This window comes from Hylemonella gracilis ATCC 19624 (genome assembly GCF_000211835.1).
GTDB lineage: Bacteria > Pseudomonadota > Gammaproteobacteria > Burkholderiales > Burkholderiaceae_C > Hylemonella > Hylemonella gracilis.
Map to the genome: position 1 here is coordinate 1 of NZ_AEGR01000040.1, position 43,900 is coordinate 43,900.

Below are 43,900 nucleotides of genomic sequence, written 5' to 3' on the forward strand. Positions count from 1 at the left end.
GCGAAGGCGGCAAGACCGTCGGCGCCGGCGTCGTGGCGAAGATCATCGCGTAATTTGGGCCTGGCCGGGCGGACTCCGCACAGGGGGCTCGCCCGGACTCGATCCTGACCAGGAGCAAACATGGCTACCAAGCAAAAAATCCGCATCCGCCTCAAGGCGTTCGACTACAAGCTGATTGACCAGTCGGCCGCCGAGATCGTGGACACCGCCAAGCGCACCGGCGCCATCGTCAAGGGCCCGGTCCCGCTGCCCACGCGCATGAAGCGTTTCGACATTCTGCGTTCGCCGCACGTTAACAAGACCAGCCGCGACCAGTTCGAGATTCGCACGCACCAGCGCCTGATGGACATCGTGGACCCGACCGACAAGACGGTGGACGCGCTGATGAAGCTGGACCTCGCCGCTGGCGTGGACGTCGAAATCAAGCTGCAGTAAGCGGCTGGTGCCGGGCTTGCCCGGCTGAAGAATGGCGATCTGGCCCGGATTTGCGGTTTTCCGCGAATCCGGCTAGAATGCCGGGCTCGACCTCTTTCGGGTCGAGTTTTATCAACCCTCTTTCACGCTTGCTCGCAGACCATGTTTGCGAACCCCAAGCAAACGTCGAAGCCAATTGAAGCGGCGACGGTGAGAGTAAAGGAGTCAAAAATGAGTTCGAGCAATCGATTGGGGTTGCTGGGGCGCAAGGTGGGCATGATGCGTCTGTTCACCGATGACGGCGATGCAGTGCCCGTCACGGTGGTCGATGTGTCCGACAACCGCGTGACCCAGGTCAAGACCCAGGACAATGATGGCTACGTCGCCCTGCAGGTGACCTTCGGTTCGCGCCGTGCTTCGCGCGTGACCAAGCCGCAAGCCGGCCACCTCGCCAAGGCGGGTGTCGAAGCTGGTGAAATCATCCAGGAATTCCGCGTCGCTGCTGACACCGCCGCCAAGTACCAGGCCGGTGCCAAGCTGCCCGTGACCGAGATCTTCGCCGTGGGCCAGAAGGTGGACGTGCAAGGCACTTCCATCGGCAAGGGCTTCGCCGGCACGATCAAGCGTCACAACTTCAGCTCGCAGCGTGCCTCGCACGGTAACAGCCGTTCGCACAATGTTCCGGGCTCCATCTCGATGGCCCAGGATCCGGGTCGCGTGTTCCCGGGCAAGCGCATGACGGGGCACATGGGCGACGAAACAGTCACCACCCAGAACCTCGACGTGATCCGCATCGACGAAGCCCGTCAGCTGCTGCTGATCAAGGGCGCTGTTCCCGGCTCCGCCGGCGGTTTCGTGACCGTCCGCCCCGCTGTGAAAGTCCAAGCCAAGAAGGGAGCGAACTGATGCAGCTCGAACTCCTGAACGAACAAGGCCAGGCCTCTTCCAAGCTGGAAGCGCCGGACACTGTGTTCGGTCGTGAATACAACGAAGCCCTGGTTCACCAGATCGTCGTCGCCTTCCAGGCCAATGCCCGTCAAGGCACGCGCGCCCAGAAGGACCGCGCCACGGTCAAGCACTCGACCAAGAAGCCGTTCAAGCAAAAGGGCACGGGTAACGCCCGCGCCGGTATGACTTCCTCGCCCCTGTGGCGTGGGGGCGGTCGCATCTTCCCGAATTCGCCTGAAGAAAACTTCAGCCAGAAGGTCAACAAGAAGATGTACCGCGCTGGCATGGCGTCCATCTTCTCGCAGCTGGCTCGCGAAGGCCGTCTGGCCGTGGTCGAGTCGCTGAAGGTGGATTCGCCCAAGACCAAGGCGCTGGCCGCCAAGTTCAAGGCCATGAAGCTGGACTCCGTGCTCGTCATTGCCGATGAGGTCGACGAGAACCTGTACCTGGCCTCGCGCAACCTGGCCAACGTGCTGGTGGTCGAGCCGCGCTACGCCGATCCGCTGTCGCTGGTCCACTACCGCAAGGTGCTGGTGACCAAGGCCGCCGTGGACCAACTCAAGGAGATGTACGCATGAGCGCCGCCATCCAATTCGATGAAGGTCGCCTGATGCAAGTGCTGATCGCGCCGATCGTGTCCGAGAAGGCCACGATGGTTGCCGAGAAGAGCAATGCGGTGACGTTCAAGGTCCTGCAAAACGCCACCAAGCCCGAGATCAAGGCCGCCGTCGAGCTGCTGTTCAAGGTCGAGGTCAAGGGCGTTTCCGTGGTCAACACCAAAGGCAAGACCAAGCGCTACGGCAAGTCCGTGGGCCGCCGCGACAACGTGCGCAAGGCTTACGTCATGCTGAAGCCCGGTCAAGAGCTGAACCTGTCCGGGGAGGCCGCGTAATCATGGCTGTCATCAAGATGAAACCGACCTCCCCCGGCCAGCGTGCCGTGGTGAAGGTCTCGCGTGATCACCTGTACAAGGGTGAAGGCTACGCGCCGCTGCTGGAGCCCCAGTTCCAGAAGTCGGGCCGCAACAACAACGGCCACATCACCACCCGTCACAAGGGCGGGGGTCACAAGCACCACTACCGCGTGGTCGATTTCAAGCGTGACAAGGACGGCATCCCCGCCAAGGTCGAGCGCATTGAGTACGACCCTAACCGCTCGGCTCACCTGGCGCTGCTGTGCTATGCCGACGGCGAGCGTCGCTACATCATCGCGCCGCGCGGCCTGGAAGTGGGTTCGACCATCCTGAACGGTGCCGAAGCGCCGATCCGTGTGGGCAACACCCTGCCGATCCGCAACATTCCCGTGGGCTCCATCATCCACTGCATCGAACTGCAGGCGGGCAAGGGCGCTCAGGTCGTGCGTTCCGCGGGAGCCTCGGCCACGCTGCTGGCGCGTGAAGGAACTTACGCTCAGGTGCGCATGCGCTCGGGCGAAGTCCGCAAGATTCACATCGAATGCCGCGCCACGATTGGTCAAGTCGCGAACGAAGAGCACAGCCTGCGCCAGTTCGGCAAGGCGGGTGTCAAGCGCTGGATGGGCATTCGCCCGACCGTGCGCGGCGTCGTGATGAACCCGGTCGACCACCCGCACGGTGGTGGCGAGGGCAAGACTGGCGAAGGCCGTCATCCGGTGGACCCGTGGGGTAACCTCACGAAGGGCTACCGTACCCGCAACAACAAGCGCACGCAGACCTTCATCGTGTCGCGTCGCAAGAAGTAAGAGGTAGCAAATGACTCGCTCTCTCAAAAAGGGTCCGTTTGTTGACCATCACCTGCTGGCGAAGGTTGAAAAAGCCGTCGCCGTCAAGGACAAGAAGCCGATCAAGACCTGGTCGCGCCGCTCCATGGTTCTGCCCGATTTCATTGGGCTGACCATTGCCGTGCACAACGGCAAGCAGCACGTGCCGGTCTACATCACCGACCAAATGGTGGGCCACAAGCTGGGTGAGTTCGCGTTGACTCGCACCTTCAAGGGCCACCCCGCGGACAAAAAAGTCCAGAAGAAATAAGGAGCAGCCAACATGGAAACCCGTGCAAGCCTCCGTGGCGTCCGCCTCTCCGTGGACAAGGGCCGTCTGGTCGCTGATCTGATTCGCGGCAAGAAGGTCGACCAGGCCCTCAACATTCTGCAATTCACGCAGAAGAAGGCGGCGCTGATCATCCGCAAGGTGCTGGAGTCCGCCATCGCCAACGCCGAGCACAACGACGGCGCCGACATCGACGAACTGAAGGTCAAGACCATCTACGTCGAGCAAGGCACCACGCTCAAGCGTTTCACCGCCCGAGCCAAGGGCCGCGGCAACCGCATCAGCAAACCGACGTGCCATGTGTACGTGACGGTCGGCAACTAATCGAGGTCTGAGGATATGGGACAGAAAATCAACCCGACCGGTTTCCGCCTTGCGGTGAGCCGCAACTGGGCCTCGCGCTGGTACGCCAGCAACCGTGATTTCGCCGGCATGCTTGCCGAAGACATCAAGGTGCGCGAGTACCTCAAGACCAAGCTGAAGAACGCCTCCGTTTCGCGCGTGCTCATCGAGCGCCCCGCCAAGAACGCCCGCATCACGATCTTCTCGGCACGTCCGGGTGTCGTGATCGGCAAGAAGGGCGAGGACATCGAGAACCTGAAGCGCGACCTGGGCAAGCAGCTGGGCGTGCCGGTGGCCGTCAACATCGAGGAAGTGCGCAAGCCCGAAATCGATGCCAAGCTGATCGCCGACAGCATCACCCAGCAGCTCGAGAAGCGCATCATGTTCCGCCGTGCGATGAAGCGCGCCATGCAGAACGCGATGCGCCTGGGCGCTCAGGGTATCAAGATCATGTCGTCGGGTCGTCTGAACGGCATCGAAATTGCCCGTACCGAGTGGTACCGTGAAGGCCGTGTGCCGCTGCACACCCTGCGCGCGGACATCGACTACGGCACGTCCGAAGCCAAGACCACCTACGGCGTGATCGGCGTCAAGGTGTGGGTGTACAAGGGCGACAACCTGGGCCGCAACGAGCAGCCCGCCACCACCGAGCCGCGCGCCGAGGAAGAGCGTCGCCCGCGTGGCCCGCGCCGTGATGGCGCTGGCCGTCCGGGTGCTGATCGTCCGGCCCGTGGCGGCGCACGTCGTCCCGCTGGCAGCAATGCCGCGCCCGCCGATGGAAGTGACAAACCCGCGGAGGCCGCTGACGCCGCCGCCCCGAAAACCGCCGTTAAGCGCGTCCGCAAAGCCGCGCCAGCCGCATCTGCTGACGGTGCTCAAGGAGAATAAAGATGCTGCAACCTGCTCGCAGAAAATACCGCAAGGAGCAAAAGGGCCGCAACACGGGTCTTGCCACCCGTGGCAGCTCCGTGGCCTTTGGCGACTTCGGCCTCAAGTGCGTTGAGCGCGGTCGTCTGACCGCGCGTCAGATCGAGGCGGCGCGTCGTGCCATCTCCCGCCACGTCAAGCGTGGTGGCCGGATCTGGATCCGCGTGTTCCCCGACAAACCCATCTCCCAGAAGCCTGCTGAAGTGCGCATGGGTAACGGCAAGGGCAACCCGGAGTACTACGTGGCCGAAATCCAGCCGGGCAAGATCGTGTTCGAGATCGTCGGCGTGCCCGAGGAACTCGCGCGTGAAGCCTTCCAGCTGGCCGCCGCCAAGCTGCCGTTGCGCACCACCTTTGTGGCCCGCATGATCGGCCAGTAATCAGGAGCATCGATATGACGAAAACTGCTGATCTGCGCCAAAAGGACGTGGCCGCCCTGCAAGCCGAAGTGAAGGACCTGCAAAAGGCTCACTTCAACATGCGCATGCAAAAAGCCACGCAACAGCTCAATAACACGGCGCAAATGCGTCTGACGCGCCGTGCCGTTGCGCGCGCCAAGACGATTCTTGCCGAAAAGCAAGCGGCCAACTAAGGAGTGACCATGACGGAAGCCAAAAAATCCCTCAAGCGCACCCTCGTTGGCAAGGTCGTCAGCGACAAGCGCGCCAAGACCGTGACCGTGCTGATCGAGCGTCGGGTGAAGCACCCGATCTACGACAAGATCGTGATCCGTTCCAGCAAGTACCACGCCCATGACGAAAATGGCGAATACAAGCTGGGTGACGTGATCGAGATCACCGAGAGCCGTCCGCTGTCCAAGACCAAGAACTGGGTTGCGACCCGTCTGGTCGAAAAGGCTGTGGTGGTTTAAGCCTCGACCGTGACCCGGTCTTGCGAAACGGCTCACAATGGTGGGCCGTTTTCGCTTCTGCGTGACAAGCGCCTCGCGCATGCTCAGCAAATTTCAATCTGCTGATTCACCTTCCCTGCCATTCATCCTCATCAAGGAGCACCCCCATGATCAAAGTTGGAGATTCCCTGCCAGACGTGACCCTGTCGGAGTACTCCGAAGTCGAAGGCAACGGTTGCAGCATCGGACCCAATCCGGTGCCTGTCGCAAAGTCCTTGGCGGGGAAGACCATTGCTCTGTTCGCCGTGCCTGGCGCTTTCACACCCACCTGCTCGGCCAAGCATGTGCCTGGGTATGTCGAACACCACGCGGCATTCAAGGCCGCTGGCGTGGACGAAATCTGGTGCTTGGCGGTGAATGACCCCTTCGTCATGGGTGCCTGGGCGCGTGACCAGAAGACCAATGGCAAGGTGCGCATGCTGGCCGATGGCAGTGCCGAATTCGCCAAGGCCACGGGCTTGACCTTGGACCTCACGGCGCGCGGCTTGGGCCTGCGCAGCAATCGCTATTCCATGCTGATCAAGGATGGCAAGGTGCAGACCCTCAACATCGAAGCGCCCGGCAAGTTCGAAGTCAGCGACGCGGCGACCCTGCTGGCCCAGGTCAAGGGCTGAAGCGCGAACGAGTGCAAGGCGCGTCAGCCCACAGAAAAAGCCATCGCCCCGCGATGGCTTTTTTCATGGCTGCTCAAGGTTCATGGTGGGAGCCTTGGTGTTACTTGCCGGGATGCACGCCGACCAATTTCAGCCCGGGCATCAGGTTGGCGGCCAGTTCCGGTCGTTCCGACGCGTAGTCCAGGTTCATGCGGGCAATCTCCACATGTTCCTCGCCCAGGGCCTGGGCGCGTGCGCCCTGGCCGCGTTCGATGGCCTGGACCAGGGCGTGGTGCTGGCGATGGGCCTGCTGCATCCACTGGTGGCCTTCTTCCATCGATGACTGCATGGGCAGCATGGCGCTGGGAGCGGCGAACGGCTGCCCCATCAGGGATTCCATGCTCCGCTTCAGTGCCGCGTTGCCGCAGCCGTCCATGATGAGTCGGTGGAAGGTGTCGTTCATTTCGACATAGGCGGCATAGTCATCCAGGTCCATGCGCGCCTTGTAGACCGCTTTGTCGCCCGCGCTCAAGCAGTCGTGCAGGGCCCTGAGCAGCGGCCGGGTCGCGCCTTCCTCTGCCAGCAGGCGTGCGGCGAAGCCTTCAACCAGGCCCCGCACGCGGATCGCATCGGAGATCTCGCGCAGGGTGAAACGACGCATCTGATAGCCCCCGCCGGGCGACGGTTCGATCAGCCCTTCGTGCTCCAGGCTGCCCAGCGCGAGGCGGACCGGCGTGCGTGAGGCGCCTAGCCGCTCGGCCAGCGGGATCTCGGCCAGGCGTTCGCCCGGGACAAATTCCCCCTTGAGGATCATGTCCCGTAGCTGAACCAATACGCGCGATTGTTGAGAGTCCATGTGGTGGCTTGTATGCACGCAGTGCGGGAATCTTAACAGCAGCCAATTTGGCATACCGAGTTGTAAATCTGGCCTAAATAATGCATGCATAAAAACGGAGTGGTGAAATTCTGAGAGATGAATCTACCTAAATGCCCAATTAAATGGCAATAAATATCAGTGTTAACCACTAATTTTGAGGAAAACAAGGCAACCATCCTTGATGAATGCCGGCTTTGGCAGAAATAATGAATTCGATTGCATGCAATCAAGTGCAATCGTCAGTCCGATTGGAGCCTTTCTTTATGATCAGTGCCGAACAAAATGATTTCATGACCCAGGTTGGTGCCGGAACGCCAGCCGGAACCCTGCTGCGCCGCTATTGGCAACCCGTGGCTCTGTCGGAAGAACTGAAGGGGCCCCGGCCACTCAAACCCGTGCAGCTCATGGGTCAGCACTTCGTGCTGTTCCGCGACGAGAGCGGCCGCCTAGGCTTGCTGGACAGAGATTGCCCCCATCGTGGCGCGGACCTGGCGTACGGTCGGCTCGAGGATGGCGGGCTGCGCTGCGCTTTCCACGGCTGGTTGTTTGACGCGACCGGTCAATGTCGCGAGACGCCAGCCGAGCCCGTGGGCAGCAAGCTGTGCACGCGCATCAGGCAGGGCGCCTACCCGGTCGTCGAAAAAAGCGGCGTGATCTTCGCCTACCTGGGCGAAGGCGAACCGCCGGCCTTCCCGGAGTTCGATTGCTTCGTCGCGCCCGACAGCCACACCTTCGCGTTCAAGGGTCTGTGGGAATGCAATTGGCTGCAGGCGCTGGAAGTCGGCATGGACCCAGCCCATGCGTCCTTCCTGCACCGCTTTTACGAGGACGAAGACACCGCCGAAAGCTACGGCAAGCAGTTCCGCGGCGCGTCGGCCGACTCGGACCTGGCCATCACCAAGGTGCTGCGCGAATACGATCGTCCGGACATCCACGTGCAAGCCGCGCCGTTCGGCATGCGCCTGACCACCTTGCGCAAGCTGACCGAGGCGCAGACCCATGTGCGCGTCACCAACGTGGTGTTCCCGCAGGCCTTCGTGATTCCGATGAGCACCGAGATGACGATCTCGCAGTGGCACGTGCCCGTGGACGACCACCGCTGCTACTGGTATGCCATCTTCACCAGCTTCACCAAGCCGGTGGACAAGCAGCAGATGCGCGCACAACGCCTGGAAACCATCGAGCTGCCCGACTACATCTCGCGCAAGAACAAGCGCAACGAATACGGCTACAGCGCGGAAGAGCAGGCCACCAAGACGTACACCGGCATGGGCATGGACATCAATGTGCATGACCAATGGGCCTGCGAATCCATGGGCTCGATCCAGGACCGCACGCGCGAGCACCTGGGCACGACCGACAAGGGCATCGTGGCTTACCGCCGCCTGCTGGTGCAGGCCATCGAGGCCGCGCAGGCGGGTGCACCGGTGCCGGTGCGTCCTGACGCGGCCCAGGCCAGCGCCTTGACCGGGCCGCCGTCCATCGATGGCGTGGCCAGCGTCGACGCTGTCGACGGCTATTGCGAACAGGCCGACCGGGCGCGGCGCCTGAACTGCGACTGGGCCAGCGCGCGCCTGAAGGACTGAGGTTCAACGCCCATGAGCGATTTCATTGAGCGTTTCGGTCTCTGGTCTGCCGACCAGCAGGTCCAGGCCCGGGAACTGCTGGCCCGGCTCGACAGCGGCGAGGTGGACGTGGTCCGTTTCGCCTGGGCCGACCAGCACGGCATCCTGCGTGGCAAGACCCTGGTGACCGAGGCCGCGCGGGGTGCTTTCAAGCGCGGCGTGAATCTGACCACCACCTTGCTGGCCAAGGACACCTCGCATCGCACGGTGTTCCCGGTCTTCACCAGCGGCGGGGGCTTCGACCTTCCCGGCCTGCAGGGCGGCGCCGACTTCGTCATCGTGCCTGACCCGGGCACGTTCCGCATGTTGCCCTGGGCGCCGCGCACCGCCTGGGTGCAGTGCGACGCCTACATGAAGGATGGGCAGCGTTGCCCCTTCGACACTCGCCGCATCCTCCAGCGCGCGGTGGAACAGGTCCACGCGCAAGGCTTGAGCTTCGTCGCGGGCCTGGAAGTGGAGTTCCATGTCTTCAAGCTCGACGAGCCCGCCATGCGCTTGGCCGACTCCGGCCAACCGGGCGAGCCCCCGAAGGTGTCCCTGCTGACGCATGGCCACCAGTACCTGACCGAGCTGCGTTATGACAGCGTCGACCCGCTGATGGAACTGCTGCGCGACCAGCTGATGGCCCTGGGTTTGCCCCTGCAATCGCTGGAGATCGAATTCGGCCCCAGCCAGTTCGAGCTGGTCTTCGGCCCGACGCGGGACATGATGCCGGCCGACACCATGGTGCTGCTGCGCAGCGCGATCAAGCAGATCTGCCGCCGACATGGCTACCATGCCACCTTCATGTGCCGCCCGCGCATTCCGAACGTGATGTCCAGCGGCTGGCATCTGCACCAGTCCCTCTGCCACCAGGCCGATGGCCGCAACGCCTTCGTGCCCGAGCAGGACGGCGCCAGCCTGAGCCCCCTGGGCCTGCACTACCTGGCCGGCCTCAAGGTCCATGCCTGCGGCAGCGCCGCCCTGGCCAGTCCCACGCTCAATGGCTACCGCCGTTACCGGCCTTTCTCGCTGGCACCAGACCGGGCGATCTGGGCCCACGACAACCGCGGCGCGATGCTGCGCGTGCTGGGCGCGGTCGGTGACAGCGCCTCCCGCATCGAAAACCGCATCGGCGAGCCCACGGCCAATCCTTATCTCTACCTGGCCTCGCAGCTGTACTCCGGCCTGCACGGCATGGCGGAGCGTCTGGACCCCGGCCCTTCGGCCGATGCACCCTACGAAACGCCGGCCGAACAACTGCCCCGCACACTGGGGGATGCGCTCAACGCTCTCAAGGCGGACCGTTGGCTGTGCGCGCAGTTCGGCCAGGGTTTCGTCGACTACTACTGCCACATCAAACAGGCCGAGATCGCACGCTTCAACCTCGAGGTGAGCGAATGGGAACAGCGCGAATACTTCGACATGTTCTGAGCCTGCCCGGACACCGAATGCCATGCCCACCATCCACTACATCCTGAAGGACGGCAGCACGCGCAGCGTCGAGGCCAAGCCCGGCGCCAGCGTGATGGAGACCGCCATCCGCCACAACATCCGCGGCATCGACGCCGAGTGCGGCGGCAGCTGCTCCTGCGCCACCTGCCATGTCTACGTCCTTGAGTCCGACCTGCCCAGGCTGACGCCGCCCGACGAGATGGAAGACGAGTTGCTCGATGGCACCGCCAGCGCGCGCGCGCCCAACAGCCGCCTGAGCTGCCAGATCACCGTGACGGCCGGGCTCGACGGCCTGACCGTGCGCGTGCCGGAGACCCAGGTCTGATGGCCCGGTCCGAGCCCCTGCTCATCGTCGGTGCCTCGCACGCCGGCACCCAGCTTGCCGCCGCCGCGCGTGAGCAAGGCTTTGACGCGCCCATCGTGCTGCTGGGCGACGAGCCGCACACGCCTTACCAGCGCCCGCCGCTGTCCAAGGGTGTGCTGACTGGTAAGACTGAGGTGGACCAGCTCGCGCTGCGCGGCCCCGACTTCTACCGCGAGCAGGGGATCGACCTGCGCCTGGGCGTCCGCGTCACGGGCCTGGACCTGAGCACGCGGCGCCTGCGCCTGGCGGATGGTGGACAACTGGACTTCGGCTGGCTGGCCCTGGCCACGGGCGCGCGCTGCCGGCCACTGCCGGTGCCCGGCGCCGACCTGCAGGGCGTGCACATCTTGCGCACCCTGGACGACGCACAAGCCGTGGTGGCCGCGCTCGGTGCCAGCCAACGCGCCTGCGTGATCGGCGGCGGCTTCATCGGTCTCGAGGTGGCCGCGGCCCTGAGCAGCGTGGGTGCCAGCGTCACCGTGGTCGAAAGCCAGCCGCGCCTGCTGGCCCGCACCTTTCCCGCCGCCATGTCGGACTACGTGGCCGACGCGCATCGACGGCGCGGTGTCGCGCTGGCGCTGGGCTGTGGCGTGCGTGCCCTGCACGGGCACCAGGGCCGGGTGGTGGCGGTGGAACTCGTCGATGGACGGCGCATCGATTGCGACCTGGTGGTGCTCGGCATCGGGGTGCAACCCAACAGCGAACTCGCCGAGCAGGCCGGCATCGCTTGCGACAACGGCATCCTGGTCGATGCCCTGGGCCGCAGCAGCGCGCCGAATGTGCTGGCCATCGGCGATGTCGCCAACATGGCGCTTGCGGCCGTGCCCGGTGGTCCCCAACGCGCGCGCCTGGAATCGATCCAGGCCGCGAACGACGGCGCCCGTGCTGCCGCCACGTTGCTGGTCGGTCGGCCCCAGCCTCTGGATGCCGTGCCCTGGTTCTGGAGCGAGCAGCACGAGCTGAAGTTCCAGATGGCTGGCCTGCCCGCGCCGGGGGACCAGACCGTGCTGCGGGGCGAGCTGGCCAGCGACAAGTTCACGCTGTTCTACCTGCGCGAGGGCGCCGTGCGCGCCGCGCACACGGTGAACCGCCCGGCCGAGCACATGCTGGCGCGCAAGCTGATCGCACAGGGCGCGCGCATCGCGCCCGAGCTGTTGGCCGATCCGTCGGTCGATCTGAAGTCCTTTTTCACCCCCCCTCGGCCTGCGGGCTGATCTTTTCCACGGAGCACCACGATGAACCTCTCCAAACGCACCTTGCTGGCAGGCCTCGCGCTGGCCACTCTGGGCGCCGTCGCTCAGGCGCAGGACGCCCTCAAGATCGGCCTGATCGGCACCTACTCTGGTCCGTACGCCGACTACGGTCGCCAGTTCGACGCCGGTGTCGCGCTCTACCTGAAAGAGAACGGCGGCAAGATCGCCGGCCGCACGGTGGAGATCGTCAAGAAGGACACCGGGGGCGCCAACCCCGACGCTTCCAAGCGCATCGCCCAGGAACTGATCGTGCGCGACAAGGTGCAGATCCTCACGGGTCTGGACTTCAGTCCCAACGCCTACGCCGTTGCCGCCGTCGCCACCCAGGCCAAGGTGCCGGTGGTTGTCATGAACGCCTCGTCCTCGGCGATCACGAGCAGCTCGCCCTACGTGGCGCGTCTGTCCTTCACGGTGCAGCAGGTCTCCGATCCGATGGCGCGCTGGATGCTCAAGCAAGGCATCAAGGAATCTTATGTGGTGGTGGCGGACTATGCCCCGGGCGTTGATGCGCTGACCGCGTTCAAGAAAGCCTTCGAGCAGGGCGGTGGCAAGGTCGTGGGCGAGCTGCGCACGCCCATGAGCAACCCGGACTTCTCGGCCTATGTGCAGCGCATCAAGGATGCCAAGCCGCAATCCGTCTTCTTCTTCTTCCCCTCGGGCGTGATGCCGCCGGCCTTCCTCAAGGTCTGGAAAGAGCGGGGCATGGACGCCGCTGGCATCAAGCTCTTCGCCACGGGCGAGGCCACCGACGACAGCTACCTGGACGCGACCGGCGACGTGGCCCTGGGCCTGATCACCAGCCACCACTATTCGTATGCCCATCCCTCGGCCAAGAACCAGAAGTTCGTCAAGGACTTCGAGGCCCAGTTCGGCACCAGCCTGCGCCCGAGCTACTTCGCCGTGACCGCCTATGACGCCATGACCGCGATTGACCAGGCGCTCAAGAAGACGGGCGGCGACCTGAATGGCGACAAGGTCATGGAAGCGCTGAAGGGTTTGAAGTTCGAGAGCCCGCGTGGCCCCGTCGAGATCGACCCGGTCACCCGCGACATCGTGCAGACGGTGTACATCCGCAAGACCGAGAAGGTGGGCGGCAAGCTGGTGAACGTGGAGTTCGACAAGTTTGACCGCGTGAAGGACCCGGCCAAGGAAGCGCCCTGAGTCCGGCGGCATCTGGCCGCAGTATCCTGCGCGGGCCGAACGCCATCCGGCGGGCCGGCCCGCGCGCAGCAATGGAAATTCGATGGCTATCGTGATCTTTGACGGAGTGGCCTACGGCATGCTCCTCTTCCTCATGGCGGTGGGCTTGTCCATCACCATGGGCCTGATGAACTTCGTCAACCTGGCGCATGGCAGTTTCGCCGTGGTCGGCGGCTACGCCGCCGCCGTGGTGATGAACCAGCTGGGCCTGGGATATGCCACGGCCCTGGCCTGCGCCTTCGTGGTCGCTGCCCTGGTGGGTGCGGTGCTCGAATTTCTGCTCTACCGCCGGCTGTACCGCGCCCATCCCCTGGACCAGGTGCTGCTGTCCATCGGTTTGGTCTTCGTGTCCATTGCCTCGCTGACTTACTTCTTCGGTCCCTCCATGTTGCCCTTCCATCTGCCCGAGGCGCTGCAAGGCCAGGTCACGATCGGGGGTGTCGGCGTGGGGCGTTACCGCCTCTTCCTGATCGGTGCGGGACTGCTGATCCTCGTGCTGCTGCTCGGCATGCTGCGCACGCGGTACGGCGCCATGGTGCGCGCCGCGGTGGACAACCAACGCGTGGCTGCGGGCACGGGCATCCACGTGCAGCGGCTCTTCCTCCTGACCTTCGCCCTGGGCTGCGGTCTGGCCGGACTGGGCGGCGCCCTGAGCCTGGGCATGCTGGGCCTGGAGCCGTACTTTCCGCTCAAGTACATGGTGTACTTCCTGATCGTGGTCTGCGTGGGCGGCGCCGGCACCATCGTTGGCCCCTTCGTGGCGGCCCTGCTGGTCGGCATCGTGGACGTGGCGGGCAAGTACTACTTGCCCGAGGCCGGCGCCTTCCTGATCTATGTATTCATGATCGGCATGTTGCTGCTGCGCCCTAACGGCATCATTCCGCGCAAGGGCCTCGCATGAAACGACTCGCACTTTCCTCGGCGCAACTTCGTGCCGCAGAGTTGGCCTTCTGGCTGCTGCTGGGCAGCAGCTTCTTCCTCGCGCCCGACCACCTGACGCTGCTGAGCCAGATCCTGATCTTCGGCCTGTTCGCGGTCTCGCTGGACATGGCCTTGGGTTACGCCGGCATCCTGACGGTGGGTCATGCCGCCTTCTTCGGCGCCGGGGCCTATGCCGCCGGCCTGCTGGCCCGTCATGGCTGGGGTGAGCCCTTCACCGGCCTGCTGACCGCGCTGGCCGTGGCGGGCACGCTGGGTTACGTGCTGAGCTACATGGTCGTGCGCGGCGCGGACCTGACGCGACTGATGATCACCATCGGCGTGTGCGTGCTGCTGTACGAACTGGTCAACCGCCTGTCCGGCATCACCGGCGGCACGGATGGGCTGCAGGGCATGACGGTGTGGCCCGTGGCCGGTCTGTTCGAGTTCGACTTGTTCGGCAAGACGGCCTTCGTCTATGCCTATGCCATGGTGCTGCTGATGTTCCTGCTGGTGCGCCGGGTGCTGCGCTCGCCGTTTGGCCTGGCATTGCGCGGCATCCACGACAACCGCCGGCGCATGCTGGCCATCGGCTCGCCGGTCGAATCGCGGCTGCGCATGGCCTATGCCTTCTCGGCCGCCATCGCCGGCGTGGCCGGCGCCTTGCTGGCGCAGACCACGCAGTTCGTGGGCATCGAATCGATCAGCTTCAACCGTTCCGCTGAGATCCTGATCATCCTGGTGCTGGGGGGTACAGGTCGCCTGTACGGCGGCTTGATCGGCGCCATCGTCTACATGCTGGTGCACGACGGGTTCGCCGACCTCAATCCTGAGTATTGGATGTTCTGGCTGGGCTTGTTCCTGATCACCGTCGTGATGGTTGGCCGCGGCGGCATCATGGGCCTCCTGTCTCGACTGGTGCGCATCAAGGAGCCAACACGATGAGCACTCTCGCACTCGAAACCCAGGGGCTGGGCATCCGCTTCGGCGCCTTCCAGGCCGTGGCCGAGGTCAACTTGCAACTGCAGGTGGGCGCGCGCCAGGCGCTGATCGGCCCCAACGGCGCCGGCAAGACCACCCTGATCAACCTGCTCACCGGGGTCTACAAGCCGACGGCGGGCAGCATCCGCATGAACGGACAGGACATCACGGTGCACGCGGCCGATCGCCGCGCGCGCAATGGCCTGGCCCGCACCTTCCAGATCAACCAGCTGTTCCCGAGCCTGACGCCCTTGCTGTCGGTGGTGCTGGCCATCCACGAACGCGAAGGCCAGGGCGCGACCTGGTGGCGCCCCTACCAGCGCAGCACGGCCTGCTTCGACGAAGCCCATGCGCTGCTCAAGCGTCTGCGCCTGGACGCGCTGGCCCAGGTGCCCGTGGCCGAGCTGGCCTATGGCAAGCAGCGCCTGCTGGAGATCGCGCTGGCGCTGGCCGCGCGGCCGCGCATCCTGCTGCTGGACGAACCCGCGGCCGGCGTGCCCGAGGATGAGAGCGGCGAGCTGTTCGACGTGATCGGCGAACTGCCTTCGGACATCAGCGTGCTCTTCATCGAGCACGACATGAAGCTGGTGTTCCGCTTCGCCCAGCGCATCTCGGTGCTGGTGGCTGGGCGCATCCTGACCGAGGGCGCACCACGCGACATCGCCCACGATCCCCGCGTGCGCGAGGTTTACCTCGGCAGCACCCACGTGGGCATCCACCCGGAGACTGCCCATGGCTGAGCTTCTCGCCTTTGATCGAGTCACGGCCGGCTACGGCAACGCCGTGGTGCTGGACAAGCTGAGCCTGACCTTGGCGCAGGGCCAGAGTCTGGCCATCCTGGGGCGCAATGGCGTGGGCAAGACCACCCTGCTCGAAACCCTGATGGGCAACACCCGCGTGACGGGCGGCGCCATCCGCTGGCGCGGACAGGACATCACGCACCTGCCCGCCCATCTGCGCGTGCGCGCGGGCCTGGGCTGGGTGCCGCAGGAGCGCGAGGTCTTTCCCTCGCTGATGGTGGAGGAGAACCTGAGCGTGGTCGCGCGCCCGGGCGCCTGGACGCTGGACCGCGTCTACGGCTTCTTTCCGCGCCTGCGCGAGCGGCGGGCCAATTACGGCAACCAGCTCTCGGGCGGTGAGCAGCAAATGCTGGCCATCGGCCGCGCGCTGATGACCAACCCGGTGCTGCTGCTGCTCGACGAACCCATGGAAGGCCTGGCGCCCATCATCGTCGAGGAGCTGGCGGCTTCCATCCGCCGACTCTGCGAGGACGAGGGCCTGGCCTCCATCGTGGTCGAGCAGCACCCGGTGCTGGCGCTGGACATGACGCACCAGGCCATCGTGCTGGAACGCGGCACCGTGGTCCACGCTGGTCCGAGCGCGGCGCTGGCGGCCGATCAAGCGCTGCTGGATCGCCTGCTGGGCGTGGGCATCGAGGCCACCTGAGTCCAGGACTTTCAAACCAAGCCGTTCCCGTTCATGCCCCACATCGTTGTCGAATACACCCCCAACCTGGGGCATCTTCCGTTCCAGGACATGCTGGCGGCCGTGACGCGCCGGCTGGCCGCCAGCCCCGAGATCGGGGACGAAGCCGATCTGAAGGCGCGTGTCCTGCGCGCCGAGGCTTTTCGCGTGGGGCTCGCGGACGAGGGGCGTGGTTTCATCCACGTCACCCTGCGCATCCTGGCTGGGCGCAGTCCGCAGGCGAAGAAAGACCTGAGTCAGCGCGTCCTTGCCGGCATGCGCGAGCACATGCCCTCGCTGCCTGCCGCGCTCACGGCCTACTTGAGCGTCGAGGTGGTGGACATGGACCGCGAAAGCTATGGCAAGGTCCGCCTGGGCTGAAGTCCCGCCGCCACACGGCGAGGCCTCGGTGGGGTTCGTCTGGCGCCTACTTTCGCGGGCTGGAGAGCGTCGCCAGCAGGTAGTGCGCACCTGCAATGGGGTTGTGATAGTAGGGCGGGATGTCCACGAAGCCCAGGTCTTCGTAGAGCGCGCGGGCGGCTTCCATGTCGTCCAGCGTGTCGAGCAGCACGTGGTCGTAGCCCTGCACCCGTGCGGCGTCGAGCGTCGCCTCGCTCAGGCGGCGGCCCAGGCCCAGCTTGCGAAAAGGCGGACGCACGTACAGGCGTTTCATCTCGCAGGCATTGGCGTAATCGGCGGTGTCCAGGGGGCGCAATGCGCTACATCCCGCTGCCTGCCCGTCGACCCAGGCCAACAGCAGGAGGCCGCGCGGAGCGGCGTAGTCACCCGGCAGATCGCGCAGTTCTTGCTCAAAGTTCTGAAACCCCAGGTCGACGCCAAGGCTGCGGGCGTATTCGAGAAAGAGTCCTCGCAGGATCTCCACATCGCGGGCGTCACGCGGCGTGGACACGGAGATGGAGGGCAGGGGCGAAGGGCGCGCGATCATGGAGAGGATGAGGACGTGACGGGACGTCGTTCAGCAGGTCATGGGTCAAGCGGCGAATCCGGTCAGCCACCAAGTCAGCACCGCGCAGGCCAGCAGCAAGACCAAGGCCAACACGCGGCTCAGGAGATCGTCACGCGATGGCGGGCAGGGTGACGAGGTCAAGGTTGGCAACTTGTCGCCATGCACCATGGGGCTGATGAGATTGTCCCCGCGCACGAGCAGGTAGAAAAGAATCGCGCCAACGTGCACCAGCACCAGCCCGAGCAGCAGCCACTGACCGATGTCCGCATGGTAGTCCGACATCCAAGCGGTAAAGGTCTCGGGGAAGTGCCGCGCCCAAGGGCCCGCATAGGCAATGTCATCGTCGCTCATCAGTCCGCTGATCACCTGGGCCAACAGCACCAGCAGCATGGCCCAAACCGACAAGGCCCCCAGCAGGGTGTGGCCCAAACCGGCTTCCGTGTCGCGGGCCTGCCCACGCAGCGCGCGCCAGATGCGACGGGGCGATGGGGCGAAGTTGGCGAAGCGCGACCAGTGCCCGCCCACCAGGCCCCAGACCAGGCGAAAGAGCAGCAGCACGAGCACGGCGCAGCCCAGACGCATGTGCCAATCCAGGGCGCCGAGGTAGGCGGTGGCGAACATGCCGATGATGGCCGCCGCCAGCAGCCAATGGAACAGGCGCGTCGGCAAATCCCAGACCCGTACCCTGTGCTTCAACTCCGACGTCTTTTGATGCAAGAATGCCCCCGCGCTCATCTTGTTTTCAATCCTTATTCATTGACCCTGAGGAGTCGTGACCATGACCGCGAAGATCCACCCGCGCAGCGCAGCCCTTTGGGCGGCCTGCGCCCTGATGTGCACCCTGTTTGCCGAGCCTGCCATGGCGCAGTTTGCCAAAGCCGAGGACGCCATTCAATACCGTCAAGAGAAGCTCAAGGCCATGGGCGACGAATCGGATCGGCTGGGCGCCATGGTGCGCGGCCGAGTACCTTTCGACGCCAAGGTGGCCCAGCAAAGCGCGGAGGCCTTGCTGGCTCTGAGCAAGCTACCCTGGCCGGCTTTCGCGCCGGGTTACGAGGGCGGCAAAGCCAAGCCCGAGGTCTGGAAGGAGATGGACAACTTCAAGGCGGCCGCGCAGCGCCTGCAGGGCGACACCGCCAAGCTGGCCGAGGCCGCCAAGACCGGCGATATCGAGCGCATCAAGGCTGCGTTCGGCGACACCGCCGATTCCTGCCGCGCCTGCCATCGCGAGTTCCGCAACCGCTGAGCCTGAGCGCAGGGCGCAGGCGATTCAGGCCTGCGCCAGCAGTTCCTCGATCAGCCGGTGCAGTTCGGCGAAGTCCGGTTCACCGACATAGCGTTTAACGATCTCACCCTGCTTGTTCAAGAGGTAGGTCGTGGGTGTCAGGCGCACATCGCCCCAAGCCAGCGCGGCCTCACCCGTGTTGTCGAAGGCCACCTTAAAGGGCATCTTGCGCGTCTGCGCGAAATTCACGACGTAGCTCGGCGGGTCGTAGCTCATGGCCACGGCAACCGTTTCGTAGCCCCGCGCGTGGTACTTGTCGTAGGTGGAGATGATCTTGGGCATCTCGGCCACGCAGGTGGTGCAGCTGGTGGCCCAGAAATTCACCAGCACGACCTTGCCACGCCAAGCGGAAGTGTTCTCGGTCGAGCCATCGAGCAGCACGAACGAGGTCTGCGGCGCGGCACCGAAACCTGAACTGCGCAGCAGCCACCAGCCGGCGGCGGCCAGGAGTGCCGCGAGGGTGACAACCAGTGCGCGATTGCGCCAGGCGCGTGCAGTGGAGGCGGGGGAGGACGGGGAGGTCACAGTGTCGGTATCCATGGCAAGGAGCAAGTGTATCGCCCTGGGGGTGATCTGGGTGGTCAGGGGCATGGCGGGCAGGGATAATTCCCCCATGCTTCAACGCCTTTTGCTCCCGCTGTGTGCCGGTCTTGTCCTCATGGGGTGCAGCCCCAGCCTGAACTGGCGCCAGGTCCGCCTGAAGCCGGAGACCGTGAAGACGTCGGAAACCCAGGCCGAGGAAGCGGCCCTGCAGGCCCTGCTGCCTTGCAAACCGGACCAGGCCACCCGTCCCCAGCGCATGGCGGGATACGAGGTGATGGTGACCATGATGGGTTGCGAGGCGGATGGCGGGCTGTTCGCGATCGCCGTCGCGGTGCCCAGCTCGCACCAGGCCTTGATGGCCGTGCTGGCCCAATGGCAGACGCATGTTCTGGCCAGCGTGCATGCGCAGGGCGGCAGCCGCAAGCCCTTCGCGCTCAAGGGCGCGGATGCCCAGCCCGAGGGCACGCAATTGCTGGCCCGGGGTCGCTCGGGCGCGGGCGTTTCCGGGGCCTCGTCCTCCGAGGCTCAAGAACCTTCGGGTCGAGCCTTGAATGTGCAGGCGGTCTGGTTCGCGCGCGGCGGGCGGCTCTACCACGCCGCCGTCTACGCCGAGCGGCTCAGCCAGGCCATGACGGAACCGTTCTTCGGCAGCCTGGCTTTTGAGTGAATCCCGGACTGAGAATCCGTCACCCATGCTGGTCACGAGTCGCCGCCAGGCCATCTGGATCTTCCTGGCCTTTGCTTTCGCCTATTTCTTCTCGGCCCTGATTCGCGCCGTCACCGCCACCCTGTCCTCCACCCTGACGCAGGAGTTCCAGCTCGGTGCGCGGGACCTGGGCCTGCTGGCCGGCGGCTACTTCCTGGGCTTCGCGGCCATGCAACTGCCCCTGGGGCGCTGGCTGGACCGCCACGGTCCGCGCACCGTCATCCTTGCCTTCACGGCCATCGCGGTCGGCGGTTGCGCCATGTTCGCGCTCAGCACGGGCTTCGCGGCGCTGCTGCTGGCTCGGGTGCTGTGCGGCGTCGGTTTGGCCGCGGGTCTGATGGCGCCCATGACCGGGTTTCGCCGCTGGTTCACGCCAGCGACCCAGATGCGCGCCAATTCCTGGATGCTCATGACCGGCTCCATGGGCATGGTGGCCTCCACCTTGCCCGTCCAATGGCTGTTGCCGGCGTACGGCTGGAGACCCTTGTTCTGGGGGCTGGCGGTCCTGCTGCTCCTGGCGATGGCCATGATCGCCTGGAAGACACCCGTTTGGCCCGCCACCGCGGCGTCGGCCGCGCCCGGCACGAGCCAATCCGGACGTTACGCCGAGGTACTGCGTCACCCCTATTTCCTGAGGCTCACGCCGCTGGCTTTCTTCAACTACGGGTCTCTGCTGGCGGTGCAGACGCTTTGGGCCGTGCCTTGGATGATGCAAGTGGGGGGCTACAGCGCGGGGCAGGCGGCCACGGGTCTTTTTGCGATCAACCTGTGCATGCTCACCGCTTTCTGGCTCTGGGGCCTGATGCTGCCGCGCTTGACGCGGCGCGGCGTGAACGTCGAACGCCTGATGGCTTGGGGTGTGCCCGCGAGCCTGCTCGTGCTCGCCGTGCTGGTGGTCGCGGGGCCGACCCTCGGTGCCCATGCCGCTGGGTTGCTGGCGTTGTTCTGTCTGTGCTCCAGCGTGTTGTCCCTGGCCCAGCCCGCGGTGGGGCTCGCGTTCGCCTCCGAGCTGGCGGGACGCGCGCTCTCAGCCTACAACCTGGTGATCTTCGGCGGCGTGTTTGTCGTCCAATGGGGCATTGGTTTGATGATCGACGCCTTGCGCGGCCTGGATTGGGGCGTTGCCCAGGCTTATCAGGGCGCGCTGGGCGTGGTCCTGGCTTGCAATCTCTTGTCCTACGTCTGGTTCCTGAAGCGCGGGGCCGCCAAGCCCGCCAAATTTTCTTGAGCTGTCACAAGATTTGACGCATGCAGACGGCGCATCACCGGTGCGATCGCGAGTCAGACGCCATAATCGACCGTGAATCTATGAATGGCATCGTCATCATTGCCCATGCACCCCTGGCCACTGCCTTGAAAACCTGCGCGGCCCACGTGTTTCCCGAGCGCGCGCAGGGCCTGCTGGCGCTGGATGTGCAGGCCGATGCTCCCGCGGAGCGCACCTTGGATCTGGCCCGTGAAGCGGTGGCGCGCCTGAGCGACACGCCCTTGCTGCTGCTGAGCGACGTGATGGGCGCCACGCCTTGCAACGTGGCCACCCAATTGCTCCGCGCCTTGCGCGCGCAGGGGCAGGGACAAGCCCGATTGCTGGCGGGCGTCAACCTGCCCATGCTGTGGCGGGCCGTGAGTTACCAGCATGAGCCCTTGGATGCCCTGGTCGCCCGGGCCTTGCAAGGCGGTAGCCAGGGCGTGCGAGAGCTGGAGTGAGCGATGCCGGTCTTGCCGCACCGACACCGGGAAAAGGAGTAAGGAATAAGCCTATGGAGGAAAAGCATGGTTAAGGCACCCGCAACCATCAGTAACAAGCTGGGCTTGCATGCCCGTGCCTCGGCCAAGCTGACCAAGCTGGCGGGTGGTTTTCCCTGCGATGTCTGGCTGGCACGCGGCGATCGACGCGTGAATGCCAAGAGCATCATGGGCGTCATGATGCTGGCGGCTGGCCTGGGCTCGACCATCGAGATCGAGGCGGAAGGGGATCGCGCGCAGGAAGCCGTGGACGCCTTGTTGGCCTTGATCGACGACAAGTTCGGCGAGGGCGAATGAATATGACCCCCACGGTTGCCCACTGCGTGTGGCTCCCTGCCCCCCGAGGGGGCTTGTTTCACCTTGGGACGGCCCGGCGGTGAAACCATGACTTTTTCCATCCACGGGCTGGCGGTCACGCGCGGCATCGCCATCGGGCGCGCCGTGCTGGTCGCTTCCAGCCGCGTGGATGTGGCGCACTACTTCATCGAGCCGGACCAGGTCGATGGCGAGATCAACCGCGTGCGCCGCGGGCGCAACGCCGTCATCAAGGAAATCCAGCGCCTGCAGCAGAGCGTCGAGGCACTCGGCCCGAAGGAGGCACCGCCCGAGCTGAAGGCGCTGCTGGACGTGCACCTGATGCTGTTGCAGGACGAGGAGATCATCGGCGGCGTCAAGCACTGGGTGCGTGAACGCCTCTACAACGCCGAATGGGCGCTGACGTCTCAACTCGAAGTCATGGCCCGCCAGTTCGACGAGATGGAGGACGAGTACCTGCGCGAACGCAAGGCCGACCTGGAGCAGATCACCGAGAAAGTCCTGCGCGCCATGCAGGAGGAAATGCAGGGCGGCAGCGCCTCGCTCTACATGCCCGCTGCCCTGCACGCCGCGGGCCCCACGGACGCCGACGCCGCCGACAAGACGGCCCTGGTGCTGGTAGCGCATGAGCTCTCACCCTCGGACATGCTGCAGTTCAAGCAGGGCGTGTTCACGGGGTTCATCACCGACGTGGGCGGCAAAACCTCGCACACCGCCATCGTCGCGCGCAGCATGGACATTCCCGCCGTGGTGGGCGCGCGCTCGGCCAGCCAGCTGGTGCGGCAGGACGACTGGATCATCATCGATGGCAACGCGGGCGTGGTCATCGTCGACCCGTCGCCCATCATCCTGGCCGAGTACCAGTACAAGCAGCGGGAGCACGAACTGGCGCGCAGTCGCCTGGTGCGCCTGCGCGACACGCCGGCCATCACGCTGGATGGCGAACCGGTGGACCTGCTGGCCAACATTGAGATGCCCGAGGACGCCGCCGCCGCCGTGCGCGCGGGCGCGGCGGGCGTGGGCCTGTTTCGCAGCGAGTTCCTTTTCATGGGCCGCCAAGGCCACCTGCCCGACGAGGAAGAGCAGTACCAAGCCTACCGCCGCGCGGTGGAAGGCATGAACGGGTTGCCCGTGACCATCCGCACGGTGGACATTGGCGCCGACAAGCCCATGGACAGCAGTGCCCAAGAGGGCAAGCACCTGAACCCGGCTTTGGGCCTGCGCGCCATCCGCTGGAGCCTGGCCGATCCCGCCATGTTCCTCACCCAGCTGCGCGCCATCCTGCGTGCTGCCGCGCACGGTCCGGTCAAGATGCTGGTGCCCATGCTGGCGCACCTCAGCGAGATCCGCCAGACCCTGTCTTTGCTGGAGCAGGCGCGTGTCGAGCTGCACCGCGAAGGGCGGCCCCAAGGCGCGGTGCAGGTGGGCGCGATGATCGAAATCCCCGCCGCCGCGCTGATGCTCAAGACGTTCTTGCGCTACTTCGATTACCTGTCCATCGGCACCAATGACCTGATCCAGTACACGCTGGCCATCGATCGCGCCGATGAATCCGTGGCCCACCTCTATGACCCGCTGCACCCCGCCGTGTTGCGCCTGGTCGCGGACACCATCGCCGAAGGCCGCGCCCAGGGCAAGGAGGTCAGCGTCTGTGGCGAGATGGCCGGTGACGTGGGCATGACGCGGCTGCTGTTGGGGCTGGGCCTGCGCAGTTTTTCCATGCACCCGGCGCAGATCCTCGCGGTCAAGCAGGAGGTGCTGCGGGCCGACGCGGCCAAGATCGCGCCGTGGGCGCGTCAGGTGCTGGAGTCCGAGACGCCGTCCGCCTTGATGGGCAGCTGAAACCCGCGGGCGTTGTTGGGAGCTCGGGGCGTGGCTCAGCGCGCGCGCGTGCTGAGCAGCGCCGCGCCGATGATCAGCACTGCCGCCGCCGCGATGCTCCAGCGCCAGGGCTGGCCGCTGACCCACACCAGCAACGTCGTCGAACCCAGGGGCGTGAGGTAACTCAGCACCCCGATCTGGCGCGCATCGCCGCGCTTGAGTGCGTGGTCCCAGAGAAAGAAGGCCGCGCCCAGCGGGCCCAGGCCCAGCAACGCCAGCAGCAGCCAGTCGCGCTGCGACAAGGCCGAGAACGAGGGCGCGCTGGACTCCAGCACCGCGTGGCAAAGCAGGGACAGCAGACCCGAGACCATGCCGAACAGGCCGACGGCCGTGGTCGGAAAGGCCGTCACCCGGCGCGTGAGCAGGGAATAGCTCGCCCATACGAAGGCCGAGGCCAGTGCCAGCAGATAGCCCCAGTGCCAGGCTCCGCTGTCGGTGGACCGGTCCGAACCTCCCAAGATGGCGATGGCCGCGCCCGCGAAACCCAGCACGGCGGCCACCCAGTGCAGCGGCTTGAGCGCGAGGTCACGCAGGAACAGCGGCGCCATCACCACGATCAGCAAGGGCCACAGGTAGTTGATGAGATTGGCCTGCACCGGCGGCGCGAGCCGCAGCGAAAGGAACAGCAGGAAATGGAAACCAAACAGGCCGTAGATGCCCAGTGCCAGCGTGGACAGCGGCAGTTGACCTCGCCGCAGCAGCCCGGGCAGCGCCGGCCACGCCGGCATGCTGCCGATCAGCAAGGCCAGGCCGGTCAAAAGAAACGGGGGCACGTGCTGGAGCGTGACGCCCAGCGCGGCCAGGGAAGCCCAGAGGGCGATCGCGCCCAAGGCGTGAAGGTTGGCGTGCATGGGCGCCAGTGTAAAAAAACAGCTCGTCGCCGAACGAGGGTGAATCGTCGCGAAGTCACTGTCGAGGTATCCCAGGGTCTGTGAGGGCCTGTGAGGGCCCCCGGGGGGCGACAGCGGCGCCTTGGCGAGGCGTGACCGAGTCCAGGCTGCGATGGTTATAGACCCGCGCGGCGCAAGGCGGCGGTGAGGGCCGAGGGCGAACGGTAGCCCGTGCGCAGGGCGGTCTCCCGCACGGACCAGCCCGCGTCGCGCAAGGAGCGGGCCTGGGTCAGGCGCTGTCCCCGCAGCCACGCCAGCGGTCCCATGCCGTGGGCTTCTAAACAGCGCGCGGCGAATTGCGACGGGCTCAGGTGCACGTGCTGCGCGAGGTCAGCGATGCTCAGCGGCTGGCTCAGCCGTGCCTGCACCCAGGCGCTGAGTGACAGCCAGTCGATGGCGCGTCGCGGGCGCTGAGCCGCTTTCGGCGCGCGCCACGCTTCCAGCAGCAGTGCCGGGGCGTGGCTCAGGGCCAGGGGCTGTGGCCAAGCCTGAGCGAGGTAGTTCGCCAGCGCGGCGACTTGACGGGGGCGGTATGGCTGGGGCTCACAGAGTCCCCAGGCCGCATGGTCGCTGTCCAGCACCAGACAGCGACTGCCCTGGGGGGATTCGAAATCGTGCCGATCGCCGGGGGCGATCAGCAGGGCATCGCCCGCGGCCAGCCGCTGGCCCCGGCCCTCGACCTCGAGTTCAAGCAGACCGTCCAAGCCCACCAGCAGTTGGTGGTGCGCGTGGGCATGGCTGCCGTGCGAGGGGCCGTAGTCACGCAAGGACAGGGGCAAGTCGGCGGGCGAGGACATGCTCGGCGCTTCAGTCGAAGTCGAAGATGTCGGACAAGAAACCCTCGCGCTTTTTCTTGCGGTAATACCCGCCTTGTTGAGGCGCATAGGGCTGGGGCTGCGGCGGTTGATGCGCGTAGGGCTGCTGCGCCGGTGCCTGCGCGCGAGGCTGGGCAGCCGAAGAGGGTGTCGCGCCTTGCGACCGGTCGATGATCTTATCGAGCTCGCCGCGGTCCAGCCACACGCCTCGGCATTGCGGGCAGTAGTCGATTTCGATGCCCTGGCGTTCGGACATCACCAAGCGCGCATTCGCGCAGACGGGACATTGCATTCGGATTCCTTTCCAAGGTGGGGCACAGGTCTGAGTGAAAGCTGGCCTGTTGTGGTTTGGAATCCAGCGGCGGGAAATGGAACGGCCGGCTTGGTGCCCGGCCCGGTTTCAGGCGACCACGCCTGCGGCGTGGGCCTGTTGATCTGCGTGGTAGGAGCTGCGCACCATCGCCCCCACGGCGGCGTGGGAGAAGCCCATCTTGTAGGCCTCGTCCTCGAACATCTTGAAGGTGTCCGGGTGCACATAGCGCTTGACGGGCAGATGGCTGTTGCTGGGCGCCAGGTACTGGCCGATGGTCAGCATGTCGATGTCGTGCGCGCGCATGTCGCGCATGACCTCCAGGATTTCCTCGTCCGTCTCGCCCAGGCCGACCATGATGCCGCTCTTGGTGGGCACCTTCGGGTGCAGGGCCTTGAATTTCTTGAGCAGGTTCAGGCTGAATTGGTAATCGCTGCCCGGGCGCGCCTGCTTGTAGAGGCGCGGCACGGTTTCCAGGTTGTGATTCATCACGTCGGGCGGCGCGGCTTTCAAAATCTCCAGCGCGCGATCGTCGCGGCCACGGAAGTCCGGCACCAGCACCTCGATCTGTGTCAGCGGAGAAAGCTCGCGCGTCTTGCGGATGCACTCCCCGAAGTGCCCGGCGCCGCCATCGCGCAGGTCATCGCGGTCCACACTGGTGATCACCACGTACTTGAGCTTGAGCGCGGCGATGGTCTTGGCCAGGTTGAGCGGTTCGTCCACGTCCAGCGGATCGGGCCGGCCGTGGCCCACGTCGCAGAAGGGGCAGCGGCGCGTGCACTTGTCGCCCATGATCATGAAGGTGGCCGTGCCCTTGCCGAAGCATTCGCCGATGTTGGGGCAGGAGGCTTCCTCGCAGACGGTGTGCAGCTTGTGCTCGCGCAGGATGTCCTTGATCTCGTAGAAGCGCGTGGTCGGGGAGCCGGCCTTGACGCGGATCCACTCCGGTTTCTTGAGCACCTCACCCGCCTCCACCTTCACGGGGATGCGCGACAGCTTGGCGGCGGCCTTTTGCTTGGCGGAAGCGTCGTAGTTGGCGACACTTTGCGCTTCGCGGACGGTGGCGGATTCGTTCATGGTGTTCAGGGGGAGAGGTGGGCGCGGAGCTTGTCGCCCAGCACCTGGGCCACGTCGGCCCAATCGACGGCGGTGCCCATTGTAGAAAGATCGACCGTGGGCAGCCCCGCGTACCCGCAAGGGTTGATACGGTTGTAGGGTTCCAGGTCCATGGCCACGTTGAGCGCCAGGCCGTGGTAGGTGCAGTGGCGGCTCACTTTCACGCCCAAGGCGGCGATCTTGCCCAGGCCCGTGAAGTCGGGTGCTTTGCTGCTGGGGCTGCCTTTTTGCGGGCGCTGCGCAAGAGCGGCATGGCCGCGAGGGTCATCCAACCGCACGTAAATCCCGGGAGCGCCCGCCACGCGGTGGCCCGTCACACCGTAATGCGCAAGGGTGCGGATGACGGCCTCTTCCAGCCGATAGACGTATTCCTTGACGAAATAGCCGGTGCGACGCAGGTCCAGCAGCGGGTAGGCCATGACCTGGCCTGGCCCGTGGTAGGTCACCTGACCGCCCCGATCTGTCTGCACGACGGGGATGTCGCCCGGCATCAGCAGGTGACCGGCCTGGCCCGCCAGCCCTTGCGTGAACACGGGCGGGTGCTCGCACAGCCACAGCGCGTCCGGCGTGCCGGCGCCGCGCTGGGCGGTGTAGTCCTGCATGGCCTGGTAGGTGGGCAGGTAGTCCACCCGGCCCAGCTCGCGCACCTCGATCACGGTCAGGCTTTCAGAGCACGACCTTGACCATGGGGTGCGAGGTCAGCGCGCGATAGAGGTTGTCGAGCTGTTCCCGGCTGGTGGCCGTGACCGTGATGGTCACGCCCAGGTAGTTGCCGCCCTTGCTCTCGCGCAGTTCCACGGTCGAGGCATCGAAGCTCGGGTCGAATTCCCGGGCCAGGTGCGTGATGGCATGGACGAAGCCGTCCGCTCGCGCGCCCATCACCTTGATCGGGAAGAGGCTGGGATATTCAATCAGGCTGTCGGCGCGGGAGGCCGGGGTGTCGGGCTGGCTCATGGGGGGCAGTGTCGCAGAAGATGTCATTCTGAGGAGCAAATGGGGGCGCGTTAGCGCAAACCAATGGCGGCGGCAGGGCGTCGGCAGGGCGTCGGCAGGGCGGCGGCAGGGCGGCTTCTGGACTCCCAGGCCTCGAAGCCCCGGTGGGTCGCTTGGGATTACCCGGGGCGGCCGAAATTTTGAACCTATAATGCGGGGCTTTGCAAAAGTTGACAAACCACGCCAAAAACGAGGGTGAACGTCGGGAAAGTCAGGGTTCCTGGGACGACGCCAAAGAGGTCGAGTACCAGCCCTTGAGTGCCGAGGAGGCGCGCCAATGGCGCCAACGGCACCCGTTGGCCTCCCCTTGGCGCATCGTGGCTTGGCAAGCCGTGGCGGGATTGCTTGCTGCGGTGTTGACGGGATGGATCGGGCTGGTGAGCGGCTGGATCGGTTCCATGGGCGAGGCGCTGTCCGTCGCGGGGTCCGTGATGTATGGCGCCGGGGCGGTGGTTCTGCCTGCAGCTCTGCTGGCGCGCGTGATGTCGCGACCGGTGGCCCGGCATGCCGGGGCGGCGGGCGTCGCTTTGATGAGGTTTTTCATTTGGGAGCTGACCAAGCTCGCGCTGGCCGTGGCCATGATGGCCGCAGCGCCCTGGCTGCTCCCCGGTTTGAGCTGGCTGGCCCTGGTGGGCGGGCTGGTGGTGGCGATGAAGGCGCACGGGGTGGCCGCGTGGTTTGAAATGCGGCGCATGGCCTCGAAAACGTCCGCGGCACCCAAGGTTTGAATTAAAAGTTGGTGATCTGATCTATGTCTGCTGAGATTGCGAGTGAAGCTCACGGCCCGACGGCCAGTGAATACATCGTCCACCACCTGCAGCACCTGCAGAAGGATTTTTCCTTCAACAGCGTGAAGCAGAGCAGCATCGTGGACTTCGGCGTCTTCAATCTGGACTCCGTGTTCTGGTCGCTCGTGCTGGGTGTGATTGGCTGCTTCGTGCTCTGGCGCGCCGCGCGCAAGGCCACGTCGGGCGTGCCTGGCCGCTTTCAGGCGGCGGTCGAGATCCTGGTCGAAATGGTCGAAAACCAGGCCAAGGGCGTGATCCACAACGCCAAGAGCCGCAAACTCATTTCTCCGCTGGCCCTGACCGTGTTCGTCTGGATCTTCCTGATGAACTTCATGGACATGCTGCCGGTCGATTTGCTGCCCCTGCTGTGGCAGACCACCACGGGCGATCACCACGCCTACATGCGTGTCGTGCCGACCGCCGATCTGTCCACCACGCTGGGCCTGTCGTGCGCGGTGCTGCTGGTCTGCTTGTTCTACAACATCAAGATCAAGGGCCTGGGCGGCTGGGCGCATGAGCTGATCGCCGCGCCCTTCGGCAACCACTGGGCCCTCTACCCGATCAACTTCCTGATGCAGATGATCGAGTACGTGGCCAAGACGGTGTCCCACGGCATGCGTCTGTTCGGCAACATGTTCGCGGGCGAACTCGTGTTCATGCTGATCGCCCTGATGGGCGGCGGCTGGGCTCTGTCGGCCACGGGCATTGGTCTGGCGATCGGCCATGTCATCGCCGGGACCGTCTGGACGCTGTTCCACATCCTCGTGATCACGCTGCAGGCCTTCATCTTCATGATGCTGACGCTGATCTACACCGGTCAGGCGCACGAGGCGCACTGACGTGACGCGGGCAGGGCGGCCCGAAACGGCCGCCTGACCCCGATTCTTTTTTCTGCTTCTCTTTTTTTCTTTTCTTTAACCTAGGAGTCTCCCAAATGGAAAACATTCTCGGCCTCGTTGCTCTGGCTTGCGGTCTGATCGTCGGTCTGGGCGCCATCGGCGCTTCCATCGGCATCGCCCTGATGGGTGGCAAGTTCCTCGAGTCCTCGGCCCGTCAACCCGAGCTGATGAACGAACTGCAAACCAAGATGTTCATTCTGGCCGGTCTGATCGACGCCGCCTTCCTGATCGGCGTGGCCATTGCTCTGCTGTTCGCTTTCGCCAACCCCTTCGTCCTCGCCGCCTGATCTCGGTTCCTTTCACGCCCGAAAGGAGTAAGCCGTGAATATCAATGCAACCCTGATCCTGCAGGCGATCGTCTTCGCGATCCTGGTGTGGTTCACGATGAAGTTCGTGTGGCCGCCCATCGCCAAGGCGCTTGACGAGCGGGCCCAGAAGATTGCCGATGGTCTCGCCGCCGCCGACAAGGCCAAGGCCGATCTCGCCGCCGCCGACAAGCGCGTCGAGGCCGAGCTGGCTTCCTCTCGCAATGAAACGGCTGCCCGCCTCGCCGATGCCGAGCGCCGCGCGCGCGACATCATCGAGGAAGCGAAGGCCCGTGCGACCGAGGAAGGCAACAAGATCATCGCCGCCGCCAAGGCCGAAGCCGAGCAGCAGGCCATCGCCGCGCGCGAAGCCCTGCGCGAGCAGGTGGCCGCGCTGGCCGTCAAGGGTGCCGAGCAGATCCTGCGCAAGGAGGTCAATGCTGGCGTCCATGCCGATCTGTTGAACCGCCTGAAGACCGAGCTGTGAGGGTGTGACCATGGCTGAACTTGCCACCATTGCCCGACCCTACGCCGAAGCGCTGTTCGCCGCGGTCAAGAGCGACCTCGACGGCGCCTCGCGCTGGGTTGAAGAGCTGGCCGCGATCGCGGCCAATCCCCAGCTGCAACAGTTCGCGGGGAATCCGCGCGCAACCGAGACGCAGGTGTTTGATCTGATCGCGGGCGTGGCGAAGACGCCGCTGTCCGACGCCGCGAAGAACTTCCTGCGCACCGTCATCGGCAATGGCCGCCTGAGCGCATTGACCGAGATCGCCGCCCAGTTCCGCGCGCTGAAGAACGCGCAGGGCGGCATGTCGGACGCCACGGTCCACAGCGCTTTCCCCATCGAGGGCGCGGCGCTTGAGGGCGTGAAGGCGGTGCTCGAAAAGCGCTTTGCCCGCAAGCTCAATGTCAAGGTGGCGCTGGACCCCGAACTGATCGGCGGTATCCGCGTGGTGGTGGGTGACGAGGTGCTTGACACGTCCGTCAAAGCCCGTCTGGAACAAATGAAAGTGGCGCTGACGGCCTGAGGCTTCGAGCCAGCCGCGCGCGCCACCTCCTCAACGAGTAAGAAGGAAAGAGTCATGCAGCTCAATCCCGCAGAGATCTCTGAACTGATCAAGAGCCGGATCCAAGGCCTGTCCGCCAGCGCCGACATCCGCAACCAGGGCACGGTCGTCTCCGTGACCGACGGCATCGTCCGCATCCACGGCCTGTCCGAAGTGATGCAGGGCGAAATGCTGGAATTCCCGGCCGGCAAGGATGGTCAGCCCACCTACGGCCTGGCCCTGAACCTCGAGCGCGACTCCGTCGGCGCCGTGATTCTGGGTGAGTACGAACACATCTCCGAAGGCGACACCGTCAAGTGCACGGGCCGCATTCTGGAAGTGCCGGTTGGCCCCGAGCTGGTTGGCCGCGTGGTGAACGCGCTGGGCCAGCCCATCGACGGCAAGGGCCCGATCAACGCCAAGATGACGGACGTGATCGAGAAGGTCGCGCCGGGCGTGATCGCCCGCCAGTCCGTGGACCAGCCGATGCAAACGGGTTTGAAGTCCATCGACGCGATGGTGCCCGTTGGTCGTGGCCAGCGCGAGCTGATCATCGGTGACCGCCAGACCGGCAAGACCGCCGTGGCCATCGACGCCATCATCAATCAAAAGGGTCAGAACATGACCTGCATCTACGTGGCCATCGGACAGAAGGCCTCGTCGGTGAAGAACGTGGTGCGTGCCCTGGAACAGGCCGGCGCGATGGCTTACACCATCGTCGTGGCCGCCACCGCCTCCGAGTCCGCCGCCATGCAGTACGTGTCGGCCTACTCCGGCTGCACCATGGGCGAGTACTTCCGCGACCGCGGTCAAGACGCCCTGATCGTGTACGACGACCTGTCCAAGCAAGCCGTGGCCTACCGCCAAGTCTCGCTGCTGCTGCGCCGCCCGCCGGGTCGCGAAGCCTTCCCTGGCGACGTGTTCTATCTCCACAGCCGTCTGCTGGAGCGTGCCGCTCGCGTGAACGCCGACTACGTCGAAGCCTTCACCAAGGGCGCCGTCAAGGGCAAGACCGGTTCGCTGACGGCGCTGCCGATCATCGAAACCCAAGCCGGTGACGTGTCCGCCTTCGTGCCGACCAACGTGATCTCGATCACGGACGGTCAGATCTTCCTGGAAACCAGCCTGTTCAACGCCGGCATCCGCCCCGCCATCAACGCCGGTATCTCGGTGTCGCGCGTCGGTGGCGCCGCCCAGACCAAGCTGATCAAGGGCCTGTCCGGTGGTATCCGTACCGACCTGGCGCAGTACCGTGAACTGGCGGCCTTCGCGCAATTCGCTTCCGACCTGGACGCTTCCACCAAGAAGCAGCTGGACCGTGGCGCGCGCGTGACCGAGCTGCTCAAGCAGGCGCAGTACAGCCCCCTGTCCATCAGCCTGATGGCCGCTTCCCTGTTCGCCGTGAACAAGGGCTTCCTCGACGACGTCGAAGTGAAGAAGGTGCTGTCCTTCGAAGCCGGCCTGCACGCCTGGCTCAAGGACAAGAACGCCGCCTTGCTCGCCAAGCTGGAAGCCAACAAGGCCCTGGACAAGGACGCCGAAGCCGAACTGAGCGCCGCGATCGCCGCGTTCAAGAAGACCTTCGCGTGATCCCGGCCCGACAGGATTAGGAGTCCACGATGGCAGCAGGCAAGGAAATACGCGGCAAGATCAAATCGGTGGAGAACACCAAGAAGATCACCAAGGCCATGGAAATGGTGGCCGCGTCCAAGATGCGCAAGGCACAGCAGCGCATGGCTTCGGCTCGTCCCTACGCCGAGAAGGTGCGCAACATCGCCACCAACCTCGGGCGGGCCAACCCGGAGTACGTGCATCCCTTCATGCAGACGCATGAGGAGGCCAAGGCCGCCGGCATGATCGTGGTGACGACCGACAAGGGCCTCTGCGGCGGTCTCAACACCAACGTGCTGCGCGCCGTGACCAACAAGCTGCGCGAGCTGCAGGCTGCGGGCGTGGAAACGCGCGCCGTGGCCATCGGCAACAAGGGCCTGGGCTTCCTGAACCGCGTCGGCGCCAAGGTAGTGTCGCAGTCCGTCCAGCTCGGCGACACGCCGCACCTGGACAAGCTGATCGGCCCGGTCAAGGTGCTGCTCGACGCTTACACGCGTGGTGAACTGAGCGCGGTGTACCTGTGCTACACCAAGTTCATCAACACCATGCGGCAGGAACCGGTGGTGCAGCAGCTGCTGCCCCTGTCCGTGCAGCAGATGCGCGACGAGACGCAAGCCAGCGGCCCGCAGCACGACTGGGACTACCTCTACGAACCGGACGCGCAGACCGTCATCGACGAGCTGCTGGTGCGTTACGTCGAGGCGCTGGTTTACCAGGCCGTGGCCGAGAACATGGCGTCCGAGCAGTCCGCCCGCATGGTGGCCATGAAGGCCGCGACCGACAACGCCGGCAACGTGATCAGCGAGCTCAAGCTGGTCTACAACAAGACCCGCCAGGCCGGCATCACGAAGGAACTGTCGGAAATCGTGGCTGGCGCCGCGGCCGTCTGACGGCCGTTCAAGCAAGATTCAATTTACCGGAGCAAAGACATGGCTCAAGCAAACACGCAAGTGCAGGGCAAGATCGTTCAATGTATCGGCGCCGTGGTCGACGTGGAATTTCCGCGTGACCACATGCCCAAGGTCTACGACGCCCTGAAGATGGAGGGCTCGGCCCTGACGCTCGAGGTGCAGCAGCAGCTCGGTGACGGCGTGGTCCGCACCATCGCCCTGGGTTCGTCCGACGGTCTGCGCCGCGGCCTGATGGTCACCAACACCGGCAAGGCCATCACCGTGCCCGTGGGCAAGGCGACGCTGGGCCGCATCATGGACGTGCTGGGCAACCCCATCGACGAGCGCGGCCCCGTGGCGCAGACGCAGACCGCGTCCATCCACCGCAAGGCCCCGGCTTACGACGAACTCAGCCCCTCGCAAGAGCTGCTGGAAACCGGCATCAAGGTGATCGACTTGGTCTGCCCCTTCGCCAAGGGCGGCAAGGTGGGCCTGTTCGGTGGTGCCGGCGTGGGCAAGACCGTGAACATGATGGAGCTCATCAACAACATCGCCAAGGCGCACTCGGGCCTGTCCGTGTTCGCCGGCGTGGGTGAGCGTACCCGCGAAGGCAATGACTTCTATCACGAAATGTCGGACGCTGGCGTCGTGAACCAGGAGAGCCTGGGCGACTCCAAGGTGGCGATGGTCTATGGTCAGATGAACGAGCCCCCGGGCAACCGTCTGCGCGTGGCCTTGACCGGCCTGACCATGGCCGAAGCCTTCCGTGACGAAGGCAAGGACGTGCTGTTCTTCGTGGACAACATCTACCGCTACACGCTGGCAGGTACCGAAGTGTCCGCCCTGCTGGGCCGCATGCCCTCCGCCGTGGGCTACCAGCCGACGCTGGCCGAGGAAATGGGCCGCCTGCAAGAGCGGATCACCTCGACCAAGGTGGGTTCCATCACGTCCATCCAGGCCGTGTACGTGCCGGCCGATGACTTGACCGACCCGTCTCCCGCCACGACTTTCGCCCACTTGGATTCCACCGTGGTGCTGAGCCGTGACATCGCCTCGCTGGGTATCTACCCCGCCGTGGACCCGTTGGACTCCACCAGCCGCCAGCTGGACCCGCAAGTCGTGGGTGAAGATCACTACACGACGGCCCGCGCCGTGCAGGGCACGCTGCAGCGTTACAAGGAACTGCGCGACATCATCGCCATCCTGGGCATGGACGAACTGGCTCCCGAAGACAAGCTGACCGTGGCCCGCGCGCGCAAGATCCAGCGTTTCCTGTCGCAGCCTTTCCACGTGGCCGAAGTGTTCACCGGCGCCCCGGGCAAGTACGTGCCCCTGGCCGAGACCATCCGCGGCTTCAAGATGATCGTCAACGGCGAGTGCGACCACCTGCCCGAGCAGGCCTTCTACATGGTCGGCACGATCGATGAAGCCTTCGAGAAGGCCAAGAAGGTCTGAGTAAGCGACGCATGCGGCGTGCTGGCGTCGCTGCCGAGCTCGCCGGGTTCTCCCGGCTGTGCGCGGCGCCTAGCCAGCCCACCGTCTGCTTGCTGCCTGATTAGGAGCCACCATGACAGCAACCATCCACGTCGATGTGGTCAGTGCCGAAGAGTCCATCTTCTCGGGCGAGGCGCGATTCGTCGCGCTGCCCGGCGAAGCCGGTGAACTCGGCATCTACCCGCGTCACACCCCGCTGATCACGCGCGTCAAGCCCGGTTCGGTGCGCATCGAGCTGGCCGACGGCAAGGAAGAATTCGTCTTCGTCGCGGGCGGCATCCTCGAAGTGCAGCCCGACTGCGTGACCGTGCTGTCCGACACCGCCGTGCGCGGCAAGGACCTGGACGAGGAAAAGGCCAGCGCCGCGCGCCAGGCCGCCGAGGAAGCGATCAAGAACGCCAAGAGCGAGCTGGACCTGGCCAAGGCCCAGTCCGAGTTGGCCATCGCCGCCGCCGAAATCGCTGCCCTGCGCAAGTACCTGCGCAAGAAGTAATTCCGGTCCGCGAACTCCGGTTCGTCCGGTCTTGTGAACAGCCCCGGCAGCGATGCGCGGGGCTGTTTGCTTTGCGCGCTGCCTTAAGCGGGCCTGTGCAAGCAGGTGCTTGATGACGCATTCACAGCGCTTCGGGTGTCGTGTGCGCCGAGCGTGCGCAGCGCTGCCTGCGCATGACGGTCTGATGAATGCCGAGCGACAATCCGCAGTCCATGCAGAATTACCGAGCCCCCCTTTGGCTGCCTGGCGGCCATTTGCAAACCATCTGGCCGGCCCTCTACGGCCAGCGCGTGGAAGGTCCCTTGCCCCGCTTTGACCGTGAGCGCTGGGACACGCCCGATGGCGACTTCATCGATGTCGATGGGCTGCGGGGCGCGGGCGATGCGCCCGCCGGCCTGCTGGTGCTTTTTCATGGCCTGGAGGGCTCCACCCAAAGCCAGTACGCACAAGCCTACGCGGGCTGGGCGCGCGAGCGAGGCCTGGCCTATGCGGTGCCGCACTTTCGCGGTTGCAGTGGTGAGCTCAATCGTGCCCCCCGGGCCTACCACTCCGGCGACTGGCAAGAAATCGACTGGATCCTGCGGCGGCTGCGCGCGCGCTTCAACGCGCCCGGGCAACGCCTCATCGCCGTGGGTATTTCGCTGGGGGGCAACGCCTTGCTGCGTTGGGCGGGGGAACTGGGCGACGCCGCCGCACAGGTGGCGGATGCGGTGGCGGCGGTCTGCTCGCCTTTGGACCTGGCCGCTGGCGGGCATGCGATCGGCCGCGGTTTCAATCGTCAGGTCTACACGCGCATGTTCCTCTCGACCATGAAACCCAAAGCCTTGGCCAAATGGGACCAGCACCCCGGTCTGTTTGACCGTGAGCGCTTGCGTCTAGCGCGCACCTTGTACGAGTTCGATGACGTGTTCACCGCGCCGCTGCATGGCTTTCGCAATACCGACGACTACTGGTCCCGGGCCTCGGCCAAACCGCATCTGCCCGCCATCCGCATACCCGCCCTGGCGCTCAACGCCCGCAATGACCCCTTCGTGCCCGCGCGCAGCCTGCCAACGAAACAGGACGCGGGTAGCCACGTGACGCTGTGGCAGCCAGCGCAGGGTGGCCATGTGGGCTTCCCCTGCGGGCGCTGGCCAGCTGGTCATGTGATGGGCATGCCGCGCGCCGTTGGCGAGTGGTTGCTGAACGCCGCGGGTTTGGAAAGCAAGGTGGCGGCGCATGGATGACCTCGTCCGCCAAGCCATGGCCAAGTGGCCCAACGTCCCGGACTGCTACGGCTGGCTCGGACTGGACGCGCGTGGCAACTGGTGGATGCGGGACGACCGCGCTCAGGCGGCAGGCGCCTTCGACAGTGGTCTGCCCGGGGCCCGGGGCTCGCTGCTGAAACACGAAAAGCTGATCGACTTCATCCAGCGCAACTACGCGAGTGACGCACGGGGTTGTTGGTACTTTCAAAATGGCCCGCAACGGGTATTCGTGGAGCTGGAAGCCACGCCCTGGATCTGGCGCCTGCAGGCGCCGGCGCCGGCTCAGGCTCAGGCGCCGGCTCAGGCTCAGGCTCAGGCTCAGGACGCACCGTCCGCGGGCCCGTTGCCGCAGGTCAGCGTGCACGCGCACACCGGCACCCCGGCCGAATGGCGGTCTTGCCTGCTGGACGAAACGGGCCGGCTGTACCTGCACACGACGCTGGGCCTGGGCCTGGTGCACACGCAGGACATGACCGTGGCCGCGGATTGGGTGGAAGCGGGGCGATGGCAGCCTGAAGCCGTCCTGGCGGCGGAATTGCCAGCGCGTTACGGTTTTGTTCGCAGTCCCGCGGACTTCGCCCGGACCTAGGCCCAGACCTAGAACCAGACCACCGATCGCGGGCACCCTGCCTTATGCGCCGCAGGCCGGTCAGTGCAGACTAGCCTCCAAACGGTGAAAAGTCCGCGCTGGTGCAAACCTCGACAAGCGCCACGCGGCCCAGGCGGCACAATCGGCACCGCAAGCCACCAAGAGGGTGGCTTGCCCCTATCCACAGGAGCTCTCATGAGTCTGTCTCTGTCCAATCATCCCAATCTGCCCTCCTACCTGAACCCCGCCGACCTGGGGCCCTGGGCCACCTTCCTTGAACAGGTCGACCGCGTGCTGCCCCACCTGGGCAAGCTCAGCGTCTGGGCCGATACCTTGCGCCGTCCCAAGCGTTCCCTGATCGTCGACGTACCCATCCACATGGACGACGGCACGGTGCGGCACTTCGAGGGCTACCGCGTGCAGCACAACGTCTCGCGCGGGCCGGGCAAGGGCGGGGTGCGTTACCACCCCGGCGTGACCTTGTCCGAGGTCATGGCCCTGGCGGGCTGGATGACTGTGAAGAACGCGGCCGTCAACCTGCCCTACGGCGGCGCCAAGGGTGGCATCCGTGTCGATCCCAAGCAGCTCTCGATGAGCGAGCTGGAACGCTTGACACGCCGCTACACCAGCGAGATCGGCCTCATCATCGGCCCCGAGCGCGACATCCCCGCGCCCGATGTGAACACCAACGAACGCATCATGGCCTGGATGATGGACACCTACTCCATGAACGTCGGCGCCACCAGCACCGGCGTGGTCACGGGCAAGCCCATCACCCTGGGCGGCAGCCTGGGCCGGCGTGACGCCACGGGCCGCGGCTGCTTCGTCGTCGCGCGCGAAGCCATGCAGCGCCTGGGCATGGAGATGAAGGGCGCGCGCGTCGCCGTGCAAGGCTTCGGCAACGTGGGCAACGCGGCGGCGCGCGTGTTCCAAGAAAACGGTGCGAGCATCGTGGCCATTCAGGACGTGGCGGGCAGCATCTACAAGGCCGACGGCATAGACCCGCACGCGCTCACCGCCTTCCTCGCGCGGCGCGAGGGCACGCTGCTGGACTTCCCGGGCGTGGAGCGCATCAGCAACGACAAGTTCTGGGACGTTGATTGCGAGGTCATGCTGCCCGCCGCGCTGGAAAACCAGATCACGGCGGACAACGCGGGGCGCATCCGCGCCAAGCTCGTGGTCGAGGGGGCCAACGGACCGACGACCCCGCAGGCCGAAGACATTCTGCTGGCGCGTGGCGCCATCGTGTTGCCTGACGTGCTGGCCAATGCGGGGGGCGTGACGGTGAGCTACTTCGAGTGGGTGCAGAACGCCTCGTCCTTCTTCTGGACCGAGGCCGACATCAACGCCCGCCTGGACCGCGCACTCAGCGACGCCTTCCGAGCGATTTGGGACCTGTCACAGGAACGCAAGCTGGCGCTGCGCACGGCGGCCTTCGTGATCGCCTGCACCCGGGTGCTGGAAGCGCGCGAGCTGCGCGGCCTGTACCCCTGATCGGCGGGTGGCGTGGCCGGACGCAGACTGGCGTGGCGCGCGCCCGCGCGGCTCGCGTCTGCGTCAGCGCAACTGCTCGCGCACGTGCGCGAGCAGGCCCGCGCAGCCGTCCTCGACCAGGTCCAGCACGTGCTCAAAACCCCGCGCGTCACCGTAGTAGGGGTCTGGCACCTCGTTCGTTGAATGCCGCTGGCACCAGCGCGTGAAGGCGTGCAGTTTGTGGCGCAGCTCGGGCGGGCACCGCTGGGTGAGCAGCGCCAAATGACCTTGATCCATGGCCAGGATCAGGTCATGGCGTGCGAAGTCATCCTCCTCAACGCGACGGGCTCGCAGCTCAGACAAGTCATAACCACGCCGTGCCGCGTGGTGCTGGCTGCGCGCGTCGGGCGGATCGCCCACGTGGTAGCCGTGGGTGCCGGCCGAATCCACCCGCACGCGACGCTGCAAGCCGGCCTCGTGCACCTGCTTGAGGAAAACGCCGTGCGCGGTGGGGCTGCGGCAGATATTGCCGGTGCAGACGAAGAGCACGGCGTAGTCAGGGCGATCCATGGTCATCACTGCTTCGGGTGCGTTGGGCTGGCTGACAAAAGAATCAGGGGACGACGCGGTTGGCGGGGGTGGAGGCTGTGGGGCATGTCGCTCGGCACAAAAGACAAAGCCGGTCCAGGACCGGCTTTGTTGTGGCTTGGGCCGTGAGGCCCACAGCACTCGATTACTTCGCGGCGGCCGGAGCGGCGGGCTCAGCGAACTTGGCACCCGCGGCATTGGCCATGAAGGCCACGGCGCGTGCGACCTCGGTGTCGTTGTGTTCGCCACCGCCTTGGGCCGACATGGCCCCCTTGCCCTTCAGGGCGGAATTCACCAGGCTGTCAAAACTGTTCTTGATGCGAGCCGCCCAGGCGCCGCGATCACCAAACTTGGGCGCACCCGCCAGGCCCGCGCCATGGCAAGCGATGCACTGAGCCTGGTAAACGGCTTCGCCGCTCTTGAGCGGGCGGTTGGCATCACGGATTTCCACCGTGCCGACCTTCTGGATGCGCTCAGCCACGGACTTTTCCATGTTCGTCGTTCCGGCGGCGGGCTTCTTGTCGGAGACGACGAAGAACACCAGCCCGATGATGATGAAAACCGGAAGCACGAAGGCGGCCATCGACACCCACATCGCTTGCGAGGGTGTCTTGATCGGACCCGTATGGGCTTCTTCGTGTTGTTGTGCGCTCATGTCTAAATCCTTGGAATTCCTGGGAATGGATGACTTGCAATCGGGCGGGATTATAGCTTTGGCGTTCCGTCGGGGCCCGCCTGGCGGTGGCGAAACCGCCTACAATCGCGCCTCACGCGCACGACGCGGCTGTAGCTCAGTGGATAGAGTATTGGCCTCCGAAGCCAAGGGTCGTGGGTTCGATCCCCGCCAGCCGCACCATCGAACGAGAGGGTCTCTCGCGCATCGCGCTCAGACACGCCACCCGCACCGGGTGGCGTTGTGTTTTGGGAGGCCGGCGACAGTGAGCCAGCTCTGACCCAAGCACAGGGACGGTCGCTACAATGCGCGCCGGGTGCGATGCCGGTCGGCATGGCAGGTACAGCGCAGGTCGGGCCGCCGCGCGGCTTCTTCATGTCCTGCTTTCATGACGCCCACGCCCATCGAGGTCATTGCCGCCTCTCTTTTCGCCCTGGCTCTGCTGCACACCTTTCTCGCCCAGCAGTTCGAGCGCCTGTCTCACCGTTTTCCCCGCCACGCCGGTCTCTTCCACTTGTTGGGCGAGGTGGAGGTGGTGTTCGGCTTCTGGGCCATCGTCCTCGTGGTGACGATGGCGCTGGTGGTGGATGCGGGGGCGGCGCTGAGCTACGCCAACAGCCGCAATTTCACCGAGCCCTTGTTCGTGGTCGCTGTCATGGTGGTGGCGGCGTCCAAGCCCATCACCCAGACCGTGTCCGCCGCCATCCAGTGGCTCTCCAGGCGCGCGCCCATGCCGGCCCCGGTGGCTGCGGTGTGGCTGGGTTTCGCCGCCGTGCCCTTGCTGGGTTCGTTGATCACCGAACCCGCGGCCATGACGATCGCCGCGCTCATGCTCGCGCCCCAGGTGTTCCGGCTGGCCGTTCCGGCGGTGCCCAAGTACTTCGCGCTGGGCGTCTTGTTCGTGAACATTTCGATTGGCGGCACCTTGACGTCCTACGCGGCGCCGCCGGTGCTCATGGTGGCCCAAGCCTGGGGCTGGGACAGCGCTTTCATGTTCACCCAATTCGGCTGGAAGGCCGCGCTGGCCGTGTGTGTCAACGCCACGGCCGCCACGTGGGTGCTGCGGCACCATCTGGTCGCGTTGGGCTCGGCGGCCCAGAGTTTGCAAGAGCGACGCGTGCCCTGGACGGTCGTGCTGGTGCATGCGGGCTTGCTGGCGGGCATCGTCGCACTCGCGCACCATCCCGTCATGTTCCTGGCCCTGTTCCTGATGTTCCTGGGCTTCACGCAAGCCTATGCCCGCCATCAGAGCCCGCTGGTGCTGCGCGAAGCCTTGCTGGTGGGATTCTTCCTGGCGGGGCTGGTCGTGCTCGGTGGCATGCAAGCTTGGTGGCTGCAACCCCTGGTCAGCAGCCTCGCGCCTCTGGAGCTGTACTGGGGCGCCATGGCGCTGACGGCCATCACCGACAACGCGGCTTTGACTTACCTCGGATCCCTGATCACTGGCATTTCGGACGAGGCCAAGTACATGCTCGTGGCCGGTGCGGTCGCGGGCGGAGGGCTGACCGTCATCGCGAACGCGCCGAACCCCGCGGGCGCGGCCCTGCTGAAAAAAGGCTTCACGCACGGGACCCTCAGCATCGGGGGGCTGCTGCTCGGTGCCTTGCCGCCCACGGCCGTGGCGGCCGCGGCGTTCCTTCTGCTCTGAACGTCTCTGCGTTGCGCGAACGCGCGCCCACAGACAGACCATGCTCGCCGCTCGCCACGCATGAGCGAACGTGCGCAAATGGCCAAGGGGACGTGGCAGGGTTGTCGCGCCTTGCTACACACACTTGCGAGCTTGCTAGTGTTCAAGCGTGCAAGCGCCTCTGCAAGCGTCTATGCACGCACGCTCAGCGGGGCGCGCCCCGCAGCATGGCCCGGTGATCCAGCTCCAGCAGCAGGGCGCGAGTTTCCTTCAGCAGCCGGGTGTTGGGGCCTGCGCGCGGGGTGGCGAGCACCAGCTTGTTGCGCACCCCGGGTGGGCCGATGGGCGCATGCGGCAGCCGCACCCCCGAGCCCAGATGCAAGGCGCTTTCGGGCAGCAGGGTGCTGCCCACGCCGCGTTCCACCAAGGCCAGCACGGTCTGAACCGCGCCGACCTCGGCCAGCACCTGCAGCGTGATGCCGCGCGGCAGGAGCAAGGCTTCAACCAGGCTGCGGATGGAGTTCGGCGCGCTGGGCAGCACGACGGGATAACTGGGCAAGGCCGACAAGGCGACGCGCGCCGGCAGCGCGGTGCCGGGAGGCGCGACCAGCAGCAGCGGCTCTTGCAGCAGGGTGTGATAGCTCAGTTGGGGGGAGGGCGCGGGGTCGAAGAGCAGCGCGAGGTCCAAACGCCCGGCCACCAGCCATTCACGCAAATGCAAGCTCAGGCCCTCTGAGATTGAGAGCACGGCGCGTGGCAGCCGTTCGCGAAAACGGGCGACCAGTTCGGCGCTCAGCTGCAAGGCCACGCGGGGCGGCAGGCCGATCACCACGCGCCCCGAGGGGCTGGCATTGAGTTCGCGCAGTTCCTCGCGCGCGCGGTTCGTGATCTCCAGGATCTGGCGTGCATGCGCGAGCAGGGCCTGGCCGGCTTCCGTGGGCATCACGCCGCGGCCGGTGCGTGTGAGCAGCCGCTGCCGCACATCGGCCTCGAGGAGCGCGACCTGGCGACTGAGCGAGGGTTGCGTCATGTGCAGCGCAGCGGCGGCGGCGCTGAAGCTGCCCGATTCAACGACCCGCACGAAGTACTGAAGCTGACGCATGTCCATAGGCGTTGAGCATAGCTGCTATAGAAGCCATTGGCTTCCTGAATCTCGGGCCGGTTTCAATAATGGCCACAACTCAGACCAGTAACCCGTCGTTGGGCAACGAAGAAGAACATGAGCGAGATCAGCTCCGAGCCTGTGCTCACCTACCTGCGTCAGCCCAGCCGACCAGCCTTGCGGCTGCCGGCCGGGGCCTGTGATGCCCATGTGCACGTGTTCGGACCGGCCGCCACCTACCCTTACGCGCCACAGCGCCACATGACGCCCGAGGACGCGCCGCGCGAGACGCTGTTCGCCCTGCATCGGCATCTGGGCATCGAGCGCTGCGTGATCGTGCAGTCGGTGGTGCATGGCCTGGACAACCGCGTCGTCGAGGACGCCATCGCGGCCGGCCAGGGCCGTTACCTGGGCGTGGCGCTGGTCGATGTCGGCGTGCCCGATGAGGAGCTGCGCCGCCTGGCCGCCGCGGGTTTTCGTGGCGTGCGCTTCAACTTCATGCAACGGCTCGGCGCGCCGACTCCGGTCGAGCCGGTCATCGCGCTCAGCCGCCGCTTGGCCGAGCAGGGCCTGCATCTGCAGGTGCATTTCGAGAGCGCGCTCATCCATGGGCTGGGGCCCGCGCTGGCCCAGAGCGCCGTGCCGGTGGTGATCGACCACATGGGGCGCGTCGACGCGGCCTTGGGCGCGGGGCATCCTGATTTCCAGGCCTTGCTGCGCCTGATGGAGAACCCCTTGTTCCGCGTCAAGGTCAGCGGCATCGATCGCATCGATGCGCAGGCGCCCGCGGACCGCCGCTACGTTGCCGGAGTCGCCCTGGCCCGTCAGCTCGTGGAGCGCTTTCCCGACCGCTGCTTGTGGGGCACGGACTGGCCGCATCCCAACCACACCCATGTGCCCGACGACGGCGCCTTGGTGGACGCGCTGGCGCAGATCATGCCGGACCGGGCTCATCTGGAGCAGGTCCTGGTCCACAACCCGCTGCACTTCTACAGGTTCCCCGCATGACGTCTGCGCACTCGATGGCCGATCCCTTTGCCACGCCCGTGGCCGGACGTCTCGCGGGCAAGGTGGCCTTGGTGACGGGCGCGGGCTCGGTCGGACCCGGCTGGGGCAATGGGCGCGCCGTGGCCGTGCGCTTCGCGCAAGAAGGCGCGATCGTCCATGGCCTGGACCTGGACAGCGCGCGTCTGCGCGAAACCGCCGAGAAGGTCGAGGCCGCCGGCGGTCGC

55 protein-coding genes, 1 tRNA gene and 1 pseudogene are annotated in these 43,900 nt (G+C 65.6%); 44 read left to right on the forward strand and 13 right to left on the reverse strand.

The window, feature by feature from the left end:
- Positions 1-120 precede the first annotated feature (120 nt).
- From rpsJ to HGR_RS03570, 12 genes are all read left to right on the forward strand, one after another.
- The gene (rpsJ, locus tag HGR_RS03515) at positions 121-435 is read left to right on the forward strand and encodes a 30S ribosomal protein S10 (protein WP_006296707.1); all 315 of its coding nucleotides are present in this window, start codon (positions 121-123) and stop codon (positions 433-435) included.
- A 210-nt stretch (positions 436-645) separates the two neighbouring features.
- A complete protein-coding gene (gene rplC, locus HGR_RS03520) occupies positions 646-1,320 on the forward strand; it encodes a 50S ribosomal protein L3 (RefSeq protein WP_006296708.1) in 675 nt (224 codons plus the stop codon).
- Positions 1,320-1,940: a 50S ribosomal protein L4 gene (gene rplD, locus HGR_RS03525; RefSeq protein ID WP_006296709.1), complete on the forward strand. Its 621-nt coding sequence runs from the start codon at positions 1,320-1,322 to the stop codon at positions 1,938-1,940. The genes rplC and rplD overlap by 1 nt, the downstream gene beginning before the upstream one ends.
- The gene (gene rplW / locus HGR_RS03530; RefSeq protein WP_006296710.1) at positions 1,937-2,254 is read left to right on the forward strand and encodes a 50S ribosomal protein L23; all 318 of its coding nucleotides are present in this window, start codon (positions 1,937-1,939) and stop codon (positions 2,252-2,254) included. Before rplD ends, rplW begins: the two co-directional genes overlap by 4 nt.
- A 2-nt stretch (positions 2,255-2,256) precedes the next feature.
- Positions 2,257-3,081, forward strand: a complete 825-nt coding sequence (gene rplB / locus HGR_RS03535; protein ID WP_006296711.1) for a 50S ribosomal protein L2 — start codon at positions 2,257-2,259, stop codon at positions 3,079-3,081.
- Between the two features lie 10 nt (positions 3,082-3,091).
- Positions 3,092-3,370, forward strand: coding sequence for a 30S ribosomal protein S19 (rpsS, locus tag HGR_RS03540; protein WP_006296712.1), 279 nt, complete (start codon positions 3,092-3,094; stop codon positions 3,368-3,370).
- 12 nt (positions 3,371-3,382) lie between these two features.
- On the forward strand, positions 3,383-3,712 hold the full coding sequence (gene rplV / locus HGR_RS03545) for a 50S ribosomal protein L22 (protein WP_006296713.1): 330 nt from the start codon (positions 3,383-3,385) through the stop codon (positions 3,710-3,712).
- 15 nt (positions 3,713-3,727) lie between these two features.
- Entirely contained in the window at positions 3,728-4,618 is an 891-nt protein-coding gene (gene rpsC, locus HGR_RS03550) for a 30S ribosomal protein S3 (RefSeq protein ID WP_006296715.1), read from the forward strand.
- 2 nt (positions 4,619-4,620) lie between these two features.
- Complete coding sequence (gene rplP, locus HGR_RS03555) at positions 4,621-5,037, forward strand: 50S ribosomal protein L16 (RefSeq protein ID WP_006296716.1); 417 nt, start codon at positions 4,621-4,623, stop codon at positions 5,035-5,037.
- A gap of 14 nt (positions 5,038-5,051) precedes the next feature.
- Positions 5,052-5,249 (forward strand): 50S ribosomal protein L29, encoded by a 198-nt coding sequence (gene rpmC, locus HGR_RS03560; RefSeq protein WP_006296717.1) that lies wholly within the window; start codon positions 5,052-5,054, stop codon positions 5,247-5,249.
- A gap of 9 nt (positions 5,250-5,258) precedes the next feature.
- Positions 5,259-5,528: a 30S ribosomal protein S17 gene (rpsQ, locus tag HGR_RS03565; RefSeq protein ID WP_006296718.1), complete on the forward strand. Its 270-nt coding sequence runs from the start codon at positions 5,259-5,261 to the stop codon at positions 5,526-5,528.
- A gap of 146 nt (positions 5,529-5,674) precedes the next feature.
- Positions 5,675-6,181, forward strand: a complete 507-nt coding sequence (locus HGR_RS03570) for a peroxiredoxin (RefSeq protein ID WP_006296719.1) — start codon at positions 5,675-5,677, stop codon at positions 6,179-6,181.
- 100 nt (positions 6,182-6,281) lie between these two features.
- Here the strand turns inward: HGR_RS03570 and HGR_RS03575 are convergent, their stop codons facing one another.
- Positions 6,282-7,016, reverse strand: coding sequence for a GntR family transcriptional regulator (locus HGR_RS03575; protein ID WP_039852254.1), 735 nt, complete (start codon positions 7,014-7,016; stop codon positions 6,282-6,284).
- 284 nt (positions 7,017-7,300) lie between these two features.
- On the opposite strand from HGR_RS03575, the gene HGR_RS03580 reads away from it, so the two are divergent.
- From HGR_RS03580 to HGR_RS03625, 10 genes are all read left to right on the forward strand, one after another.
- Positions 7,301-8,623: an aromatic ring-hydroxylating dioxygenase subunit alpha gene (locus HGR_RS03580; RefSeq protein WP_006296721.1), complete on the forward strand. Its 1,323-nt coding sequence runs from the start codon at positions 7,301-7,303 to the stop codon at positions 8,621-8,623.
- 12 nt (positions 8,624-8,635) lie between these two features.
- Complete coding sequence (locus HGR_RS03585) at positions 8,636-10,075, forward strand: glutamine synthetase family protein (RefSeq protein ID WP_006296722.1); 1,440 nt, start codon at positions 8,636-8,638, stop codon at positions 10,073-10,075.
- A gap of 22 nt (positions 10,076-10,097) precedes the next feature.
- Positions 10,098-10,421: a 2Fe-2S iron-sulfur cluster-binding protein gene (locus HGR_RS03590; protein ID WP_006296723.1), complete on the forward strand. Its 324-nt coding sequence runs from the start codon at positions 10,098-10,100 to the stop codon at positions 10,419-10,421.
- The gene (locus HGR_RS03595; RefSeq protein ID WP_006296724.1) at positions 10,421-11,674 is read left to right on the forward strand and encodes an NAD(P)/FAD-dependent oxidoreductase; all 1,254 of its coding nucleotides are present in this window, start codon (positions 10,421-10,423) and stop codon (positions 11,672-11,674) included. Before HGR_RS03590 ends, HGR_RS03595 begins: the two co-directional genes overlap by 1 nt.
- A gap of 21 nt (positions 11,675-11,695) precedes the next feature.
- Positions 11,696-12,874, forward strand: coding sequence for an ABC transporter substrate-binding protein (locus HGR_RS03600; protein WP_006296725.1), 1,179 nt, complete (start codon positions 11,696-11,698; stop codon positions 12,872-12,874).
- 82 nt (positions 12,875-12,956) lie between these two features.
- Positions 12,957-13,814: a branched-chain amino acid ABC transporter permease gene (locus HGR_RS03605; RefSeq protein ID WP_006296726.1), complete on the forward strand. Its 858-nt coding sequence runs from the start codon at positions 12,957-12,959 to the stop codon at positions 13,812-13,814.
- The gene (locus HGR_RS03610; protein ID WP_006296727.1) at positions 13,811-14,776 is read left to right on the forward strand and encodes a branched-chain amino acid ABC transporter permease; all 966 of its coding nucleotides are present in this window, start codon (positions 13,811-13,813) and stop codon (positions 14,774-14,776) included. Before HGR_RS03605 ends, HGR_RS03610 begins: the two co-directional genes overlap by 4 nt.
- On the forward strand, positions 14,773-15,552 hold the full coding sequence (locus HGR_RS03615; protein ID WP_006296728.1) for an ABC transporter ATP-binding protein: 780 nt from the start codon (positions 14,773-14,775) through the stop codon (positions 15,550-15,552). The genes HGR_RS03610 and HGR_RS03615 overlap by 4 nt, the downstream gene beginning before the upstream one ends.
- A complete protein-coding gene (locus tag HGR_RS03620; protein WP_006296729.1) occupies positions 15,545-16,258 on the forward strand; it encodes an ABC transporter ATP-binding protein in 714 nt (237 codons plus the stop codon). The genes HGR_RS03615 and HGR_RS03620 overlap by 8 nt, the downstream gene beginning before the upstream one ends.
- Positions 16,259-16,291: 33 nt before the next feature.
- On the forward strand, positions 16,292-16,657 hold the full coding sequence (locus tag HGR_RS03625) for a 5-carboxymethyl-2-hydroxymuconate Delta-isomerase (protein WP_006296730.1): 366 nt from the start codon (positions 16,292-16,294) through the stop codon (positions 16,655-16,657).
- Positions 16,658-16,703: 46 nt separating this feature from the next.
- On the opposite strand, the gene HGR_RS03630 is transcribed toward HGR_RS03625, so the two are convergent.
- On the reverse strand, positions 16,704-17,222 hold the full coding sequence (locus HGR_RS03630; protein WP_006296731.1) for a GNAT family N-acetyltransferase: 519 nt from the start codon (positions 17,220-17,222) through the stop codon (positions 16,704-16,706).
- A 45-nt stretch (positions 17,223-17,267) separates the two neighbouring features.
- Entirely contained in the window at positions 17,268-17,939 is a 672-nt protein-coding gene (locus tag HGR_RS03635) for a cytochrome b/b6 domain-containing protein (RefSeq protein ID WP_039852257.1), read from the reverse strand.
- A gap of 82 nt (positions 17,940-18,021) precedes the next feature.
- On the opposite strand from HGR_RS03635, the gene HGR_RS03640 reads away from it, so the two are divergent.
- Complete coding sequence (locus HGR_RS03640) at positions 18,022-18,489, forward strand: c-type cytochrome (RefSeq protein ID WP_006296733.1); 468 nt, start codon at positions 18,022-18,024, stop codon at positions 18,487-18,489.
- Positions 18,490-18,513: 24 nt separating this feature from the next.
- On the opposite strand, the gene HGR_RS03645 is transcribed toward HGR_RS03640, so the two are convergent.
- Positions 18,514-19,068, reverse strand: coding sequence for a TlpA family protein disulfide reductase (locus HGR_RS03645; protein ID WP_138922386.1), 555 nt, complete (start codon positions 19,066-19,068; stop codon positions 18,514-18,516).
- A gap of 73 nt (positions 19,069-19,141) precedes the next feature.
- Between HGR_RS03645 and HGR_RS03650 the strand changes: the two genes are divergently transcribed.
- The 5 genes from HGR_RS03650 (at position 19,142) to ptsP (ending at position 23,680) form a co-directional block, all read left to right on the forward strand.
- Entirely contained in the window at positions 19,142-19,738 is a 597-nt protein-coding gene (locus HGR_RS03650) for a hypothetical protein (protein ID WP_006296735.1), read from the forward strand.
- Between the two features lie 25 nt (positions 19,739-19,763).
- The gene (locus HGR_RS03655; RefSeq protein WP_006296736.1) at positions 19,764-21,005 is read left to right on the forward strand and encodes an MFS transporter; all 1,242 of its coding nucleotides are present in this window, start codon (positions 19,764-19,766) and stop codon (positions 21,003-21,005) included.
- An 80-nt stretch (positions 21,006-21,085) separates the two neighbouring features.
- The gene (locus tag HGR_RS03660) at positions 21,086-21,484 is read left to right on the forward strand and encodes a PTS sugar transporter subunit IIA (RefSeq protein WP_006296737.1); all 399 of its coding nucleotides are present in this window, start codon (positions 21,086-21,088) and stop codon (positions 21,482-21,484) included.
- A gap of 66 nt (positions 21,485-21,550) precedes the next feature.
- A complete protein-coding gene (locus tag HGR_RS03665) occupies positions 21,551-21,820 on the forward strand; it encodes an HPr family phosphocarrier protein (protein ID WP_006296738.1) in 270 nt (89 codons plus the stop codon).
- An 87-nt stretch (positions 21,821-21,907) separates the two neighbouring features.
- Positions 21,908-23,680 (forward strand): phosphoenolpyruvate--protein phosphotransferase, encoded by a 1,773-nt coding sequence (gene ptsP, locus HGR_RS03670; RefSeq protein WP_006296739.1) that lies wholly within the window; start codon positions 21,908-21,910, stop codon positions 23,678-23,680.
- Between the two features lie 35 nt (positions 23,681-23,715).
- Here ptsP and HGR_RS03675 read toward each other — a convergent pair whose 3' ends face one another.
- The 6 genes from HGR_RS03675 to HGR_RS03700 all read right to left on the reverse strand — a co-directional run bounded on the left by HGR_RS03675 (position 23,716) and on the right by HGR_RS03700 (position 27,804).
- The gene (locus tag HGR_RS03675; RefSeq protein WP_006296740.1) at positions 23,716-24,570 is read right to left on the reverse strand and encodes a DMT family transporter; all 855 of its coding nucleotides are present in this window, start codon (positions 24,568-24,570) and stop codon (positions 23,716-23,718) included.
- A 155-nt stretch (positions 24,571-24,725) separates the two neighbouring features.
- Positions 24,726-25,406: an AraC family transcriptional regulator gene (locus HGR_RS03680; protein ID WP_006296741.1), complete on the reverse strand. Its 681-nt coding sequence runs from the start codon at positions 25,404-25,406 to the stop codon at positions 24,726-24,728.
- A gap of 10 nt (positions 25,407-25,416) precedes the next feature.
- Positions 25,417-25,716 carry a TFIIB-type zinc ribbon-containing protein gene (locus HGR_RS03685; RefSeq protein ID WP_006296742.1) on the reverse strand — a complete coding sequence of 100 codons (300 nt, stop codon included), beginning with the start codon at positions 25,714-25,716 and terminating at the stop codon, positions 25,417-25,419.
- Positions 25,717-25,824: 108 nt separating this feature from the next.
- Positions 25,825-26,811: a lipoyl synthase gene (gene lipA / locus HGR_RS03690; RefSeq protein ID WP_006296743.1), complete on the reverse strand. Its 987-nt coding sequence runs from the start codon at positions 26,809-26,811 to the stop codon at positions 25,825-25,827.
- Between the two features lie 5 nt (positions 26,812-26,816).
- Positions 26,817-27,503, reverse strand: a complete 687-nt coding sequence (lipB, locus tag HGR_RS03695) for a lipoyl(octanoyl) transferase LipB (RefSeq protein ID WP_039852262.1) — start codon at positions 27,501-27,503, stop codon at positions 26,817-26,819.
- 13 nt (positions 27,504-27,516) lie between these two features.
- Complete coding sequence (locus HGR_RS03700) at positions 27,517-27,804, reverse strand: YbeD family protein (RefSeq protein ID WP_006296745.1); 288 nt, start codon at positions 27,802-27,804, stop codon at positions 27,517-27,519.
- Between the two features lie 200 nt (positions 27,805-28,004).
- On the opposite strand from HGR_RS03700, the gene HGR_RS03705 reads away from it, so the two are divergent.
- From HGR_RS03705 to HGR_RS03760, 12 genes are all read left to right on the forward strand, one after another.
- Positions 28,005-28,571 carry an ATP synthase subunit I gene (locus HGR_RS03705; RefSeq protein WP_006296746.1) on the forward strand — a complete coding sequence of 189 codons (567 nt, stop codon included), beginning with the start codon at positions 28,005-28,007 and terminating at the stop codon, positions 28,569-28,571.
- A gap of 23 nt (positions 28,572-28,594) precedes the next feature.
- Positions 28,595-29,470 carry a F0F1 ATP synthase subunit A gene (atpB, locus tag HGR_RS03710; RefSeq protein ID WP_006296747.1) on the forward strand — a complete coding sequence of 292 codons (876 nt, stop codon included), beginning with the start codon at positions 28,595-28,597 and terminating at the stop codon, positions 29,468-29,470.
- Between the two features lie 95 nt (positions 29,471-29,565).
- Complete coding sequence (gene atpE / locus HGR_RS03715) at positions 29,566-29,817, forward strand: F0F1 ATP synthase subunit C (protein WP_006296748.1); 252 nt, start codon at positions 29,566-29,568, stop codon at positions 29,815-29,817.
- Positions 29,818-29,851: 34 nt separating this feature from the next.
- Complete coding sequence (locus tag HGR_RS03720; protein WP_006296749.1) at positions 29,852-30,322, forward strand: F0F1 ATP synthase subunit B; 471 nt, start codon at positions 29,852-29,854, stop codon at positions 30,320-30,322.
- Positions 30,323-30,332: 10 nt separating this feature from the next.
- Entirely contained in the window at positions 30,333-30,863 is a 531-nt protein-coding gene (locus HGR_RS03725) for a F0F1 ATP synthase subunit delta (RefSeq protein ID WP_006296750.1), read from the forward strand.
- 54 nt (positions 30,864-30,917) lie between these two features.
- The gene (gene atpA / locus HGR_RS03730; RefSeq protein WP_006296751.1) at positions 30,918-32,471 is read left to right on the forward strand and encodes a F0F1 ATP synthase subunit alpha; all 1,554 of its coding nucleotides are present in this window, start codon (positions 30,918-30,920) and stop codon (positions 32,469-32,471) included.
- Between the two features lie 29 nt (positions 32,472-32,500).
- Positions 32,501-33,382, forward strand: coding sequence for a F0F1 ATP synthase subunit gamma (gene atpG, locus HGR_RS03735; RefSeq protein WP_006296752.1), 882 nt, complete (start codon positions 32,501-32,503; stop codon positions 33,380-33,382).
- 39 nt (positions 33,383-33,421) lie between these two features.
- Entirely contained in the window at positions 33,422-34,837 is a 1,416-nt protein-coding gene (atpD, locus tag HGR_RS03740) for a F0F1 ATP synthase subunit beta (RefSeq protein WP_006296753.1), read from the forward strand.
- Between the two features lie 112 nt (positions 34,838-34,949).
- Positions 34,950-35,369 (forward strand): F0F1 ATP synthase subunit epsilon, encoded by a 420-nt coding sequence (locus tag HGR_RS03745; protein WP_006296754.1) that lies wholly within the window; start codon positions 34,950-34,952, stop codon positions 35,367-35,369.
- Positions 35,370-35,581: 212 nt separating this feature from the next.
- The gene (locus tag HGR_RS03750; RefSeq protein ID WP_050797380.1) at positions 35,582-36,595 is read left to right on the forward strand and encodes a YheT family hydrolase; all 1,014 of its coding nucleotides are present in this window, start codon (positions 35,582-35,584) and stop codon (positions 36,593-36,595) included.
- Complete coding sequence (locus tag HGR_RS03755; RefSeq protein ID WP_006296756.1) at positions 36,588-37,205, forward strand: DUF2946 family protein; 618 nt, start codon at positions 36,588-36,590, stop codon at positions 37,203-37,205. Before HGR_RS03750 ends, HGR_RS03755 begins: the two co-directional genes overlap by 8 nt.
- Before the next feature lie 195 nt (positions 37,206-37,400).
- The gene (locus HGR_RS03760; protein WP_006296757.1) at positions 37,401-38,699 is read left to right on the forward strand and encodes a Glu/Leu/Phe/Val family dehydrogenase; all 1,299 of its coding nucleotides are present in this window, start codon (positions 37,401-37,403) and stop codon (positions 38,697-38,699) included.
- 63 nt (positions 38,700-38,762) lie between these two features.
- On the opposite strand, the gene HGR_RS03765 is transcribed toward HGR_RS03760, so the two are convergent.
- Together HGR_RS03765 and HGR_RS03770 are read right to left on the reverse strand one after the other, a co-directional pair.
- Positions 38,763-39,248 (reverse strand): low molecular weight protein-tyrosine-phosphatase, encoded by a 486-nt coding sequence (locus HGR_RS03765; RefSeq protein ID WP_006296758.1) that lies wholly within the window; start codon positions 39,246-39,248, stop codon positions 38,763-38,765.
- A 163-nt stretch (positions 39,249-39,411) separates the two neighbouring features.
- Positions 39,412-39,921 (reverse strand): c-type cytochrome, encoded by a 510-nt coding sequence (locus HGR_RS03770; RefSeq protein WP_006296759.1) that lies wholly within the window; start codon positions 39,919-39,921, stop codon positions 39,412-39,414.
- A 125-nt stretch (positions 39,922-40,046) separates the two neighbouring features.
- Here HGR_RS03770 and HGR_RS03775 point away from each other — a divergent pair.
- Positions 40,047-40,122, forward strand: a tRNA-Arg gene (locus HGR_RS03775).
- 205 nt (positions 40,123-40,327) lie between these two features.
- Entirely contained in the window at positions 40,328-41,587 is a 1,260-nt protein-coding gene (locus tag HGR_RS03780) for a putative Na+/H+ antiporter (RefSeq protein WP_006296760.1), read from the forward strand.
- Between the two features lie 184 nt (positions 41,588-41,771).
- Here the strand turns inward: HGR_RS03780 and HGR_RS03785 are convergent, their stop codons facing one another.
- Positions 41,772-42,674 (reverse strand): LysR substrate-binding domain-containing protein, encoded by a 903-nt coding sequence (locus tag HGR_RS03785; RefSeq protein ID WP_006296761.1) that lies wholly within the window; start codon positions 42,672-42,674, stop codon positions 41,772-41,774.
- Positions 42,675-42,785: 111 nt separating this feature from the next.
- Here HGR_RS03785 and HGR_RS03790 point away from each other — a divergent pair, with 111 nt between their 5' ends.
- Together HGR_RS03790 and HGR_RS03795 are read left to right on the forward strand one after the other, a co-directional pair.
- The gene (locus HGR_RS03790) at positions 42,786-43,676 is read left to right on the forward strand and encodes an amidohydrolase family protein (RefSeq protein WP_006296762.1); all 891 of its coding nucleotides are present in this window, start codon (positions 42,786-42,788) and stop codon (positions 43,674-43,676) included.
- A pseudogene (locus tag HGR_RS03795) lies at positions 43,673-43,900 on the forward strand (hypothetical protein); the annotation flags it as partial. The gene HGR_RS03790 and the pseudogene HGR_RS03795, both read left to right, overlap by 4 nt.

Coding starts and splice junctions, on each gene's coding strand:
- HGR_RS03755 (WP_006296756.1), top strand. CDS start 36,588: ATGGATGACCTCGTCCGCCAAGCCATGGCCAAGTGGCCCAACGTCCCG.
- HGR_RS03640 (WP_006296733.1), top strand. CDS start 18,022: ATGACCGCGAAGATCCACCCGCGCAGCGCAGCCCTTTGGGCGGCCTGC.
- HGR_RS03645 (WP_138922386.1), bottom strand. CDS start 19,068: ATGGATACCGACACTGTGACCTCCCCGTCCTCCCCCGCCTCCACTGCA.
- rplC (WP_006296708.1), top strand. CDS start 646: ATGAGTTCGAGCAATCGATTGGGGTTGCTGGGGCGCAAGGTGGGCATG.
- HGR_RS03750 (WP_050797380.1), top strand. CDS start 35,582: ATGCAGAATTACCGAGCCCCCCTTTGGCTGCCTGGCGGCCATTTGCAA.
- ptsP (WP_006296739.1), top strand. CDS start 21,908: ATGACTTTTTCCATCCACGGGCTGGCGGTCACGCGCGGCATCGCCATC.
- HGR_RS03760 (WP_006296757.1), top strand. CDS start 37,401: ATGAGTCTGTCTCTGTCCAATCATCCCAATCTGCCCTCCTACCTGAAC.
- rpmC (WP_006296717.1), top strand. CDS start 5,052: ATGACGAAAACTGCTGATCTGCGCCAAAAGGACGTGGCCGCCCTGCAA.
- atpA (WP_006296751.1), top strand. CDS start 30,918: ATGCAGCTCAATCCCGCAGAGATCTCTGAACTGATCAAGAGCCGGATC.
- HGR_RS03780 (WP_006296760.1), top strand. CDS start 40,328: ATGACGCCCACGCCCATCGAGGTCATTGCCGCCTCTCTTTTCGCCCTG.
- HGR_RS03615 (WP_006296728.1), top strand. CDS start 14,773: ATGAGCACTCTCGCACTCGAAACCCAGGGGCTGGGCATCCGCTTCGGC.
- HGR_RS03790 (WP_006296762.1), top strand. CDS start 42,786: ATGAGCGAGATCAGCTCCGAGCCTGTGCTCACCTACCTGCGTCAGCCC.
- HGR_RS03605 (WP_006296726.1), top strand. CDS start 12,957: ATGGCTATCGTGATCTTTGACGGAGTGGCCTACGGCATGCTCCTCTTC.
- HGR_RS03675 (WP_006296740.1), bottom strand. CDS start 24,570: ATGCACGCCAACCTTCACGCCTTGGGCGCGATCGCCCTCTGGGCTTCC.
- rpsC (WP_006296715.1), top strand. CDS start 3,728: ATGGGACAGAAAATCAACCCGACCGGTTTCCGCCTTGCGGTGAGCCGC.
- HGR_RS03725 (WP_006296750.1), top strand. CDS start 30,333: ATGGCTGAACTTGCCACCATTGCCCGACCCTACGCCGAAGCGCTGTTC.
- HGR_RS03625 (WP_006296730.1), top strand. CDS start 16,292: ATGCCCCACATCGTTGTCGAATACACCCCCAACCTGGGGCATCTTCCG.
- HGR_RS03610 (WP_006296727.1), top strand. CDS start 13,811: ATGAAACGACTCGCACTTTCCTCGGCGCAACTTCGTGCCGCAGAGTTG.
- rplP (WP_006296716.1), top strand. CDS start 4,621: ATGCTGCAACCTGCTCGCAGAAAATACCGCAAGGAGCAAAAGGGCCGC.
- atpB (WP_006296747.1), top strand. CDS start 28,595: ATGTCTGCTGAGATTGCGAGTGAAGCTCACGGCCCGACGGCCAGTGAA.
- atpG (WP_006296752.1), top strand. CDS start 32,501: ATGGCAGCAGGCAAGGAAATACGCGGCAAGATCAAATCGGTGGAGAAC.
- HGR_RS03745 (WP_006296754.1), top strand. CDS start 34,950: ATGACAGCAACCATCCACGTCGATGTGGTCAGTGCCGAAGAGTCCATC.
- HGR_RS03655 (WP_006296736.1), top strand. CDS start 19,764: ATGCTGGTCACGAGTCGCCGCCAGGCCATCTGGATCTTCCTGGCCTTT.
- HGR_RS03680 (WP_006296741.1), bottom strand. CDS start 25,406: ATGTCCTCGCCCGCCGACTTGCCCCTGTCCTTGCGTGACTACGGCCCC.
- HGR_RS03765 (WP_006296758.1), bottom strand. CDS start 39,248: ATGGATCGCCCTGACTACGCCGTGCTCTTCGTCTGCACCGGCAATATC.
- rpsS (WP_006296712.1), top strand. CDS start 3,092: ATGACTCGCTCTCTCAAAAAGGGTCCGTTTGTTGACCATCACCTGCTG.
- HGR_RS03575 (WP_039852254.1), bottom strand. CDS start 7,016: ATGGACTCTCAACAATCGCGCGTATTGGTTCAGCTACGGGACATGATC.
- HGR_RS03685 (WP_006296742.1), bottom strand. CDS start 25,716: ATGCAATGTCCCGTCTGCGCGAATGCGCGCTTGGTGATGTCCGAACGC.
- rplV (WP_006296713.1), top strand. CDS start 3,383: ATGGAAACCCGTGCAAGCCTCCGTGGCGTCCGCCTCTCCGTGGACAAG.
- rpsJ (WP_006296707.1), top strand. CDS start 121: ATGGCTACCAAGCAAAAAATCCGCATCCGCCTCAAGGCGTTCGACTAC.
- HGR_RS03580 (WP_006296721.1), top strand. CDS start 7,301: ATGATCAGTGCCGAACAAAATGATTTCATGACCCAGGTTGGTGCCGGA.
- HGR_RS03665 (WP_006296738.1), top strand. CDS start 21,551: ATGGTTAAGGCACCCGCAACCATCAGTAACAAGCTGGGCTTGCATGCC.
- HGR_RS03600 (WP_006296725.1), top strand. CDS start 11,696: ATGAACCTCTCCAAACGCACCTTGCTGGCAGGCCTCGCGCTGGCCACT.
- HGR_RS03660 (WP_006296737.1), top strand. CDS start 21,086: ATGAATGGCATCGTCATCATTGCCCATGCACCCCTGGCCACTGCCTTG.
- HGR_RS03595 (WP_006296724.1), top strand. CDS start 10,421: ATGGCCCGGTCCGAGCCCCTGCTCATCGTCGGTGCCTCGCACGCCGGC.
- rplW (WP_006296710.1), top strand. CDS start 1,937: ATGAGCGCCGCCATCCAATTCGATGAAGGTCGCCTGATGCAAGTGCTG.
- HGR_RS03570 (WP_006296719.1), top strand. CDS start 5,675: ATGATCAAAGTTGGAGATTCCCTGCCAGACGTGACCCTGTCGGAGTAC.
- HGR_RS03620 (WP_006296729.1), top strand. CDS start 15,545: ATGGCTGAGCTTCTCGCCTTTGATCGAGTCACGGCCGGCTACGGCAAC.
- HGR_RS03785 (WP_006296761.1), bottom strand. CDS start 42,674: ATGGACATGCGTCAGCTTCAGTACTTCGTGCGGGTCGTTGAATCGGGC.
- rpsQ (WP_006296718.1), top strand. CDS start 5,259: ATGACGGAAGCCAAAAAATCCCTCAAGCGCACCCTCGTTGGCAAGGTC.
- rplB (WP_006296711.1), top strand. CDS start 2,257: ATGGCTGTCATCAAGATGAAACCGACCTCCCCCGGCCAGCGTGCCGTG.
- atpE (WP_006296748.1), top strand. CDS start 29,566: ATGGAAAACATTCTCGGCCTCGTTGCTCTGGCTTGCGGTCTGATCGTC.
- HGR_RS03650 (WP_006296735.1), top strand. CDS start 19,142: ATGCTTCAACGCCTTTTGCTCCCGCTGTGTGCCGGTCTTGTCCTCATG.
- HGR_RS03590 (WP_006296723.1), top strand. CDS start 10,098: ATGCCCACCATCCACTACATCCTGAAGGACGGCAGCACGCGCAGCGTC.
- HGR_RS03770 (WP_006296759.1), bottom strand. CDS start 39,921: ATGAGCGCACAACAACACGAAGAAGCCCATACGGGTCCGATCAAGACA.
- HGR_RS03630 (WP_006296731.1), bottom strand. CDS start 17,222: ATGATCGCGCGCCCTTCGCCCCTGCCCTCCATCTCCGTGTCCACGCCG.
- lipA (WP_006296743.1), bottom strand. CDS start 26,811: ATGAACGAATCCGCCACCGTCCGCGAAGCGCAAAGTGTCGCCAACTAC.
- rplD (WP_006296709.1), top strand. CDS start 1,320: ATGCAGCTCGAACTCCTGAACGAACAAGGCCAGGCCTCTTCCAAGCTG.
- HGR_RS03700 (WP_006296745.1), bottom strand. CDS start 27,804: ATGAGCCAGCCCGACACCCCGGCCTCCCGCGCCGACAGCCTGATTGAA.
- atpD (WP_006296753.1), top strand. CDS start 33,422: ATGGCTCAAGCAAACACGCAAGTGCAGGGCAAGATCGTTCAATGTATC.
- HGR_RS03585 (WP_006296722.1), top strand. CDS start 8,636: ATGAGCGATTTCATTGAGCGTTTCGGTCTCTGGTCTGCCGACCAGCAG.